The organism is Kitasatospora sp. NPDC004615 (assembly GCF_042873545.1).
Classification (GTDB): Bacteria; Actinomycetota; Actinomycetes; order Streptomycetales; family Streptomycetaceae; genus Kitasatospora.
Map to the genome: position 1 here is coordinate 1 of NZ_JBIALQ010000012.1, position 52905 is coordinate 52905.

Sequence of the window (52905 nt, forward strand, 5' to 3'; positions counted from 1 at the left end):
TGAACTCCTCAAGGTCCTCCCGGACCCCAACCATCTCCCCAGTCGTCACACACCCTCAACGACACAACCCGCCAACGGACACGCCACACCAAAACTGACCTGACCAAGCCCTACTAGTGACGCACACCGACCCCCGACGCCGCTTTCCCACCGGTACCGAAAGCTGACGCCATGACCACCTCGTGGACCACCCACGGTGTCGAGTTCCTCCCCGACACCGTCCGCAAGCGTTTCCGCCCGGACGCGGACGGCGACCCGGACCGCGAGTGGCGGGCGCTCACCCTGCTCGACCGGTACGCGCCGGGCCTGGCGCCGCGCCCGCTGTCGCTGGACGGGCGCACCGTCACCATGTCCAGGCTGCCCGGACTCCCGTTGCGCGGCACCGAGTTGACGACCGCGCACCTGGACGCCCTGGCCCGCGCCACCGACCGTCTGCTGCACGCCGTCCCGCCCGAGGAGGTGGCCGCGCTCCCGGAGCGCCGCTGGTACGTCGGCGACTCGGTGGCCGCGATCCGCCGCCGCGCGGCGCTGCCCTCGCTGCCCTCGCTGCCGGCGCTGGTGGCCGGGCTGCGCTGGCTGGCGGGCGCGGAGGCCTCGTTGTCAGCACCGTGGGCGCCGGTGCTCGGGCAGGCGGACGGGAACCTGGCCAACTTCCTCTGGGACGGCGCCGACGTCCGGCTGGTCGACTTCGAGGACTCGGGGCGCAGCGACCGCCCGTACGAGCTCGCCGAGTTGGTCGAGCACCTCTCGGCGTGGGTGGACACCGACCTGGACGCGGCGGCGTTCCTCGGCCGGCTCACGCTCTCTCCCGCCGAGCAGGCCCGGCTGTTGGAGTGCCGGCGCCTGTTCGCCCTGCTGTGGCTGGTGTTCCTGGCCACCGACCCGGCGACGGCGGCCCGCAACCCGCCGGGCACCACCGAGCGGCAGGCCGCCCGCCTGCTGGCTCTGCTGGACTACTGAAGGGTCTTCTTCAGCACCGTTGAACTGTGCCGGACCGTCATGCCGGCCTTCAGGTAGAGGTCGAGCGCGCCGGTCCCGGAGTGCGTCCACAGGGTGCAGCTGCGCAGGCCGGCGGCGCGGCAGGCGTGGAAGGTGTGGCGCAGCAGGTGGCGGGCGATGCCTCGGTGGCGGTGGCCGCCGTGGACGGCGACGTTCTCCACGTAGCCCTCGCCGGTGTCGGGCAGGTCGAGGGCGAGGGCGGCGCCGACCAACTGGCCGTTGGCGGCGAAGGCGAGCGGGGAGCGGTCGGCGGCGAAGCTGGGGCGGCGCACGGTGTGGGCGGCCCATTCGTCGAAGTCCTTGCGGCGCTGCTGCCATTCGTCGAAGGCGTCCTCGATGAGCCGGTGCGTGGCCTGCTCGTCCGCCGGATCGCCGGCCCGGAAGGGGCGGACGGTGATGCCCTCGAGTGCGGGCGGCAGCTGCTCGGGCAGGTCGTCGAGGTCGATGGCGAGCAGCCAGCTGGTGACGGCGGGGCGGAAGCCGTGGGCGTGCAGCAGACCGGTGGCGGCCGTGTCGCGGTCGGGAACGACCTGGGCGAGTTCGGCGGTGCCGCGTTCGCGGGCCCGCTGTTCGATCCAGCGCAGCAGTGCGGTGCCGATGCCGCGGCCGCGGTGGTCGGGGTGCACATCGGCGTCGGTGCGCCGGTCCGTCCAGGCCCAGCCGGCGAGTCGCCCGTCGGGGGCGTGCACCAGCAGGGTGTCGGTGGCCGGGTCGAGTCCGGGGCGGGCGAACACGGCGGCGAGCGCGCCGGCGTCGGTGGTGGCCGTGCCGTCGAGGGCGCGTTCGCAGGTGTGGACGAGGTCCTGGACGGCGGGGAGGTCGGTGGCCGGGTCGATCGGCCGTGCGGTGTGGCCGGGGGGAAGTTCGACCTGCGCCATGGGGATTCCCTTCGGTGGTGCGGACGGGGTGTCAGCCGATGGTGACGCGCAGCAGTGCGGGGTGTCAGCCGGTGGTGGCGCGCAGCAGTGCGGGCAGGTGCTGGGCGTCAGCCGGTGGTGGCGCGCAGCAGTGCGGGCGGGTGCAGGGCGTCAGCCGGTGGTGGCGCGCAGCAGTGCGGGCAGCTGCCGCATGTCGGAGAAGAGTACGGTGCCCGGGCCGGTGAGCGCGTCCGCGCCGGTGGGTCCGCCGGTGTAGCCGAAGCAGCGCATGCCGGCGGCGCGGGCGGCCCGGGTGCCGGGGCCGCTGTCCTCGACCACGGCGCACACCTCCGGGGCGAAGCCCATCCGCTGGGCGGCGTGCAGGAACAGGTCGGGGGCGGGCTTTCCGCGTTCCACCTCGGTGGCGCTGAAGATCCGTCCCTCGAAGTGCTCGTACAGGCCGGTCCGGCCGAGGGTGTGCCGCATCTTGTCGTGCGTCCCGCTGGAGGCGACGCAGGACGGCAGGCCGAGCGCGGCGAGTGCCTCCACGATGCCGTCCACCGGCTCCAGTTCGGTGTCCACCAGCTCGCGGTGCCGCTGTTCGAAGCGCTGCTCCCACTCGGCGGCGACGGTCTTGCCGAGGCGCTCGGCGACCACCTGCCAGCCGGCGGCGTGCGAGCGTCCGATGAAGTGCCGCACCACCTCGGCCTCGGTGAGCGGCCAGCCGAGCTGCGCGCCGACCTCCTGTTGAACGCGTACCGCGATCCGCTCGCTGTCCACCAGGACGCCGTCGCAGTCGAAGATCACCAGTTCGACGGGCTTGCTGTTCGAGTCGCTCATCCGCTCAGCATATTTATCACTGCCCGAACGATCGTGCGGCCAACGGAAATTGAGTTGCCGTCGGGGCGTGGCGTCGATCACGATCACCGCATGGACTTTTAGCGGATGCCACGCATCGGGGCCTGGCAGGCCCTGACCGCCGACCTGTCGCGCGACCGACCTCGCGGCCCCCAGCGGGGCGATGCATCGCGCCCTCGTGTGGCACCCGCCTATCCACGGGGGGCCCGCTCCGGCCTGCGCGCCGGCCGCTGAACGCTCCCGCCCAGCCCTGAAAGCCACCCCATCCTCATGCATACCGAACGCAAGGCCCTGTGGGCCGTGCGCCAGTCCGTCCTGCCCGCCGTCCAGCGGCCGCACGAGGAGGCCCTCGGGGCGTAACGACCACCGCGACACGGCCTCCCGGACCACCGTCGCCCGGGAGGCCGTGCCCAACTCCGCGCTCTCAGCCGAGCGTCAGCCAGGTGATCCCGGCGCGCTTCACCTCGGCCTGCTCGGCGGCGTCCAGCTCGGCGCGGCCGGTGGCCTTGCGCAGCAGTGTTGCCCGGTCCCAGCCGAGCGCCTTGCGGACGGACGGACCGTCGGCGTCCGTGAGCAGTAGGTCTTCCAGGACGTCCGAGGCCTGGTTCGTCAGCCAGGCCGGGCGGTCGAGCGCGTCGGCCAGGTCGAGGCCGTGGACGGCGAGTTCGACCACTCGGGTGATCATGAACTCGGTGAGCAGCATCGGGTCGCCGTGCCGGGTCCGTACCACTCGCGTCGCGGATTCGGCCTCGAACCGGTCCGCCACGCCCCGCCAGGTCCGTTCGAACTCGCCGACCGGCTCGGTGCCGCCGGCCGTGTCGCGGGCGAGCGCGATCCGGGCGCTGTTGGTGGCCGCGTCGAAGCGCTCGTCGGGACGGTAGTAGCCCACCGCCGTCACCTCGGCCCGCTCCGGTTCGGGCGCCGCCACCATCGCCTCCACCCGCCCGATCGCGACCCGGACGTGCGCCAGCAGCTCGACCACCGTCCACGGCTCGCACCGCGTGGCCCGCGCCCAGTCCGCGTCCTCCAGCCCGGCCATCGCGGCCCCGAGCGCCCCGGCCTCGGCCCGAAATGCCGTTCCCACCAGTTCAGTTCGCATACCGGCCCACGCTACCCGAACGCACCCGACGCCCTTCGGTCAGAGCGTGAGCGCCCCGGCCGGAGCGCCAAGCCTGCGACCGTACTCGGTGAGAGCGAGGACGCCGGTGCCCCGAGCCGGTGTGCTCGCGTCGACCGACCGGGGGTCCAGGCTCAGTTCAGCGGCCAGGCCGGGCGCCAACTCGAGCAGTTCCCATACCCATTCGTCGTCCTCCTCCTCGATGTTCACGTGGCCGCCTGCCAGCGCGGGCAGGCCCAGAGCGGTTCGACGCTGCTGCTCGTAGGGAAGCGGCGCCCCCAGTTCCAGGTCCTGCGCATCCTCGCCGGGTATGTAGGCGAAGCGCCGTACGATCGTGCCCTGCTCGGCGACCAGAACCGCCGAGCCGTCGCCCTGGTAACTGTGCCAATAGGCCTGGGTTCTCCCGTACTTGGCACTCAGCTGCGCACACACCTCCAGGACCTCGCCCTCGCGCTCGGCGGAGCTCGGGTCGCACCATGACCCGACCACCAGAGTCCAACCGGCGAGCTCAGGGGTGACGAACACGCGGCGGTACTGATCGAGCGGGTTCTCGTCCAGGCCGGCGTGACTGTCGCAGTCGGCAACGTCCACACCGGTGGCGAACGGCACCGGACGCGGCGACGAGAGGCCGAGCAACTCGATCACCCCCGCCTGGTCACCCGTACTCACCGCAATCCACGAGAGGGAGCAGCAAGAGATGGGAGTGGGTACGTCGTCGGGCAGCTTGATCCGCACCAACCGCTTCAGCGCCGCCAGGTCGCGCGCGCTCAGCACCGCTTCCCCGCCGATCTCCGCCAGCGCCTCCAGCGCGCCCGCCCGCGCGGCGCCGGGGCCACCGCGACGCACCGCCTGCAGCAGGGGCACCACAGCGTCACCCCACCACGCGAACGACCGCAGAGCCGCCCGCCGCACCTCAGCGTCCGGGTCGCCCAGCAACGGGACCACCCGCTCGGCGAACCGCAGTCCGTCGTCCCCGCACTCGCCGATGGCCATGACCGCCGCGCGACGCACCACCGGGTCCTCATGCGTCAGCGCACCGTTGCAACCGTCCAGCGCCACTGCCCCGAGACCGGTGAACACCCGGAACGCCCGCCAGTACGTCTGCCCCGCAGCCACGCTCCGCAGAACGTTCAGCACCAGCGGAAACGCCGAGGGTCCCATGCGGCGAAGGACACCCAGCAGCGCGGCCTCGCTCACCGGCGAGGCAGCGTCGCCCAGATGCTCCATCAACGCCGGCAGAGCAGCCGGGCCGAGCGCGGCCAACGCGTCCTCGGCGGCCCGGCGGTCCGCGTCGTCGGGAGCCGCGAGGCGCAGAACCAGCTGGTGGGGGGTCATGGCCGAACGCTAGCGGGCGGCACGGACAATCGGGCAGGTCGGCGCAGCGGCCGCGACCGGCCCCCGGCTCAGGCCCGGTCCGGGGTGCGGATGGCCAGGACGGCCATGTCGTCGTGGCCGTCGCCGGGGTGCAGGTCCGCGAGGAGGTGGACCAGTTCGTCGAGTGGAAGGTCGGCGTGTGCGGCGGCGAGGGTGGCGAGGGCGGCGAGGCCCTCGTCGATGTCGCGGTCAGGGTGTTCGACCAGGCCGTCGGTGAAGAACAGGACGGTGGCGCCGCTGGGGAGCGGGTGGGTGTGGTCGGGGCGGTGCAGGGTGGGGTCGACGCCGATCGGGATGCCGGGTTCGCCTTCCAGGTACCAGGTGCGCCCGTCCGGCCCGAGGACGAGTGGCGGCGGGTGCCCGGCGGTGCTCCAGCGCATGGTCCGGAGTGAGAGAGGGCCTCCGTCCTACGCTTCGGGGGTAGCGCAGGGCGGAGGCCGGATCTGCCGCTGAGGTTGTTGGGAGCGGCAGGGTGCGAGTTGGTCAGTGGTCGAAGATCCGGATGTCGAAAGTCAGGCCCGTCCGCCAGATTTCCACGGTTCGCCGCGCGTTGACCCGCGCGTACATGAGCTTTCCGGGGGCCTTCTCACCGTGCGATGCCCAGTGGTATCGGAAGCCGGTCAGTAGGTAGACGGTCAGGGCGGTGAGGAGGACGGCGCGGGCCACGGGGTGCTCCGGAGGCGCGGTGAACGAGGCGGGACGGTGCGGTTCGAGATTTCGGGCCTCACGGCCGGGGCGGCGGCGGGAGGTTCACGGGCGTGCGCAGGGCTCGGTCACGCGCATGGAAGCCGAAGCTGATGAGGGTGACGCTCTCTCCGGCACTGACGGGTGTGCGGCCGTGGGGCGTGAGTGCGCCGTCGAAGACGACGCAGTCACCTGCGGCCAGATCGCATTCGAGGTAGCCGTCGGCGGTGATGAAGACGGTGGAGCTGGGCACGGCGGTACCGCTGGGGCGGTCGTGTTTGAGGCACAGGATCAGGTTGGCCTCGCCGAAGCCGAACTCGTCGACGTGGAAGTCGAGGAACTGCCCGCTGTCCCGGTACGCGATGTAGACGGCGGCGTGCGGCTGTTCGACTTCCAGCCCCGTGGACCGGGCCACGACGGCGGCGAGATCGAGGTGGTCGGCGAAGCGGGCCGCCGCGTCGCCGACGGCCGCGTTCCACTTGCCGTTGTGGAGGTACCCGGCGGTGGCCAGGGCGTTCTCCGCCTCCTGCGCCATCGCGGCGATCGGCTCGGTGGAGAACGACTGGTCGCGCAGGTGTCGGAGGAGGCGCGGGTGGACGCGCTGGTGTGCGGTGAGTCCTCGTACGGCGTCCCGGAGGCCCGGGAAGTTCTCCGCCCATCGGGCCGGCGTCCGGGCGGTGGTGCGGGACTGGAACCAGGCGGTCCATCCGGCGCTCCACCCGTGCGGTGCCGAGGAGTTGGGGTTGGCCCGGCCGAGCAGCAGCGCGACCCGGTCGAGTGCGGCCTGCGTGGACTCGACCAGTTCCGCGTTTCCCTTGGCGATCCGCAGCCGCAGCGCCTCTTGCAGGTGGGCCAGGGCCCCCGCGTGATCGCCGAGTTCCATGAGGTGCTTGCCGAAGTGCTGGTGCGCGAAGTCGAGGAGCTCTGGGTGGAGGCTTCGTGCGGTGGCAAGCGCGCTGCGGTAGAGGGTGTCCGCAGCCTGTGTGTCGCCGGCGTAGCGGTGGGCGTCGCCGAGGTTGATCCCGGAGGCGACGACGGATCGGGTGTTGCCTGCGGCGGTGGCCATGTCGAGCGCCTGCCGCAGGAGTGTGCGGGCCTCGTCGTGGTTGCCCAGGGTCATCTGGGCGATGCCGATCTCCCGGGTCAGGAACCGGGTCCGGGAGGGGTCGGTGGTGACGTCCAACTCCTGGCGGAGCTGGCCGACGACGATGGTCAGCTCGTCCCGGTCGATGGGGACCATCCGCAGCCGGTCGTCCTGGGTGATGAGGTGCTGGAGCACGGGGTCTTCCCTCGTTCGGTTTGCGCTCAGCGTCGCACTACAGCTGGTCGGTCTGGTGACGCAGGTCGGCCAGCAGCTCCACCCCGTGAGGGGAGAAGTTCTCGCCCAGCAGCTCCAGTTCGCGCATGAGGTAGCGGACGGCCGGCAGTCCCTCGTCGTAGGCGTCCTGGAAGCGCGCACGCTCGTTGGCGGACAGGTCGTCGCGGTCCAGTTCGGTCCGGCGGAACCTCAGCAGTTGGTTGTAGACGCAGGTCGCGTGGAACGCCCTGTCGATCTCCCAGAACTGGTTGCGGGCCTCGCCCTGCGTCGCGCGCCACCCGATCTCGATCTTGGGCGAGGTCCGGGAGGAGTAGCCCTCGGCGAACACCCGATTCTGGAGGACGTGGAAGCTGATCGCCTGGTGTGTCCCCTCGTGCAGCAGGTTCTCCGCCAGGAAGAGCGACGACGGCTCCGGGCTGACGGTGTTCGGCGGGATGTGGCGTTGGGCCTTGTCGGAGAACACGATGACGTACGGGAGCGCCGGGTCGCTGGAACTGGTCAGCGAGGACGCGCGGACACCGTGCTTGAGGCCGACCCACAGCAGGCCCCGGACGAACTCCCGCACGCGAACGAACCCCTCGGGGTGGACCAGCGACAGCCGGTCCAGGGCCTGGGTCAGCGTCGTGCGGCGCTCGTCGGTGTGCTGGGCGATCTCGTAGTCCGTCAGGCTGAGTTCGTCGGCGATCTCGCGGGGAAGCTCGGCGTCGAACCAGTCGAAGGTCACGCCCGCCACGGTCACCGTGTCACTGCGCAGGACTCGGGCGTGCTCCGCGAAGGGAGTGCCCGAGCGCACCAGGCGCTCCATCAGGGCGAACGGGAGCACCGGTTCGGCGCCCGCCTCACGGAGCCGGGTCAGCGCCGGGTCCTTGCGGCTGAGGTCGAAGAAGGAACCGGGCTCCACTCGGGCGGCAATCGTCGGCGACACGATGGTTCTCCTCTTGGTCGAGGCGTGCAGGTGGCAGGTCGGGGAGGTGGCGGGCCGACCCGGTTGCGCATGCCGAGTCGGCCCACCGCGCCGTCAGTCAGACGGCATCAGTTCGGAGTTGAGGTCAGCTCTCGGTTCCCGCCGGGCCGAAGTCGCCGTCCGGGACGGAGTGGTCCAGCCGCCGCGTCAGGGACACGACGGTGGCCGGCGCGAAGTCGCCGTCCGGGACGGAGTGGTCCAGCCGCCGCGTCAGGGCGGTGACCTCCGGGTCGGGCGTGATGGTGGTGTCGCTCACGATGCCTCTCCAATCGGGTTGGCTCCGCTCGTCCGAGGTGGACGAGCCGTGGTGCGGGTGATGCAAACCCGGCCCGACGGACCCTTTCCAGCGGGCCGGGAACTCATGGGCGCCCAGCGGGCGCGGGTGGGGCTGGTAGCGGCCGGAGGCGATCAGCGCCATCGCGAGCGCTTTGAGTGCGAGCAGGGAAACCGTGTGCGCGACGGCAAGCGTCCAGGGCGTGGGGGCCTCGCGCGAGGCCCGCCCTGCGGTGTCCCCGCAGTCGTTCCGGCCGGCGTCCACGGCGTTCTCTCCTCGGGGCGTCACGGCTACGCCGGCCGCCGGTCGAGTGCGGCCCGCAGCGCGGCGCGGCGGTGGGGTGTGCGGGCGCGGGCGATGCAGTCGTCGCAGATCGCGTGGAGCGTGCTGTCCTCGTCGCCGGGGGCGCGGAGCGTGGTGCCTGCGCAGACCAGCTTCTCCTGCCGGCAGACCCAGCACGTTCCCTGGCGGTAGCCGTCGGGCCGGTCCACCACGTACTTGTCGTCCGCGAGGCGGAAGGGTCTCAACATGCTCACTCCGCAGACTCCAACTCGGTCAGCAGGACCAGCTCCGGGTACCCGTCGCGGGAGGAATCCCTGTTCACCCAGGCGTGGTTGGCGTGCTCGCCCGGGGTCTCCGCGACGGTACCCGTCCAGCCGTCCTCGCAGTGCCGGACCGGGTCGCCCTCGACCACCTTCAGGCCCCGCTTCTGTCGGATGATCACGCGGCACCCCTGCGGGCGATGCAGTTGCGGCAGCGGCACGAGGACCGCACGGCCGATTCCTGCACGGCCTCACCCGGGGACGGGGCCCGGCCGGCCGCGTTCGCCTTCTGGTACTCGGCCAGGGGGTTCCAGCCCTTCGGGAGCTTGTACTTCTCGGCCTTCGACGGGCCGGTCTCGGGGTCGCGGTAGACCCTCGGGGTCTTGCGTCTCGTCATGGTGGTGTTCCCTCCATCCCCGAGGCCACCGTGGGGAGGCCGCTCCTCGGGACTCGTGCGACAGCCTGGGGTTTGTGGGATCAGGTGTCGCGGTCACTACGGATCTACCGGAAGCGCTCGCCGAGCGTGCCGACGGACGGCATGGTGCTGGTGGGCATGCTGGTCCTCCTGCTGGGTGGTTGAGGCTGCCGCAGGGGGCTCTACGGCAGGGCAGCACCGTCGTTCGCAGAAGACCGAGTTGGCACTAGGCTTCCGCTGCCACCGGCGATGCCGTAGTCATGACGTTACGGCCGGTGAAGACAGGGCTCGACGGACTGTCAGTACGAGTTACCTGGACGACCGGGGCCAAGGGGGGCAGAAATGGCTGGGCGGACACCACCGAGGCGCACCGAAACACTGACTGACAGTCCGTCCGAGGTCGTCAGGGTCCCCGAAGGGGTGATTTCCGGCTTCCTGTTCAAGGTCATCCGGGAACAGATCCCGAGAACTCAGGACGAGTTGGCCGTGGACCTGGGCATCGACAAGAGCACCGTCCAGGGCTGGGAGTCCGGCCGCCGGCCACTCTCCTCCACCCGAGCCGGGAACCTGGTGATGCTGCGCCGGAGGCTGATCCTGCTCGGCGCGCCAAGTGGGCTGGTCGACCTGATCAGCCTTGCCATGGACGCGGACTTCGTCCTCAGCGAGATACTGCGGTTCAGGCCCGCGAGGGCCGAAGTTCTGGAGCATCCACTGGCCGGGTGGGTGCTTACTCGCGACACCACGCACATGATCGGCTGGGCCGTCAGCGGGGTTCTGCCTGGTGCGGTGGCAGCCGAGTTGAGCATTCCTGCCGCCCGACGCGGGCCTGTCTCCACCGCGCCGCTTCTGGGGCAGGACATGCGCGCGCGATTCTTCGACAACCTCCGGCATACCGCGGACCTGGTGGAGAGCGGGGGTGAGGAGACCGCCTTACTCCGAAGGCAGGTCTGGTACCTGTCCTCCTACGACCGGGCCCGCGATGTGGCCGAGTGGTTCGGGGGGATGCAGCGTCGAGGGCGGATCCCCTCGGCGGGCTCGGGATGGTCGCCCCGCTGGGCCGAGGCGCGTTCGGTCGCGGCAGCGCCGGCAAGGAAGGGAGATCCGGAGCTACTCCGGGACTTCATCGCCCGCTCGATCACCGACAACGACGACTTCGAAGCGGCGAACCTGAACTACTGGGCTCATTGGCTCGGGCTCGATTCACGTCCTCAGACCAGCAATGACTTCATGGCCGAGCAGGAACGCCCCGCGTGGGACGCCTCCTCGCTGCTGCGACAGTTCGCCATCCGGCTGGACCGAGCGGGCGAGTACACCGATCTGTACGTTCATTCGATCTGGGCACTCATGCTCACCCGCAGGGGACTGGCCGACGCGGACCCCCGTACAGCCCGGGACCTGGCTTCACGAGTGTGCACGTTGCTGGACGGTGACGGTCTTTCAGGGCAGTCCCGCCGAGAGCTGGAGTCTGTGCACTACGGTCTGCGGGTAGGCGGATACAGCAACAGCCGATCCAACAGCGAAGGACAACAATGACGGACGACAAGCAGGCGAAGGGCACCGCTGGCTACCTGTTCGAGGCGGGCATGCTCAAGCGGGCGAAGCGCTCCGGCTGGTGGATCGCTGGGGTCAAGGACCCAGAGACGATCGCCGAACACTCCTTCCGGACGGGCATCGTTGGCGCGGTGCTCGCGATGATGGAGGGCGCCGACCCGGCCAAGGTCGCGCTGCTGTGCCTCTTCCACGACACCCAGGAGACCCGGGTCAGCGATATCCCCCACATCAGCCGGCGCTACCTCACCGCGGCCTCGAACGAACGCGTGACTGCCGATCAGGTCAGCGCCGCTCATCCGGCTGTCGTCGCCGGAGTGCAGGCCATCGTGGAGGAGTACGAGAACGCCGAGAGCCTGGAAGTCGTCGTCGCCCATGACGCGGACAAGTTGGAGTGCCTGATCCAGGCAGTGGAGTACCGCGAGCAGGGCTATCAGAACGTCCAGCCGTGGATCGACAGCAGCCTCGGCAGCCTCAAGACCGAGTCGGCGCGCACCCTCGCCGAGGCCGCACTGACCATGACGTCCTTGGAGTGGCAGAAGGTCTACCTCGGCTGACGGCTCACTTCCCCACCCCCACTTCCGATGGAGGTGGGGGTGCTCCGCGTCTGGGCCGCACGCTCGGTCACGACGAGGGGGTGGGGCTTGGCGTCACCCGGTACTGCTCAAGTCCTTCCGGGGGCGGGAGCGGGACGGTGATGGACAGTCCAACGGCGGCGACCTGGCGGGTGAGGTAGCCCGATCGGCCGGCCGCGGCTCCGATCCAGGCTCCGGCGGTGTTCTTGGGCATCCAGACGCCGCCGTGTTTCTCCACGGTGCCGATCTGTTCGCCGAGGCCGCGCACGACCCGGTAGCGCCCTTGGCGGCCTTCGTAGTCGAGTTCGAAGAGCCGGTCGTCCCATCGGCCGTCGGGCAGCAGGTTGGCGGGGTGGATGGTCAGGGGTGTGTCCTTCCGTTCGGGTGGGTCGGGGTGGGGCCTGGCGCCAGCGGCCGGCGGGGCGGTGGAGCACGAACGGGTGGAGGCCGCGGGGGTGGGGTCTGGTGTCCGGGGCCCGAGTTCGACGCCCTCGGCGAGCAGCTGGCGGACGGCGGCCTCGGTCTGATGGCGGTATGGGTGCACGTGCTCCGCAAGGACGCCGCCGACGCCGGCCGCGCCCGCAAGAGGGCCGCCGCGATGCGCTGGCAGCCCGTCCGAACCCGTCGACCGCACCCCGGGGAGGTCCGTTGAACGTCGATCCGACGCGGAAGGACCCGCAGGCCGTCCGCGCAGCGCTCATCGAGCTGTACGAAACCGAACTCGACCTAGAACCGGGCGACTTGGTGGCGATCGACATTGCCGCGGCCATGCTCGCCCGCGCCGCGCAGCTCGACGCCGTGGTCAAGCGCGAAGGCCAGATGATCCCCGGCGGCAACCGCGCCGGAATGTTCGTCCTCCACCCCGGCATCGCGCAGGCCCAGACGAACCGCGCGAGCGCGGACGGCCACCTCGCCAAGATCCGCGGTGCGGGCGACGGCCCCAAGCGCGACCACAACGCCCGCGACGCCGTCGGCGCCCGCTGGGGCAACCGAGTCTGAGCTTGCCGTTTAACGTTGGCAGGCTTGGTGTTTCTGGATCGTCTTGGCGCGTTTGACGGTTTTGCCGACGTCGTGGCGTGTAGCGCGTTGCTTGTTCTTCGAGCCGGGCGGTCGTCCGGGGCCGGGCCGGGAGGGTTTTGGTGCGGCTGCCGGACGGGCCGCTGTCGGGCGGAGGTTGCAAAATCCCCGCCGGACGCGGGCGGGGGTGAGTCGGCGGGGTTCGGCAGGCTTCTCCCAGGGGCGCCGGAGGTCTTCGGCAAGCGGGCGGGCGAGGCGGAGCTGGGTGTGGGCGGCGATGATCAGCCAGGTCCAGAGGTCGGCGGTGTCGGCGTGGCGGAACCTGGGGCAGGTCCAGCCGAGGGTCTGCTTCATGAAGCGGAAGGTGTGTTCCAGGTCGAAGCGGCGGAGGAACGACTGCCACCAGCGGTCCACGTCGGCGGGTGTCGCTCCGGTGGCCGAGCACCACAGCCAGACGGGCTTCGGGCTGCGGTCGCCGGGCAGGCGATCGACGTTCAGACGGATCAACGTGCCGTGCAGGACGGGGAGTTCGTCCTGTGCGTGTTCCAGCCAGGGGCCGCGGTGGGAGAGTCTGGGGTGCATGCGGTCCCAGGCGGTCGTCTCGGCGGTCCCGTAGCGGGTGGTGGACGTGGAGGTGGTGATGTCGGGCGTGTGCCAGGCGTCGGGCCGGGAGAGGCCGAGGACGCCGCCGTGCTTGCGGGGCCGGCCCGGACAGGTGCGGGCGGGGCCCGGGTCGCGGAGCATGACACGGTCCGAGCGCAGGCGTCCGACGAGCACGACGGGCAGGTCCGTCAGGGCGTGGGAGAGGTAGGCGGTGTCGTAGCCGGAGTCCATGACGATCAGGATCTCCGGGTCGCCCTCGCTCCAGTGCCCGGCATCGATCAACCGGACGACAACGTCCCGTAGTTGGGCGGTGGTGGCGAGCGTGGCATCGTCCGCCGGTCCGAGGCGCACAGCGTCCAGCAGCGCGGTCCAGGAGGTCCGGCCTGACTCCAGCGCGGCCACGAACGAGTACGGCCAGCCGGGCACGAGCTGGTCCCTGCTGCGGTCTCCGCGCCCGTAGACGTGACAGAACAGCCTCTCGTCGCTGGTCGGAGCATCGGGGCGGAGCCAGTGGGACACAATCGACAGCAAGCACGATCCGCCCGTCCGCCGCCTTCGGCAGCGGCAGGCCCGCCAGGGTGCGGCGCAGGCGGGCCGGCTCGCACCAGCCCCGCTCCAGAGCCGCGTACATCGCTCCGTGCCCGCGCCGGTGCTCGGCCGCCAGCGACAACTCGACCAGCGTCCTCACCGGCCCGTCCGCACACAGCACCGCATCGGCGAGCTCGAACAGCGCGTCAGCACGGGCGTACAGACACTCGTAGAACTCGACCCGAAAGCGGGACAACACGTCCAACACCCCACCAGCGGGCGTACCGACCGGGAGACTCACAAGTAGCGGCCGCTCTCTCGCACTTCGTTACTCGACATCTCGAAGCGTGGAGAACGGCCGCATCACGTGCTGCCGGATCCGGAAGATCTCAGCAGGTCGAGTGACCCACGAGGTTAAACAACAAGCTGAGAAGAGGGGCCCACCGCGGCACGCCGCAAGACCCGGGCCGCCGGACCCTCGGGCGAGGCCCTTCGCATCGCCCGGACGATCGTCTACTACGAAGCCTGCCTGGACTCCGAAGTCGCGCACGCCATGGCCCGTGAACTGTGGGCCCACGACATGAAGTTGCCGTTCGCGGCCGGTGAGCACGTCTCCACAGACGCCGCCCGGCTGCTGGAGGAACGCGCCCGCCGCGAGACAGCTGAAAGGTGAGAACCCGTTGCAGGCGCGGGCGGATTACGGAAGCCGGACCAGTCACCTCTTCACACCTCTGGCTCACCTGCATGGGTGGTTTGACATCTGATGCCGCAAATGCCGTGGAAGGGCACTCGTAATCTGAGCCCCGTTCGTCGAAGGACAGCACATGCGGCACTCCTGAGGAGCGTAGATGCCCAACTTCCAGCTCGGTGACGTCCCAACCGGCTTCGTGTTCAACGAGAGCGACGGCCTCATCCACTACAGGTACGGCCTTCTCCTCCCCATCCCTCAGCCCAACCAGACCGGCGTATGGGGCGACGCCTACTTCAGCCTCGGCTCCAGCTGGGTCGATGTGCGGCTGAAGGTGCAGTTCCACAACGGCACGACCTGGCTCCCCGCCAAGGACTGGGACGTCAGTCAGGGTGGTGCCCGCGTCACCGAGAAGCTCCCCAAGGGAATTCAGAAGATTCACGTCGGGCGAGTGAAGAAGAGCAGCACCGACGTGGCGGACGACAACCCGGTCGGCTGGCTCCTGGAATACGTGTAGCAGCCCGGAAGCCCTCCAAGCGCCTCGGACTGCTTAGCGCCAGTCCGAGGCGCATCACGTTCTCCCGGCTTCCACGAGAACAATGGCTCGACCCTGACTGCGTCGGGGGGCAACCTGCACCCGGCTCGCGTGGGGGCGTCACCGGCCCCCGAAGCCAACTACGCCCACCCACTGCCGAAGTGGTCGTAGGTCATCACGTAGATGCCCTCGCTCTCGGGATGGAGGAGAAGCGGAAGGTCGTCGGCCTTCAGCCGGGATGTCGGGACAGTCTCGTAGGCGGAGACCATCTGCCCCGACCCGTCCACGACGGGAAGCGCTGAAGGAATCAGCTTCCCCCCGCTGACGACGATCACCGGCTGGCCGTTGCGGTATTCGAGCGTCAGCGTGCCGACGTCCTCGGGAGCGACCTCGGACGCCGGGACCCGGCCCGGCCGCTCGGACGCCGTCGCCCCAGGGGCGGGCGTCCCCCCGAGGCCCGCAAGCATCTCGGGTGGCATCTGCACCTTGGCAGGGCCCTTTGAGTTGGGCGTGGTCTCGGACATGGGCATCTCCTTGCCGGCTGGCTTGTGTCGGGCCGGCCCGGATCTTCCCACGACTAAGCGTTACCGGGCAATCACTCCTTGCGAGCCAGAGAGCCTGGGTGAGGAGGCCCCGCTTGACCCTCATCTACGAGCCACTCCGCACGATCCCGGACACCGTCCCGCATCCGCACCGCACCCTGGCAGGCGAGCTGCTGCGCTGGAGCGCCCCCGCGTTCCGGCCGGACTGGAAGTACACCCCGGAGCAGTGCCGCATCCTGGCGCGCTGGCACGAACTGCGCGACGACGCCGTTCCCCAGGACCCGAACGACCCCGAGACGTCGGGCCGGATCTTCCGCCACGAGTCCGACACCCTGCGCCGCCTGAAGGGCTGGGGCAAGGACCCGAAGATGGCGTCGGTCTGCGCGTTGAAGTTCGTCGGCCCGTGCCGCCTGGCCGGCTTTCGCGCTGACGGCTCGCCGATCAGTGGTCCGCCGCAGGAAGCCTGGGTGCAGATCTTCGCCACCGCGGCCGGCCAGAACGTGAACACGATGTCGGCGCTGTCCACGATCTTCAGCCAGGCCGCCATCGACCGGTACGCGATCAAGCTCGGCCAGGAAGTCTGCTACGCCTCGCAGACCGACACCGACGGCCGCCAGTGCCGGCTGGAGGCCAAGGCCTCCTCGTTCCGCGCCACCGAGGGTGGGCGCCCGTCGTTCGCCCTGCTGAATGAGACCTGGCACTGGGTGGAGGGCAACCACGGCCCCGCCTCGCCGCCACAACTCGCCCGAACGCCACGAAGGTTGGCGGGCGGACGATGGAGATCGCCAACGCCCCGGTGATCGGCGAAGAGTCCGTCGCCGAGGGCCCTCAGCCCTCTCTCCCCGGTCGCGGTCGAGCACCTGGCGGGGCCCTGTGCTTCAAGGAGGCTGCTGTGTCTGCGAGTTCGCGCCGGACGGCGCCTCTTCCCTCGCACTGGCCGCGCCTTCGCCGCGCGGTGATGAACCGCGACGGCTGGATCTGCCAGCACGTCCGCTACGACACCGGCGAGGTCTGCGCCGAGCCCGCGCGCCACTGCGACCACATCGTCCCCGCCTCCGAAGGCGGCTCCGACGACCCCACGGACCTCCGCGCGCTGTGCGACTGGCACGTCCTGCGCAAGGACGCCGCCGACGCCGGCCGCGTCCGCAAGAAGGCCGCCGCGATGCGCTGGCAGCCCGCCCGAACCTGTCGACCGCACCCCGGGGAGGTCCGTTGAACGTCGATCCGACGCTGAAGGACCCGCAGACGGTCCGTGCCGCGCTCATCGAGCTGTACGAGACCGAACTCGACCTTGAGCCGGGCGACTTGGTGGCGATCGACATCGCCGCGGCCATGCTCGCCCGCGCCGCCCAGCTCGACGCCGTGGTCAAGCGCCAAGGCCAGATGATCCCCGGCGGCAACCGCGCCGGGATGATGGTCCTGCACCCCGGCATCGCGCAGGCCCAGACCAGCCGGGCGAGCGCGGCCGGCCACCTCGCCAAGATCCGCGGCGAGGGCGATGGCCCGAAGCGCGGCCACAACGCCCGTGACGCCGTCGGCGCCCGCTGGGGCAACCGAGTCTGAGAGGAGCCCGCCATGGCACGTGGGTCGCCCGGTCAGTGTGGATCTGAAGCCGGGGAAGCCTTTGGGTCAACTCGCGGCAAAGCTGCTCTTGTTAACAGGTAGACGATGGTAGGTGTCGCGGGCATCCTGAAGGTTGGCAGTAGCCATCGCTCGTGAAGGAGGCGCCGTGCGGCGCGGATTCGGAGCACCTATCGCACTCCTGCTCTTCTTTGCCTCGTGGATCTTGCTCAGCAAGTTCGTGTTCCCCCACCTGCCGCACCGCCCTGCGGGAGATCCGGGCTACACCCAACAACCTTATTTTCCCCAGCCTCTCGCTCCGCCCCCGCCTGTCATTCCGCAACCGGACATCGGCGTTCAGCGCGGGCGGTGACCGTCCGGGCGTGATCGCTCCGGCAGCGAATGATCAACGGAGAGGAGCCCGCCATGGCACGCCGCAAGGCAGCTTGGACCGCCGGCCCCTCGAACGAGGCCTTGCGCATCGCCCGGACGATCGTCTACTACGAGGCGTGCTTGGACTCCGAGGTCCCGGACGCCGCCGCCCGCGAGCTGTGGGCCCACGACATGACCACGCCGTTCGCGGCCGGTGAGCACGTCACCGTCGACGCTGCCCGGCTGCTGGAGGAGCGCGCCCGCAGGGAGGCGGCCGAAGGCTAGAAACCTGCTGGTCTTCAAGGACGGGCCCTGGGCGCGATGCCCGGGGTCCGCCGCGCACTCAAATTCAGGCGGTGACCCGCTTGAAGGTGAAGGCGTCCGAGGCAGAGCCGGTGATGCTGTTCAGCACCTCGACCTGGCTTTCCTTCCCGGGCTCCCTGACCATCCACGCCGAGCCGCCGCGGGGTTCCACGATCCGATAGGTGTCGTTCTTCCCGTTCACGGCGACAAGCTGCCACTGCACGGCGTACTGGGGGTCCATGAGCAGGGCGACGAGCTTGTTGTCCTCGATCGCCGTGCCCGCGTTGTCCTGGATCGGCGCCCTCGTCCCCTTCGCACTCAGGGAGTAGAGGCCGTTGGGCAGCGCCTCGACAACCCACGGCCTGTCCGCGCTGCCAGCCTGATTGATGATCGCCTTCGGCCTCAGGCTTAGGTCCTCGATGCCGCGACGCCCGACCAGGTCTTGACCGTTTTGAATCGTGTAGTAGCCGGATTCCAGGCCCATCGTTACCTGCCCGTCCTTCCCTATGTGATCACCGGTGCCCGGCTGTTCTATGCCCAGAGGTTGGGAAGAGACGGGTCGGTTCGACTTGAGTTCACCCGATCGAGCGAACGGCAGCAATTGATGCGGGGGTGGCGCTCTGACCATCACCTACGAGCCGGTCCGCACGATCCCGGACGACGTCCCGCACCCGCACCGCACGCTGGCGGGCGAGCTGCTGCGCTGGTCCGCCCACGCGTTCCGGCCGGGCTGGAAGTACACCCCGGAGCAGTGCCGCATCCTGGCGCGCTGGTACGAACTGCGCGACGACGCCGTTCCCGAGGACCCGAACGACCCCGAGACCTGGGGCCGAGCCTTCCGCTACGAGTCCGGCACCCTGCGCCGCCTGAAGGGCTGGGCAAGGACCCGAAGATGGCGTCGGTGGCCGCGATGGAGTTCGTCGGCCCGTGCCGCCTGGTGGGCTGGCGCGACGACGGTTCGCCGATCGGCGGGCCGCCGCAGGAGGCGTGGGTGCGGATCTTCGCCACGGCGGCCGGTCAGAACGTCAACACGATGTCGGCGCTGTCCACGGTCTTCAGCCAGGCCGCGATCGAGCGATACGCGATCAAGCTCGGCCAGGAGGTCTGCTACGCCTCGCAGACCGATACCGACGGCCGGCAGTGCCGGCTGGAGGCCAAGGCCTCCTCGTTCCGCGCCGCCGAGGGCGGACGCCCGTCGTTCGCGCTGCTGAACGAGACGTGGCACTGGGCCGAGGGCAACCACGGCCCGCGCCTGGCGGCCACGATCCGGCTGAACGCCACGAAGGTGGGCGGGCGGACGATGGAGATCACCAACGCGCCGGTCATCGGCGAGGAGTTGGTGGCTGAGGGCACCTGGTACGCGTTCGAGAAGCAGCGCGACGGGGTGAACCGGGACGTCGGCATCTATTCCTGTGCGCGCGGGGCGACTCGGTGTGGATCAACCCGGAGCGGGCGATGAAGGACATCTGGGCGGCCTCCACCACCGAGGACGAGTCCCGCCGCAAGTACCTCAACCAGCTGTCCAGCCACGATGACGCGCTGGTGGACCGCGACACCTGGGGCCTGGCCACGGTCGAGCCCGCGGAGGGCATACGGCCGGGCGAGCGGATCGTGCTCGCCTTCGACGGCGGCAAGACGGACGACTCAACCGGCCTGGTGGCCATGCGCGTTCGGGACAAGCTGGTCCAGAAGCTCACGCTGTGGGAGAAGCCCGACGGCCCGGCCGGCAAGCGCTGGGAGATCGACGGCACCGAGGTCAACGACATGGTGGCCCACGTCTTCCAGAAGTACACCGTCGTCGCGTTCTTCGCCGATGTCGCCGGGTGGGAGTCCTGCGTCGCCGACTGGTCGGAGACGTACGGCAAGAACCTGCTGATCAAGGCGTCCGGCAAGTCCACGGCCGGGTTAGACATGCGCGCCAAGCAGCGCGAGATCACCACCGAACACATGGCGATGGTCGGCGCGATCGAGACCGCCGCCCTGCCGCACGTGCGGGACTACTCGCTGACCCGCCACACCCTCAACGCCCGCAAGCGCCTCAATCAGTACGGGATTTCGTTCGGCAAGGAGTCCCGCGAGTCGAAGCTGAAGATCGACCTCTACGCCGTGATGGTGCTCGCCTGGATCGCCCACCGGCGCCTGACCGAGAGCGGCAAGCTCAAGCCCCCGAAACAGCCCGGAACGCTACAGACCAGAGGAGGGTTCTGACGTCCTCCCTCCCCGTCGTTCTCCAGCGTGCCCGGCACGCGAAGGGCCTGGTCGACCGCGACTTCGAGCTGCTGAACCTGCCCGACCGCTACGCCCGCGGCCTGCACCGGCAGCACCGGGGCGGGCGGAATGCTCGTCCAGGACGGCGGCCGGGACATGATCCGCACCACCCTGCAGAACGACCCCGGGGCGATCGGCTACTACCGCAAGACCGACGCGAGCCCCTGCCACTTCTGCGCGCTCATGGCCTCGCGCGGCGCGGTCCACGTCGAAGCGCACCGCCGCGTTCGGCGCCTACCCCCACTGCCACTGCCAGGCCGTCCCGATCTTCTCCCGCCGCTGCCAACTCCCCGAGGAGAACGCGCGGTTCGCCCTGATGTGGAAGCGGTTCGGCGGGGGCTCGCTGGCGGACTGGCGCACCTACTACGGCACTGCCTAGTGAACGGCGCGCTTCAGCAGCACTTCCCGGTGAACAACCTCCGTGGAGCTGCCGATCTTCTCAACGTAGCGGTTCGCACTCACCGCCTCCCAGCCCTGCGAGCCCAGAGCGTTCAGCTCCGAAAGATCGACGTTCCAGCCACTCACCCTTACGTCGATGATCTTGTACTCCCAACTCGCTCCCACAGCTTTCCCTTCGCCCTCGCGGTGGCGTCCTACGTCGATGGTGGCACGCCTGCGGCCCCGAAGGGCTGACTTGGAAGTCGATAGGCAACACGTCGCTGGACAACGGCATCGAGATGACCGTGGACGGCGACGAGCCCGAGGTGCTGGGGAGCTGGCTGAATCGGGCATCCTGGCGCAGTGGCCGCGACCGGCCCGCGGCTCAGGCCCGGGGCGGGGTGCGGATGGCCAGGACGGCCATGTCGTCGTGGCCGTCGCCCGGGTGCAGGTCCGCGAGGAGGTGGACCAGTTCGTCGAGTGGAAGGTCGGCGTGTGCGGCAGCGAGGGTGGCGAGGGCGGCGAGGCCCTCGTCGATGTCGCGGTCAGGGTGTTCGACCAGGCCGTCGGTGAAGAACAGGACGGTGGCGCCGCTGGGGAGCGGGTGGGTGTGGTCGGGGCGGTGCAGGGTGGGGTCGACGCCGATCGGGATGCCGGGTTCGCCTTCCAGGTACCAGGTGCGCCCGTCCGGCCCGAGGACGAGTGGCGGCGGGTGCCCGGCGGTGCTCCAGCGCATGGTCCAGCCGTCCCCGGCGGCGGGTTCGATCCGGGCCAGGCAGGCGGTGGTGACGGGCAGGTCGGTGATGGCCTCGACGGTGCGGTCGAGCTGGGTCAGCACCGAGCTGGGCGGGCTGCGGCGGTCGTACAGCAGTGCGCGCAGCATGTTGCGGGCCTGGGCCATGGCGGCCGCGGCGTTCAGGTCGTGGCCGACGACGTCGCCGATGACGGCCGCGCACGCGTGGTCGGGCAGGATGACGGCGTCGTACCAGTCCCCGCCGACGCCGGCCGGGTCGGCGGCGGTGCGGTACGCGGCGGCCCCGGTGAACGGCGACAGGTCCGGCAGTGTGGGCAGCAGCATCCGCTGGAACTGCGCGGCGCTGTCCCGCATGTACCCGAACAGGCGGGCGTTCTCGATGGCGATGCCGGCCGCGCCCGCGAGTGCCTGCACCACCTCCTCGTCGGCCTGGTCGAACGGCCGCCCGTCCCGGCGTTCGGACAGGTACAGGTCGCCGTAGATCGCCCCTCGGACGGTGATCGCCACGCCGAGCAGCGTCCGCATCGGCGGGTGGCCCGGCGGGAAGCCGACCGACGCCGGATGCGCGGCGATGTCCGTCACCCGCAGCGGTTCGGGGTTCCGGATGAGGTGCCCGAGCACCCCGCGTCCGCGCGGGAAGTCGACCCCGGCCAGATCCGCGCGTTCCTCCGGCGACAGCCCGGCCGTCACGAACTGCTCCAGCCGGTCCCCGGACGGCGCGAGAATCCCGAGCGCGCCGTACCGCGCGCCGGCCAGTTCCATCGCCGTGGTGACGATCCGGTGCAGCACCGTCGGCAGATCCAGGTCACCCCCGATGGCCAGCACCGCCGACAGCAGCCCCTGCAACCGGTCCCTGGCCTCGCCCAGCGCACGCAACTGCGCCGCGATGTCCTCCACCTGCTCGTTCATCGCCCCCACGGTAGCCACGACACCACCGTCCCCACCGGTCAACACGCGCTGCACGCCCCGGCCCGCGCCCGGTTTTCGCCGAGGACATCCGCCTGCGGGGACGGCACGGGCCCGCCGGCAGACGCGGTGGTGGCCCGGTTCGACAGGCTCAACTGCCGTGCGGCTCGCAGGAGGCCAGCTTCAGGCGGCAGTCGTCGAGGACCTGCGCCACCGCGGCCCGCGCCTCGCCCCCGTCCGCCAGTTCGACGAGCAGTTCGCCGGCCGCCACCAGGGCTTCCCAGAACTCCACCGGCCGGCCCCGGCCGGTTCGCGGGCCGAAGCGCGCGAGCGAGCGCAGGACCGAGTCCAACTCGCCCTTCGCGAACCGGCGCAGGAGCCCGTGGGCATGGCCGCTCCCCAAGCCGCCCATGGCACCCATCGCGGCGCGCAACCGCTTCTCCACCGCCGACTCCCGCGCGTCGAGTTGCCGGTGGATGTCGAACACGCCCGCCATCTCCAGCAGTTCGCCGTACAGCGCCTCGTCGCCGTCCTCGAACGGACTCTGCATCTCGTCCGGATCATCGTGCAGACGCCGCCGCAACTCCTGCTCCGGGATCCCCATCGCCAGGCCGACCGCCACTGCCGCGTCCCACCACCGCACCGTCCGTACGGCCAACTCGCCGCACACCACGGCCGGTTCCGCGCCCGACCGCAGCCGCTCCCGAGCCTCCTCGGCCAGGCTCCCGCCGTCCGCCACGCCCGTCTCCCGTCGCATTCGATCCGCTGCCGCTACCGCCGCGATCCCGCTCGCTCCCGGCTCTTCCCACTATGGTCTCGGCCCATGAGTACCGACATCGCGATCGCCCGCGAGGCGAATGACGAACTGGTGACCGCATTCGCCCGCTTGCTCCCCCAACTGTCCGCTACAGCCGCGCCGTTGGACCACGACGCGGTTGCCCGCCTGGTGACCTGCGACTCGAACACGCTGCTGGTGGCCCGGCTCGACGGGGTGATCGTGGGTGTGCTGACGCTGGTCGTGTCGCCGCTGCCGTCCGGGCTGCGGGCCCGGATCGAGGATGTGGTGGTCGATGCCGCCGCCCGCGGACACGGCGTCGGTGCCGCACTGACCGACGAGGCCGTGCGGCTGGCGAAGGACGCGGGTGCCCGGACCGTCGATCTGACGTCCCGTCCGTCGCGGGGAGCGGCGAACCGCCTCTACGAGCGGGCCGGGTTCCGGACCAGGGACTCGACGGTCCACCGGTACACCGTCACCGAGTAACTCGCCTGCCGGGGCTCAGAGTTCCGACGCAGCGAGAGCAACGCGAGGTCGTGCCGTCTCCCCCGGTGCAGGCACGCGCGCCCGGGGCATTCGCCTGGTGCGCGCTGCCAGTCGGATCGCTGCGCGCCGGCAGCGACCCGGCCGGCCCTGCGGTCGGCCTCCGTTCCGGCCGGGAAGCCGAGGGCGGTCAGGTGGAGGCGAAGTAGCGGCGGGCGGCCGGCGTGCCCAGCGACGACCGGGCGGCCAAGGAGACCCCTGCCTGCGAGAGGGCGGCCAGGTGGGTCAGCCGCTCGCGCTCCCAGCCCGCGAGCCGCTCGTGCGGCAGGCCCCGGCCCGGTACCCATCCGCGCAGGGCAGTCGCGAGCGAGGCGGCGTCACCGACCGCCTTGGCGGCTCCTGAGGCGGTGTGGGGGCGCACCGTGCCGGCGGCGTCGCCGATCAGCGCGACGTGGTCAGCGACCATCCGGTGGGGTGCGAGGTCGAAGATCGGCTGCATGAAGACCTTGGACAGCCTGACCAACTGCGCGAACGGCGCCGGCATCACCTGCTCCGCCGTGGCCGCCAGCTCGGCCTCGATCTGCGGCAGCAGTTCACCGGGCGGCAGGAAGGTCGAGTACGCCTTGCCCGAGCGGCTCGCCAGCAGCCTGGGCAGTTCGGTCTCCGGAACGGTCATGTGGCAGACCCAGTTGACCCGCCTGGACCCCTCGGTGCGTTCGCCGTTCGGGCCCGGGACGAGGTAGCACAGCATCTGCAGGCCGTCCGCGCCGAAGAAGGTGAACCTGCCGGCCAGCAGTTCGAGCAGCTCGCCGGGCAGCGCGGACTCCGGTTCCAGGCCTCGCCAGGACACGTACCCCGCGTACCTGGAGCGGGAGGAGGGGTCGAACAGCCGGCGGGTCGTCGAGCCGATTCCGTCGGCGCCCACCAGGAAGTGCCCCTGCGTCGTGTATCCGTCCGCGAACTCGGCCGTGACCTTGCCGTCCTCCACCCGGACGTGCCGCAGTGCGCTGTCCATCCGATAGCAGACCTCGTCGAGGGGCACTCGCAGCGTGCGGTGGAGGACGTCCCACGCGCTCATCAACTGCGGGGCCTCGTAACGGGTGGGCCTGCCCCGGCGGTGCAGCCACTGGCGCTCCGTCAACTCGACGCTGACCTCTCGCGCGGAGCTGCCCAGCTTGGCCAGCAGCGCCCCCACCTCCGGCTGCATGACGATCCCGGCGCCGCGGGTCGCTATCTGGCCGCCCGAACGCTCGTACACCGCCACCTCGGCACCCGTACCCCGCAACTCGTGCGCCGCCGCCAGGCCCGCGAAAGACCCCCCGACGATCACCACCCTGGCTGCCTCGTCAGTTCGCATTGCATGCCTCTCTCCGCCACCGGCCCCGATGCCGCTGGACCATTCGATCTTGGGCCGCGCCGCGAACTTCCCGCAACCCCAAGCCAGTTCGACCGATGATCTGTGCGCCGAGAGGAAAATTCCGTGGGCGCGCGTGGACAAACAGGGCCGGAACGGCCCGGCAGACTTCGCTCAGCGAACACACACGGCACCACCGCTCGACCTGCCGAGGCACCGGGTCTCCGTGGTGCCGGTGCCGGTGCCGGTGCTACGGGAGCGCGAAGCGCCACATGTCGCGCGGTTCGCCGCCGACCTCCTGGTGCGCGGGCACCAGCGTCTCGCGCCGGTAGCCGGCCCGTTCGGCGGTGCGCAGCGAGCCGGTGTTCCACGGCTCCACGTACAACTCGACGCGGGGGACGGCGAGTTCGCCGAACGCCCAGTCCGTGACGGCTTTCAGCCCGACGAGCGCGACGCCCCTGCCCCGGCCGCTCCCCGGCACCCAGTAGCCGGCGGTGGCACTGCCGCGCAGCGGCAGTTCGCCGACCCACAGGCCGACGTTCCCGACGGCCCGCCCGTCGGGGTCCTCGATGACGAACGGGTAGCCGGTGCCGATCTCGGTGCGCCGCCACTGCCGTTGCACGAACGCGTCGGCCTCCGCGTCGGAGTAGGGCGCGGGCACGGTGGTGATCAGCGGAATGTACGGGTCGGTGGCGGCCTCGCGCAGCAACGCCCGGTCCGTCAGCTCCCAACGCCGCAGCCGGAATCCGTTCTCCGCCGCGATCTCCGGCATCACTCTGGGCAGGTCCACTCGCCCATCCTCGCCCAACCGCCCCACCGACGGCCAATCACCTCGGCTTTCCCGCCGGGCCTGCCCCCGTCCCCCGTAACGGTGATGACGGAAAGCCGCCAGCCTCCACCCGGGGGCCCTGCTGAACTGACCGGACATCGAACGATCCGGTACAGGACGGAACTCATGGCCACCTCCGCTGCTTCACGCCCCCGCACGGCCAACCGGCCGGCCCGATCTCCCGTGGTCGGGTGGCTGTCCGTGGTGGCGGTCATGTTGGGGATCTTTTCGATCGTCACGACCGAGATCCTGCCGATCGGCCTGCTCACCTCGATCGGGTCCGACTTCGCGGTCTCGGACGGGGTGGCGGGGCTGATGATGACCATGCCCGGCCTGCTCGCCGCTGTCTCGGCGCCGCTGGTCACCGCAGCCACCGCCCGCATCGACCGCCGGGCGATGCTGGGGGCGTTCATGCTCCTGCTGGCCCTGGCGAACGGACTGGCGGTTGTCGCGCCCAGCTTCGAACTGGTGGTGGTCTCACGGGTCTTGGTGGGCGTCACCATCGGCGGCTTCTGGTCGATCGCGGCCGGGGTCGCCGATCGGCTGGTGCCTGCGGACCGCGTCGGCCGCGCCGTCTCGGTGATCTTCTCGGCCGTCCCGCTGGGGTCCGTCCTCGGGGTACCGGTCGGCACGTTCATCGGCGACGTGGCGGGTTGGCGTGCGGCGTTCGCCGTCATGGGCGCGCTGTCGGCCGGCGTGTTCGTCCTGCTGCTGGTGGCCGTGCCGCCCCTGCCGCCGGCCGGGGCCACCCGGCTGCGGGTGCTGGGCGGCCTGTTCCGCAGCGTGAACGTCCGCTTCGCGCTGCTGCTGACAATGCTCATCGTGCTGGCCCACTTCGGGGCGTACACCTATGTGACGCCGTTCCTCGAACAGGTCACGCATGCGGGCCCGGCACTGATCACCGTCTTCCTGCTGGTCTACGGAGCCGCGGGCATCCTCGGCAACTTCCTCGGCGGCTCCCTGGTCGCCCGGCGCCCCCGCACCGGTTTCGGCGCGGCGGCGGCCCTGCTCGCCGGGGCCACTCTGCTGCTGCCGGTGCTGGGCGGCTCGAAGGCCGGCGCGGTGAGCCTGTTGTTCGTGTGGGGTGTCGCCTACGGAGCGGTGCCCGTGTCCTCGCAGACCTGGTTCGCCAAGGCGGCCCCGAACGTACCCGAGGCGGCGTCGGTGCTCTTCACCGCCTCGTTCCAGGCCACCATCTCGCTCGGCGCACTGGCCGGCGGCAGCATCGTGGACCACACCTCCCCGTCCACGGTCATGACCCTCGCCGGCATCACGTCCGGCCTCGTGGTTCTGACCGTACTGACCCATTTCACCCGCGGCCTCACCTGGCCGAACGGCAGCACCGGCAACTGACGGCTGCGACCGTCGTGTGTCCAGCGGTACCAGTCCGAGGTGAGTCTTTCAAACGCCGGCCGAGCGCTGCGGGCGGGCCGGGCAGAACGGGCAACTCCCGGGGTGCCGTCCCAGCGGGCGGAGCAACAACGTCGCTTACACCGGACTTGCGCGGGAGCTGTCAGGTTCTCGGCTGACGGTTCGTCAATCAGGCGTAGGCTCCGAGTCAATCCATCACGAACGACACCTTTGGGGGTACCGCCATGACCGATTCGCCGCTCCTGGACGTACTGGCCCGCTACCAGCGGGCGATGCTCCGGCTGGACGCCGATGCGCTGGCGGAGCTGTATGCGCCGGACGGGGTGCACGAGTTCCCGTTCCGGTTCCCGGGCTTTCCGGCGCGGTTCGAGGGGCGGGAGGAGATCCGGGCGGGGTACAAGGCGGCGTGGTCGGGGACTCCGGCGCGGCCGACGGGAATCGAGGAGACGGGCGTGCATCTGTCGACCGATCCGGAGGTGCTGGTGGCCGAGCAGACGGTGCGGGGTGAAATCGCGGGTGGGCGCGGCGAGTTCGCCATCCCGGGGCTGCTGGTGCTGCGGGTCCGCGACGGACTGATCGTTCACGCCCGCGACTACATGGACGGCCTCGCCGTCACCGGCGGGCTGCGCGAGCAGTAGGAATCGGGCCGGCGTCAGCCCCGTACGGCCTCGCCCGCGTGGACGGCGCGGAGAGCCCGTTCGACCGTCTCCTGCTGTTCGCCGACCGGGGCCACGTAGCCGATGGCGCCGCGCGCGGCGTCGGTGCCGAGTGCGCGGGTGATGACCCAGGTGGCGAGGTACTGGGATGCCAGGCAGCCGCCCGCGGTGGCGATGTTGCCCTCGGCGTGGAACGGGGCGTCCAGGACGGTCACGCCGCGCGCTTCGACGAAGGGCCGGGTGGTGACGTCCGTGCAGGCGGGCATGTCGTTCAGCAGTCCGAGCCGGGCGAGCACCAGCGCGCCGGAGCACTGTGCGCCGATCAACTGCCGGGCGGGGTCGAGCGGGAGCCGCGAGATCAGCCGGTCGTCGGCGACCACGTCGCGCGTTTTCACGCCGCTGCCGATCAGGACGACGTCGGCTTCGGTGACGAATTCCATCGGGCGCTGTCCGGTCACCTCCACGCCGTTCATGGAGGTGACCTGCGGCGTCGGGGTGGTGATGAAGGCCTCCAGGCCGTCCTTGCGGCAGCGGTTGATGATGGCGGAGGCAATGAAGCTGTCGAGTTCGTTGAATCCGTCGAAGGTGACCACGGCTACCTGCATCACAACTCCTTCAAGGGCACGGTGCCCCAAGTCTCCCCCGACGCATCGTCCCGTCAAGTGAGGCGAACGAGCTGTCAGTCGTGACCGAGCCGTTCCAGGACGGCCATGGCCGCGATCACCGTCTGCCGTTCCGCTTCGGTGCACTTGGTCTGGAGTTCGGCGGCGAGCCATTCGCTGCGGGCCCGTCGGCCGTCCTCGGCGCGGCGGCGGCCCTCGGGGGTGAGCACGATGAGCATCCGGCGGCCGTCGTCGGGGTCGCGGCGGCGTTCTACCAGGCCCTGGGCGGTGAGGGCGGCGATGGTGGTGGCCATCGACTGGTGGCGCATGCCCTCGGCGACGGCCAGGTCGCTGGTGGTCAGGCCCTGGCCGTCGTTGTCGAGCAGCCGTCCCATGGCGGAGGCCTGGGTGAGCGTCAGGTCGCCCGTTCCGGCGGCGGCCCGGATGCGCCGGCGCAGGCGGCCGATCACCGACCGCACCTGCTGCGAGGCCTGCACGGCGGACGGTGCGGCCTCCGGGTCTTCACTCACCTCCGGGTCTTCACTCATGGGGGTCACCCTAGGTTCCCGGCGGCCGGATGTAGCGGCGAACTGTGTATTCGGGCCGCTCAAAAGCTCCGGGACCGACGGCTCACCTCGGTGCCCGGAAGCCGCCGATCTCCCGTTCCAGCAGTTCGGCCAGCCGCAGCGGGGTGCGGTCCTCGAACATCGGTCCGATGATCTGCACGCCGACCGGCAGGCCCTCGGGTGACGGTCCCGTCGGGACGGCGGTGGCGGGCAGGCCGGGCATGGTGGCCACGCCGGCCCAGACGAGCTGATCGAAGTACGGGTACTCGGCGCCGTCGATGTCGAGCCGGCGCTGGAGCGGGTCGGGGTTGTGGTCGTGCGGGAACGCGGGCGTGGGCGTGATCGGGCACACCACGGCGTCGTACTCGGCGAAGAGCTGCCGCCAGCCGTGGCGGTGGAGCTCGCGGCGGAAGTTCACTCCCATCCAGTCGCTGTGGCTGAGCACCATGCCGCGCAGCCCCGCCGCGTCGAGGCTCTGGTCGTCCGCCGCCAGCCCGGCGGCGCGGGCCTGGATGTGCTCACGCGCTTCGACGGGGAAGCGTGCGATGGTGCCTGCGAACAGGAGCTGCCGGTAGATCCGGGCGGCGTCGGCGAGGTCGGGCAGCAGCGGACTGTGCCGGTCGACGCGGGCGCCGCCTGCGACGAGCGCGTCTGCCACCCGGTTCAGGCCCGCCCGCACGGCGGAGCCGGTCGGAATGTACGGGTGCTCCTCGACGACCAGGACCCGGAAGTCGCCGATCCGGTCGTGGCGCGCGGGCGGCAGCGCCAGCTGGTACGCCACACCGTGCGTCAGCGGGTCCGGCCCGGCCATGACGTCGAGCAGCAGCGTGAGGTCACGGGCGGTGCGTGCCATCGGGCCGACGACGGCGAGGTCGTGCTCGGACGGCAGGGCCGGCCCGGGCGGCGGAACCATGCCGCGGCTCGGCAAAAGCCCGAGTGTCGGTTTGTGCGCGTAGACACCGCAGAAATGCGCGGGGGTGCGCAACGAGCCGCCGAGGTCTGAGCCGATGGACAGCGCGCCGAAGCCGGACGCCAGGGCTGCCGCCGATCCGCCGGAGGATCCGCCCGAAGTACGGCCGTGGTTCCAGGGGTTGTTGGTGGTGCCGTAGATCTCGTTGAAGCTCTGGATGTCCTGCAGCCCGGGGGGCACGTTGGTCTTGCCGAGCACCACCGCGCCCGCGGCCTTGAGCCGCGACACCTGGAGGGCGTCCTCGGCCGGCACGAAGTCCCGGTGCGGCGGCAGGCCCCAGGTGGTGGGCAGCCCGGCGATGTCGTAGCACTCCTTGACCGTCACCGGGATGCCGAGCAGCGGCCGGTCCTCGCCGCGGGCGCGTGCCTGGTCGGCGTCGCGCGCGGCGGCCCGGGCGCGGTCGAAGTCCGGCACGCAGATCGCGTTGATCGTCTTGTCGTCCCGCTCGATGCGGGCGATCGCCTCGTCGGTCAGCTCCACCGAGGTCACCTCACCGGCGCGCAGGGCAGCGGCGAGTTCTTCGGCCGACTTGAAGTTCCAGTCCATGAATCGGACCGTACGCGCCCCCGGGACCGGGCACGAAATTGAATTTCGCACAACGGGCCCGCTGTCCGAATACCCGTCAATTCACTCCGACCAGCGGCAAATCGACCCGACCCGTCAAGCCAGTACCAGCCCGTAGTCCGCCAGCCAGCCGCGCAGCTGGGCCCGTTCGGCGCGGGCCAGCGAGCCGCCGGTGAAGCGCGGGTCGTCGGTGACTTCCGCAAGACAGTTCGCCGGGGGCACGAACGTTTCTGCGTCCTCGGTGGTCTCGAACTCGGCCTCCGCCAGCACCAGTCCGAGCAGCCGGCCGTCGAAGACGTCGATGCCCAGCGGCGGGACGCTCAGCCGGGTCTTGGTCAACTCCCGGCCGGGCAGGCTGTCCAGCAGCACGGAGTACTCCTCCCCCGACAGGTACAGGTTGGTGATCAGGCCCTGCACCGGGCCGGTCGTACCCGGCGGCGCCGGGATCTTCTGGGTGAGCTTGTGCGCGCACTCCCCGGTGTCGATCCGTTCGACGTGACGCAGCCGCAGACGGGTGCCGTCCACGTACCGGTCGGTGATCAGCCGGGCGCAGGTGACCGCGCCCGGCGCCGGGACCCGGGCGAGCAGGAAGCGCCGCTCCCGCTCCACCCGCGCGTACTTGCTCCCGGCCGCGGCCTGCACCGGGCCGTGCCCCGAAACCGCCGCTCCCGAAACCGCCGCCTCCGAAACCGCCGTTCCCGAAACCGCCTCCGAAACTGAAGCCTCCGGAACCGACCCCTCCGAGCCCGTCTTCACCGGGTCCGTTCCCGTCCCCGCCGCGGGCGAATCGCCGCAGCGCCGCCCCTCCGCGTCCTGCGCCCCCATGCCGTGTCTCCCCGCTGCACGTTGTACCGCCGCGCCCGCACCGCCCATGGCGGCCCGCCGCGCGACCTCCCCGTTCGGGCCGCCCGTCCCCTCGGGGGCGGCCGTGCCCAGCGTAATGCGCGAACCGGACCGGGGCCCGCGGATGTCCGTCATCTCCGCGGCTCCGGCTACTGGTTGAGGGACGGGAACAGGTCCAGGAACGGTTGCGTGGTGACCGACATGCCGCGCCCGAACGGGTCGTCGAAGTCCCAGATCAGGAACAGCAGGAAGCCGATCAGCGCGCTGAACGTGCCGGCCAGCACCAACTCCCGCCCGGAGCGCCGGATCTGGAGCGCGAACAGCATGCCGACGGTGACCAGGGCGCCGACGATCAGGCCGAACCAGACCACGCCGGGCATGGTCGGACCGGTGTTGCCACCACGGGAGTTGCGGGTCTCGTCGGCGATGGCGATCTTGTCCATCATCGCCTGGTACGCCTGCGCCTCGATGTCGTTCTGCGGGGCCCGGGAGGCCACGCCGGTGCGCAGCTTGGCGAGCAACTCGGTTCCCTCCGGGGAGAGTTCCCCGTCGGTGCGCATGTGGTGCCACTCGGTGTTCACCACGAACGACACGTAGGCGTCGACGTCCTTGACGACCGTCGCCCGGTAGTCGGCGGGGAACACCTCGGCCCGGGCGCTGACTTCGTGCAGCGACTGTGCCTCGCGCTGCACGTCGTCCTGCGCGGACGACCGGGTCTCCCAGACGCCGGCGATCGCCAGGCCCAGCACGATGGCGTACACGACGCCGATCATCATGGTGATGTACTCGATGACGTCGGGCGTCTCCGAGGTGTCGTCGTGCAGGTCGGTCTTGCGGTGCCTCACCAGCATGACCGCGACGACGACCAGGCAGGCCCCGGCCATCGCGATGGCGAGCGCCAACCATTCGGACATGACAGGTCCTCTCCTGTTGCTTGGGTAAACGTCAACAACTCGGCTGAAATGAAAGGGACTTGACGGCCCGTCAGGAACGGCCTCGGGCCCGGGACTTCCCGCTCGGGCGCAGCGCCGCCGCGGCGAGGACGGCGGGGATGGTGACCACCAGCATGCGGGTGGTGGTGGGGGCGCCGTGGCGTTTGGGCGGTTCGGCGTGCACCACCGGCGGCGGCAGATGGACGGACGGCGTCGGCGCGGGAATCGGGGTGAGCGTCGCCGGTTCGGGGGTGGGCGGCGCGGGCGCGATCGGCGCGGCGCTGCGGGTGGGCGCGGGCCGCGGCGGCGGGGGTGTCGGCGGCGCGGGCTTCGGCGGTGTCGGCACCGGCGTCGGCGTCGGTTTCGGCGGCGGGCTTGGTTCGACTGTCGGGCTGGGCTTGGGAGTTGGCGAAGGCTTGGGTGTCGGCGTGGGCGTCGGCCGCGGGTGGCAGTGGTGCCCGTGCCCGTGCCCGTCCCCGTCCCCGTCGCCGTCGCCGTCGCCGTCCTGATCGTCTCCCCCGCCGTGGCCGTGCCCGCCACCGCCCCCGTGGCCCCCCTGGCCCCCCTGCAATCCGGCCGTCGCGAGCTGGACGTCGGCCCCGCCCTCGGCATCCACCTCGACGTGCGCCCCTGCGGCGTCGACGGAGGTGTGCACGTGGACGCAGATCTCCAGCCACCGCCCGTCGCCCCCGTCCCCCCGTTCGCTCACCGTCGTGGCGGCCTGCGTACCGGCCTGCGCGCCGGCCTGGGTGGCACTGGTGAGCACCGCGCACACCACGACGACCCCGGCGAACGCCCCGGCCGTCCGAACTCCCGCCGCCCGGGCCGCCCGACGTCTGGTCCGGGTGGGTAAGGTCTCCGCCGCGTTCCCGCCGCTCGCGGGCGGCCGGTCGTTCCGCTGCCTGGGCGTGTGCATGGGCGTGGTCCAACCTTCCTGTGGCTGTGGACGGGTGGCTGTGGACCGTCGAACTGGCCGCGGCCGGGGCCGGAGCGCAGTCGAGGGTGCACCGGAGGACCGGTGCCGTTCCGCGCAGAAACGGAACAGCATGATCAATCCGACGCACCCTCAACTGGGCGGACCGCCGTTTGGTTACGGCCTCCGACGGTTCACCCTTGGTCTTCCTCGTGACAGCTCTCGGCCTTGCCTCAGCGGACGGCGATCTCCACGTTCTCGAGCACGCCGAGCGCGTCGGGCACCAGGATGGCCGCGGAGTAGTACGCGGTGACCAGGTAGTTGATGACAGCCTTCTCGTCGATGCCCATGAAGCGGACCGACAGGCTGGGCTGGAACTCGTCGGGGATGCCGGTCTGGTGCAGGCCGATGACGCCCTGGTTGTCCTCGCCGGTGCGCAGCACCAGGATGGAGCTGGTGTTCTCCGGGGTGATCGGGATCTTGTTGCAGGGCAGGATCGGGACGCCGCGCCAGGCCGGCACCTTGTGGCCCTGCATGTCGACCGTGTCGGGGTACAGGCCGCGCGAGTTGAACTCGCGGCCGAGCGCGGCAATGGTCTTGGGGTGGGCCAGGAAGAACTCGGAGTCGCGGCGGCGGCTGAGCAGTTCGTCCAGGTCGTCGGGGGTGGCGGGGCCGGAGTGGGTCTGGATGCGCTGGTCGAAGGCGCAGTTGGAGAGCAGACCGAACTCGCGGTTGTTGATCAGCTCGTGCTCCTGGCGCTCGCGGAGCGCCTCGACGGTGAGCTTGAGCTGCTGCTCGATCTGGTTCATCGGCTGGTTGTAGAGGTCCGCGACGCGGGAGTGGACCCGGAGCACGGTCTGCGCGATGGACAGCTCGTACTCGCGCGGCTTGAGCTCGTAGTCCACGAACGCGGTGGGCAGCAGGTGCTCGCCCTCGTGGCCTGCGGACATCGCGATCTCGGCCTCGCCGAGCTCGTTCTGCCGCTGCAGCGGGAGGCTGGCGAAGTCCCGGATGTGGGCCTGCAGGCTCTCGGACTGCGCGAGCACCGACTCGAAGTCGGACCGGGTGAGGGTGAGCAGGGTGCCGGAGGTCTTGGCGGTGGCGGTGTAGTCCCAGCTGGCGTCGGCGTCCAGCAGGGCGTTCTCGCCGAACCGGTCGCCGTCGCCGAGGACGCCGATGACCGCGTCGTCGCCGTACTTGCCGGTGGAGATCTGGTTGATCTTGCCGTGCGCGATCAGGTGGATCTTGTCGGACGGGGTGCCGCGCTCGACGAGGGTCTCCCCGGCCCGGAAGTCGCGCTGCACGCAGCGGTCGGCGATCGCGGACAGCACGTCGTCGTCCTCGAAGCCGCGCAGCAGGGCGAGTTCACCGAGCTCCCGGGGGATGACCCGGACATCGCCGCCGGTCTGGATGAACTCGATCCGGCCGTCGCCGACCGTGTAGGTCAGACGGCGGTTGACCCGGTAGGTACCGCCGGAGGTCTGCACCCAGGGCAGCATCCGCAGCAGCCAGCGGGAGGTGATCTCCTGCATCTGCGGTGCGGACTTGGTGGTCGTCGCCAGGTTGCGTGCGGCGGCGGTGGTGAGGCTGGTCTGCTGGCGCTGCGCCTGCTGAGTCTCCGGGCTGCTGTCCACGGACATCGGGCCGGGCTCTCCTTCGTCTCGCCACGTGAGCTGACGCTGCGTCAGATCCGTGGGTGTGTTGGGGTCTTGGCAAGGTAACGAGGGGATGGCTGAGGGTGTCGGAGGGCCTTCGGGTCACCGGGCCGCCCACTGCCTCCCGAACAGTAGATCTTTGCCACTCCCAGCACTGCCCCCGAGGCCGATGGTGCACCCGATCAGGTGAATCTTGCCCCCGCGAGGATTGGGACTGCCTCCGTCCGGTTTGCCATTCGGGGGACGCGCGGCAACTCAGGTTGACCGCGAACCACCCGCCCCGGAGGCCACAGCGCCGCCCGGCGCTCCGTCAGCGGGTCTCCGGCTGCACCCGAACCAGGACCTCACCGGTGCCGGTGCGGAGGTAGAGCACCGACCGCCCGGCACGCCGGCGCTGCACCAGCCGGGCGTCGAACAGCACCTTCAGGTGCCGGCCCACCGAACCCAGGCCCTGCCCGGTCAGAGCGACCAGCTGGGTGGTGGCCTTCCGGGCGCCGAGCAGCACCAGGACGTCCGCCCGGGCCGGGCCGAGCAGCCGGCCCAGCGCCTCGCGGCCGCGGCGGACGGTCTTCCTGGCGCTCTGGGTGCCGAACGGGCTGGTCGTCGGCTGCGAGTCCTGCTACGTCCGCTACGCGCCGAAGGAGGCCGCGGCCTGCTGCTCGCGGGCGGCGCGGTCGACACGCCGGCCGGGGGCATCGCCGTCGGCCGCTTCGTCTCCCGGCAGTGGCAGGACCGGCTCGGCGTCCCGCTGTGCCTGCTGCTCGCCGCGCCGTTCCTGCTGTTCGCCCTGCACCCGCCACTGCCCGTGCTGCTCGCCGCCGCTGTCCGTACTGCTCGCCGCCGTCACAGTCGCCGCGCTCGGCTACGCGACCGGCCTGATCTTCCAGGACGGCCTGACGCAGCTGACCCCGGACGAACTCGGCGGCCACGCCTTCGGGTTGCACGGCTCGGGCCTGCTCGCCGTGCGGGGCGTCGGCGCCGCCCTGGCCGGCGCGGTGGCCGAACGCACCTCGCCCGCGACGGCGATCGCCGTGCTGGCGGCAGCCTCCCTGACCGTCACCCTGCCGCTGGCGCCCGGGCTCCGCTCCGGAACGGCAGCTGCGGCCTGACGCCCTTCAACGGGCGGCCGGCCGGTCCGTAAACACCGCACTTTCCCTCGTTTTCCGCCACGCCCCCGCTTTCCTCCCGGCCCGGAATTCCACCGCCTACGATCGACCTCGAGCGACTTCGCACCTGACGCTTCGTCAACTCGTCGCCCACGGAGCCGGAAAAGGCCATCAGCGGGTGCCAGGAATTGGCTTCCCCCTCCAGCGGAGCTGTCACCCCGGTGAGCGTTTCCGCCCGTCGGGCCTCCCGGGCGGGGCCCGCATGCCTGCGCCGAACCTATTGACCCCCGGGTTGCGCCGCCGCATACTCCCCCTGTCCCCGACCACCGTCGGATTCGCGGGGACTCCGGTGGAACGGATTATCGCTACCTGGAGGATCGGAATTGGCTGGGCCGTGGGAGGGACTTCCGCGCGATTTGTCGGCCGAACTCAGGGCGGAGCAGCAATCCTTGGCTTCCGAGATCATCCGGGAGATCAGGTCCGCCGTCCCGGAATTCGCCCGCCCGCTCTCCGGCCAATTCGGCGCCGGAATCCAGCAGGGCGTGGAGACGGCGCTCGCCGAGTTCGTCGACCGGGTGGCCGGGCTGCCCGCCCCCGGCCTGCGGCAGGTGCGGGTGTACCGCTCGCTCGGCCGGGGCGAACTCGCCGAGGGCCGCAGCCTGGACGCCCTGCAGGCGGCGTTCCGGCTCGGCGCCCGGATCGCCTGGCGCCGGTACGCCCGGGTGGCCCGCCGCCGCGGTCTCGGCCCGGAGCAGCTGGTCACGCTGGCCGAGGCGGTGTTCGCGCACATCGACGAGGTCGCGGCGGCCAGCGTCCAGGGCTACATGGACGCCCGCACCGACCGCGCCGGCGCACTCGGCCGGGCCCGGCACCGGCTGCTCGACCTCCTGCTGTCGGGCGCCGAGCCCGCCGAACTCGCCGCCGCCGCGCAGTCCGCGGACTGGCCGCTGCCCGCGTTGCTCTCCGGGGTGTCGCTCGACCCGCGCTCCCCCGCTCCGCTCCCCACCGCCCGTCAACCCCTCGCCCGCGTCGCCGCGTTCGGCGCCCGGCCCGCCGGCGGCGGACGGCTGCCCGAGCACGTCCTGGTCAACCTGGACGGCCCGCAGCCGCACCTGCTGCTGCCCGACCCGGCAACGACCCTCGCCGACCCGCGAGTTGCCGCGGCGTTGCACGGACGCGGCGCGGTGATCGGCCCGCCGGTGCCGCCCGCCCTGGCGGCGCAGTCGCTGCGCTGGGCCCGGCTGGTCCGCGCCTCCCTCCCGCAGGCCCCGGATCAGCCGGTGGACTGCCGCGAGCGCTTCTCCGACCTGCTGCTGCTCACCGACCCGGCCCTGGTCCGCCTGATCGCCGAACGCCGCCTGGCCCCCCTCGCGCCCCTCACCCCCAAGCAACGCGAACGCCTCGCCGCCACCCTCCTGGCCTGGCTCCAGACCGGCCGCGGCACCGCCCCTCAGGTCGCCGCCCGCCTCGGCATCCACCCCCAGACCGCCCGCCAGCGCCTCCACCGCGTCCACCGTCTCTTCGGCCCGTCCCTCGCCTCCCCCGACGCCCGCTTCGAACTCGAGGTCGCCCTCCGCGCCACGCCCATCCGATAGGCCCGGCGGCCCCTGCGGCGGAGCCCGTCCGGTGCCGAACGGGCAGGCCGGTCAAGGCCGTTCGAGGTCGGACGGCTACGATCCGAACAGGAGCGATCAAGGGGAGGCATGAACGTGCTGGACAAGCTTGGTGTGCTGGACGGACTGGACGAGTTCTGCGAGAAGGCGCTTGCGGCGCACGGCTGCCCGTCGGCGAGCGTGGCTGTGGCGCAGGGCGACGAGATCGTGTTCGCGCGGGCCTACGGGCTGGCGGACGTCGCGGCGGACGTCGCCGCCACCCCGGAGACCGTCTACGGGCTGGCGTCGATCACCAAGTCGTTCACGGCGGTCGCCGTGTGCCTGGCGGCCGATCGCGGGCTGATCGACCTCGACGCACCGCTGCCCGGCGAGCACCCGTGGGCGACGGTGCCGACGCCGCGTCAGCTGTTGCAGCACCGGGGCGGGTTCCCGGCGTACTACGACTTCTACTACGGCGAGGAGCCGTCACCGATCGACCCCGCCTTCTACCGGCGCCAAGTCCGCGAGCCGGGCGGCGACTTCGAGTACTCCAACCACGGCTACCAGGCACTCGGCCGCCTCCTGGAGCAGGCCACCGGCCAGCCCCTGCGCACCTACCTGCGTGAGCAGATCGCCGAACCGCTCGGCCTGTCCTCCTTCGAGCTGGCCGACCTCCCGCCCGCCGCCGCGCCCGTCGCGCAGCGCTACACCCCCGACGGCCGCGGCTACCCCGGCTGCCGCACCAGCGTCCCGGCCGCCGGGGCGGGCTGGGCCACGGCCGGTGACATCGCACTGTTCGCCCGCCGCTCCGCGCGGCTGCTCCGTCCGGCCACCGCGGCCGCCGTGCTCGACGCGCTGCCCATCACCGACCGTCTCGGTTACGGTCTCGGCCGGATCGTCCAGCGCGAGAACGGCTCGCTGATCAGCAGCCACGGCGGCGGCATGGGCGGCGTCGCCGCCATGATGATCGACCTGCCCGACCGCGAACTCTCGCTCGCCGTCCTGACCAACAGCACGAACAAGGCCGCCCGCGACGCCGTGGTCCGCCACCTGATGGACGCCCTGGCCCCCGAGTTCGACCCGGCCCACCTGGCCCCCGTCACCAAACAGGACACCGAGCTGACCCTGCCCCCGGGCAGCTGGACCGGCCACATCGACACCCCCGACGGCGAAGTCCCACTGCACCTGGACGCCCTGACCGACGGCCAGTTCCGCGTCCGCCTCGCCGACCTCCCCCCGGCCACCGTCCCCGCAGCCGCCTCCGACCTCTGGGACGTGCGCCTCATCGCCGACCTTCAACTCCCCACCACGGACGCCCGGGTGAACAGCCCGTCGTTCGGACTGGAACTCCGCACGGACGGCGCCGAACTGACCGGCCGCGCCATCGCCCTCAAGAACGGCGACCGCGAAGGCTTGCTCGGCCCCTACCTGATCCACTCCTGCCGACTGCGCCCCGCCGGCTGAAGTCCTCCCGCTACCTCTTCGGCCACACCACCGCCTGAGCCACGATGACCCGCTCGCCGTCGAACGTGACGGCGGGCCCCTCGTGCAACTCGTAGCCCAGCGCGAGCGCTTCGCTGACCCGGTGGCAGAACGCGGCGTCGTCCGGCCCGGTCAGGACGCGGTAGCGGGGCAGTCCGTCCGGCGGCGTGCTCGAAAGTGTGCTCATACCCACAGGATTCCAGACCGCGCCCCCTCACTCCGCGCCGGAGGGGGCGCTCCGCCCTCACCGAACACTCCGTCCGCGCACCACCCGCCGCTGCCGCAGGCCAGGGGCCCGCCGCTAGCTTGGAGGCAGGTCAAGACCCCATCCCCCACGGAGGGTCGGAGCATGAAGCTGCGTGTTGCGGCCGCGCTCGGTACGGCGGCTGTGCTGGTCTCCCTGGTCGCCGGCTCCGGCACGGCCCACGCCTATGTGAACGTCGACAACATCGTCATCGGCAGCAGCGAGTTCATCGATCACCACCTCGGAAGCGTGTACGGCAGCTACGAGTTGAGCTCGACCACCTACAGCACCAGCGCGGCCAACCTCCGCTGGAAGATCGCTTCCGCCGCGCCCGACACCGGATACCCCAACGTCCAGATCCGCAACGACAGCAGTGGGCGCTGCATCCGGGCGATGAGCTCCTCCGTCGTCCAGATGAAGTCCTGCAACAGCCAGGACCCTTTCCAGATCTGGGCGATGACCCAGGGCGCGATCGGCACCCAGTTCTTCAACTTCGCCGTCCGCTCCTGCCTGGACAACGGCAACAACAGCCCCTACCTCTTCCACGAGGAGGGCTGCAACCGCAACAACCCGTACCAGAGCTGGTTCCTCGTCCGCTGACCCACCCAACCCACCCGACAGCCCCTGCGAAGAAGCGCCCTACTCGCCCGCCACGCCCTCGCCGCTCGTTCCCTCACCGTTGAAGAACGCGGCCAGACCCCGGGCCCCGGCCGGCGAGTGGACCAGCGCCATCACCCGGTCGGACTCGGCGGCGACCTCGGCGGTGCGGGCGAACATCTCGGACTCGTGGACGCGCAACGCCCTACCCGGATCGCCGGGGTGAGCATCTGGAAGCGCCCCGAACCCCCGGCCCGACGAACCCCGCACCCCCTCAGCCGCGAACTGATCGTCGGCGCGGCACTGGAACTCGCGGACGCGGACGGCCTGGAGGGCGTCTCGATCCGCCGGGTGGCAGCGGCGCTGGAGGTCGGCCCGATGCGGCTGTACGGGTACATGGACACCAAGGACGAGCTGCTCGACCTCCTCGCAGACGCGGTCTACGCCGAGATCGTCCCGCCCTCCCCCGGCCACCTGACCTCACCACACGCTGGCGTCAACCGCAGGCGGCCAGGGCTCGATCTCGGCCGCCCACTCTGCCGCCGCCTGCAACACCGACTCGGCCGTCAGCCGGCACGCGACCACGAACGGCTCGCCCGGACGGGCCCGGCGCTGCCAGGGAGGCGAGAACTCGAGATCCAGGCCGACGCGCAGCTCGACCAGACCCTCATCGGTCCAGCTGACGGCAAAGGTCAAGTTCGGCTCGGTGAAGCCCAACTGGCTTCCACCCGCCTGCCCAGGGCCGGAGGGCCGGACGCCTGCCCGGCCGAGCCATCGCGCCAACTCGACGGCGTCGTCGGCGGTCAGCGCCTGCCAGCGGAACGACCACGTCCCCTGCGGACAGTGGGCCGCCCCTTCTACGACCAGCCAGCTCTGCCGCTGCCGCGGGTCGACCGCATCGGGGAACTGGTAGCCCACAAGGCCCAGTTCGACACCATGCCCGTCGTTGTCGATCAGCCTCATCGGCCCAGCATTCCACGCCGGGAGACGAAAGGGCCGTCAGAACCAGACCTGGAGGCGGTCCCACAGCTGGTTCACCACGGCAAGCAGGCCGTCGACACCGGTGAAGGCGACGCGGAGCCGCCCCCGGCCCGTCCGGACCCGGCCGGGATCGCGCTCCGGACGGGTGCTCAGCGGCGCGATCCGGCGGAGCCTAGTCTCATGCCGTGACCGACGAACACCGGGCAACCGACGCCTTCAAGAACCGTTGCACCAATGCGGCGCTGGCACTGGAGTCCTGCGCCAACTACTTCCTCGACCGCATCTCGTTGGACGAGTCCAACGCCAACCGCAAGGACAACACACTGGACGTGTGGCTGCGCGAGGGACCCCAGCAGCCCGATGTGGTGATCTCACTGTCCGGTCTCCACTCGGTCCGCCCGTGGGAACCCGAAGCGACCCCTTCCTTCATCGACGGGATCTCCCTCGTCCATCTGCCGAAGCTGCCGTCGCCCTGGCCCGCCGACGCGGTCGGCCGGCTCGACCGCTCCGGGGACCTGCCCGAGCTGGTCTGGTTGCGGATCACCGGACCGCTCGAAGTCGACGCTGTCGCCTCGATCGTGACCGTCTACCGGGCGCAGAGCGACGATGCGGCCTCCGTGCTCCGGTGAGCGGCGTCAAGCCCGCACAGCATCACCGCACAAGTGCCCTACCCCGGGGGCTCTTTCGGGCAGGCGGCCGAACATCCCCGGCCAGGCCGGCGCTCGCCCGGCCATTCACCACCAACGGGCTTGCCGGGGCGCAGCAACGCCGCAACGCTGGTGAGCGCTGCCCCGCCGTCCCGCCCGCCGGTCTCACCGGACGGGCGGGTACGGCGTGCGGCCACAACTCACCGAGGGGCTGCCGTACTTCGCCCCGGACGTCCGGGCCTTCTCGCCTCAAGGCGCCCAAGTCGCCCGGGAGCCAGGAACTACGAGTAACGCTCGACGAGAGCCAGGATGTACTCCTCCAACCTGCCGGCCAGCAGCGCAGGAGTCAGGTCCGAGCGGCCGAGTTCTCGCCAGGGGACGGCGACCTTCTCGGCGTCCGGGGCAAAGGCCAGGGCGTCGATCAGGCGCCAGTAGAGATGCGCCGCCGGGTCCTCGTCGAGCTGTCCGCCCGCGGCGACGTACCGGTCCGCGAAGCTCATGCCCAGCGGGACGCCGTGGAGCAGGGCCAGGGCTGTCGAGCAGTGGGCGACGTCCAGGTCGGCCGGGCCCCACGAGGTCTCCACCCAGTCGACGACACCGCTGATGCGGGCATCGTCGCCGGCCCCCTCGAACAGGACGTTGCCCGGGTGGAAGTCCCGGTGCAGGAAGCACGGCCGGTGGGCCGGCGGTTCCTGCCGGATGACGTCGACGGCCTGCTGCCAGAGGTCCGGTCGTGCCGTCGATTCGGGCAACCGCACCCGATCCGTGGAGGTCCATGCCTGCCAGGCGCGCGGCCTCGTCTCCGGCGGGACCTCGACCTGGTGGATGCGCAGCAACTGCGCGGCCAACAGGTCGGCACGATGCTCGGCGCCCTGGTCGTCCACGCTGACGGTTCCCGGCAGCAGCGACATCAGCAGTGACGGGTGGTCGCAGGAGGTCGCCGTCGGGTCCGCGTCCACGAGCACTGCCGCTGGGACGTCCGTGCCGTCGAGTAGGCGGAGGATCGCGGCCTCACGCGACAACAGGCCGTCCGCGTGCTGGAGAAAGAACGGCTTGACGAACGACCGCAGCACCAGAGCACGCCGGCCTTCCGGTCCGCTGATGCTCAGTCGGCGCATCTCCGAGGTCCAGCCGCCACGCAGGCGCGCGACAGCTTCGATCCGTTCGCCGGCGGCGAGTCTCCGCTCCACCCAGGACCTGGTGAACGCCCAGCCCTGCTCCTCGAGATCGCCGCCGACCAGCTCTGCACCTTCGCTCTTGACCACGGCAGCGAGGCTATCGGCAACGCAGCCTCCAAGACCGATTATCAGAGAATCCCGCCCCAGACATGCAGCTCAAGTCGACCGAACCGCACGGCACCCGACCCCCCTCTCCGACCGCCCGTACGCCGTACCACCATGACCCTCCGACAACTGGGAGTTGGGGGGCGCAGCATGGTCGGCGAGACCTTCAAAGCGGGCGTGAAGGCGTGGTGGGTGCGTCGGGTTTCGGGGGTCCTGCTGTGCGCGTTGCTGGTCACGGCCGCCTTCACGGTGGTGGAGACCGTCCAGGGCCGAACGGGTTGGCAGGTGGCGACCGGGGCCGGCCGCCCGGGGTTCTTCACGGTGACGAAGGAGGCGCCCCACAACTGTGGCGCCCGGGCCAACCCGTGCGACGTCGTCGGCTATTTCGTCCCGGACGACACCGGGCAGGAACTGGCCTACTCCCAGGTCGCGGACGACGGTCTGGGGGTGCATCGCCTCGGCGAGCGGACGGCCGGCGAGGACCTCCGCGGGACGGTGTACCGGCCGAACGACGACCACATCTGACGGATCCACGCCTTCCTGGCCTGGCTGGGCGTGATGGTGATGACCGCGATCCTGGGCCTGATGGTGCGCCACTGGCGATTCGGCCCGACGGTGCAGCTGCGCCGCTTCGCGCCCCAACCGGTCCGGCGCTACTGACGGATCGCCAATCCCCGGACGCCCCGAGCCCCGAAAGTCGAGCCCCGAAAGCCCGGAGCCCCCCAGCAGACTCAGTCCTCGAACGCCACCAGCCGCTCCAGCACCGGCAGCGCCTCCAGCAGCATGGCGCGCTCCCGCGCGTCGAGTTCGGCGGTGCGGCGGGCCAGTAGCTCGGAGCGGCGTTGGCGGATCTCGGCGAGCAACTCGACGCCCTCGGTGGAGAGTTCGACCAGCGCGGAGCGGCGGTCGTCCGGGTCGGGGTGGCGGGTGACCAGGCCGGAGGCGACCAGGGGGGCGACGGTGCGGGTCATCGAGGGGGCGGCGACGCGTTCGCGGGTGGCGAGTTCGCCGAGCCGGATCGGGCCGTGCGCCTCGATCCGGGCCAGCGCGGAGAGTTGCGCGAACGTGAAGTCCTGCCGTCCGGACGCCTGCGCGAGCTGCCGGTGCAGCCGGGCGACGACAAGCCGCAGCCGCACCAGGTCCGCCGGGTCGAGCCCGCTCTCCACTGTCGAACTCCCACCCTCCGCCGAACTCCCGTACTCTACCCCGGAGTTCACGGCGAAACATCCGGCGCCACGGCCGAATCGGCCGCCGGATCGACCGCCGAATCGACCTCCGGGTCGACGACCGCGACCCGCTCCCGCAGCAGCGAGGCGACGGCGGCGACCAGCGACATCGCGATGGCCAGCGAGAACACCACCATCAACCCGTCGTGGAACGGCCCGGAGATCAGGTGCGGGAAGAACTCGCGTCCGGTCAGGGTCTGCGCGTTGGAGGCCGGAAGCGTGGACAGCACGTGCGGGCCGAGCAGTTCGCGGATCGGGTTGTAGCCGAGGAACGCCGCGAACAGCGTGCCGACGGGCGGCAGTCCGGCCACCGCGTGGGCGTCCGCCGGGGAGACGCCCTGGGCGGTGAGACCGTTGGCCAGGGTTCCGGGCAGGGAGCCGGCCAGGCCGGCCACCATCAGCGAGAAGAACACGCCGATGGACAGCACCATGCCGGCGTTCTGGAAGGTGGCCCGCATGCCGGAGGCGGCGCCCCGGTCGGCGGCGGGGACGCTGGACATCACCAGCGCGGTGTTGGGAGCAGCGAAGAGGCCGCCGCCGAGCCCGTTCAGGAACACCAGGAGCGCGAACCAGAGGTATCCGAAGTCGGTGGGCAGGAGCAGCAGTCCGGCGAACGAGGCGGCCATCACCACCAACCCCCCGGCGGCGAACAGGCGGGCGCCGAAGCGGTCGGAGAGGTGGCCGGCGATCGGGCCGGCGGCGAGAAATCCGATGGTCAGCGGGACGAGGTAGATGCCGGCCCAGAGCGGGGTGTCGGCGTAGTCGTAGCCGTGCAGCGGCAGCCAGATGCCCTGGAGCCAGACGATCAGCATGAATTGGAGGCCGCCGCGGGCGATGGAGCCGAGCAGGGTGGCCAGGTTGCCGCCGGCGAACACCGGGTCGCGGAACAGGCGCAGCGGGAACATCGGTTCGGCGACCTTGGTCTCGATCACGCAGAACGCGACCAGCGTGGCCGTTCCGCCGATCAGCCCGGCGAGCACCCACGGGTTGGTCCAGCCCATGGTGTGGCCGCCGTACGGTTGGATGCCGTAGGTGATCGCGGCGAGCAGCGCGGTCAGGCCGACGGCGAAGGTGATGTTTCCCCACCAGTCGATCCGGCCGGGCCGGCGGATTCCGGTCTCGTGCAGGGAGCGGTAGGCCCAGACGGTGCCGATGATGCCGATCGGGACGTTGACCCAGAAGATCGACCGCCAGTTCCACTCGGCGAGCAGGCCGCCCAGCACCAGTCCGACGAACGAACCGGCGATCGCGGCCACCATGTTGACGCCCAGCGCCATGCCGCGCTGCCGGGCGGGGAACGCGTCCGTGATGATCGCCGCCGAGTTGGCCATCAGCATCGCGCCGCCGACGGCCTGGACCACCCGCCAGCCGATCAGCCAGAGCGCACCGCCGCCGCCGTTCATCGGGTCGAGCGAGAGCACCACGGAGGTCAGGGTGAAGATCAGGAATCCCGCGTTGTAGATCCGCACCCTCCCCCAGATGTCCCCGAGCCGCCCGAGCGTCACCACCAGCACGGCGGTGACCAGCATGTAGCCCATCAGCATCCACAGCAGGTAGCTGACGTTTCCGGGCTGCAGCGGGTCCAGGTGGATGCCGTTGAAGATCGCGGGCAGCGAGATCAGCACGATCGAGGAGTTGATGGTGGCGATCAGCATCCCGAGCGTGGTGTTCGACAGCGCGATCCACTTGTACCGCGGGTGCTCAGCGCCGATCCGGCCCAGCCTGCCCGTTCCCTCGGTCACATCGGCCATCTCCTGCCCCACCCCTGGAAGCCAGATGATAATTAGCTGATGTGAACTAAATTACTCCCCACCGATGCCACCGGCCAGACCCCGGCCGGCGACAGCACAACTCCCGGCACGGAAGCCGCGCCGGGAGTTGATGCACGAGCCGTCACTGCTGCTGGTCGTCCTGCCGGTCGTCCATGTTCTGCTGGTCCTGCGGCTGGTCGGCGGCCTTCTGCTGGTCGTCGCCCTGCTGGGGCTTCTGACTCATCCGCTGCTTGGCCTGCTCCGCAGCCTGCTGGGCCTTGTCCTTGAACTTGTCGCTCATACCCATGGTTACTCCCTGCGATCAGTAGGGGATTCGGGCAGTTGCCAGGCTGCCACGGACTCCCCACCCCCGCAGTTCGGCAGACCCCTCACCCCCGCAGGTCGACAGGACGGGGGTCAGCGGGGTCAGCCGTGCAGCCGGACCGGCAGCTCGCGCGGCCCGTCGGAGATGAACGACTCCAGCGGCTTGACCTCCGCCGTGGCGAGAGTCAACTGCGGGAACCGGTCGAAGAGCGCGGCGAGCGCGATCCGGGCCTCCAGGCGGGCGAGTTCGGCGCCGAGGCAGTAGTGGGTGCCGTGTCCGAAGGAGAGGTGTTCGCGGCGCGATTCCCGGGTGTGGTCGAAGCTGTCGGCGTCAGGGCCGTGCAGAGCAGCGTCGCGGCCGCCGGCGGTGAAGTTGACGACCAGCATGTCGCCGCGCGCGAAGGTGATGCCCGTCGCCTCGTCGTGCAGTTCCTCGACGGCGAACCGCGGCAGGATGCTGGAGACCGGCGGCCGCAGGCGCAGCGTCTCCTCCACCACGTCGGCCCAGCGGGCCGGGTCCTTTCGGACGGCGTCGAGCTGTTCGGCATCAGCGGCGAGCGCGATGATCGCGCTGCCGAGCAGGTTGACGGTGGTCTCGTGGCCTGCGCCGATCAACAGCAGCAGGCTGTCGAGGAGTTCGCGTTCGGTGAGGCCGGTGCCGGTCTCCTCGTCGTGGGCCTGGATGAGCGCGCTGGTGACGTCCTCGCCGGGGGTGCGTCGCTTGGCCTCGACCAGGTTGGCGAGTTGGAGGTAGACGGCCTCGCCGTTGCGGACGGCTTCCTCGGGGGTGGCGTCGGTGTCGAAGATGCGGCCGATGCAGGCGCGGAAGGCATCGTGCAGGTCTTCGGGGACGCCGAGCAGGGTGTTGACCACCATCAACGGCAGCACCCAGGTGAATTCGCCCCGCAGGTCGACGATCTGGTCCTGCGGCCGGTCGGCGAGGCGGTCGAGGAGTTCGGCGGTGATGCGTTCGATCTCGGGGGTGAGGACGCGGATCCGCCGCGCGGTGAACGCGGGGCTGATCAGGCGGCGCAGCCGGCCGTGTTCGGGTCCGTAGGCGGTGAGCGCGTTGCGGACGTCGATCCACATCCGCAGCGGCCAGTCCTCGGCTATCTCGCCGTCGATGTAGGCGGGCCAGTGCTGTTGGGCGTCCTTGGAGACCCGCGGGTCGGTGAGCAGGCGCTTGATCAGGGCGGGGTCGGTGACGGACCAGGCGGGGATGCCGCCGGGGAGTTCGACGGGGGTGGCGGGCCCGAGGGCGCGCAGGGCGACGGCTTCGGCGGGCAGGTCGGTTCCGACGGTGTCGAGGCGGTACGGGCAGCGCTGAGTGTCCATCAGGATCGGCCTCCGGCAGGTCAGTTGTACTGTGCTTGATCGAACGCGCGTGAGCGCCTCGGACTGTACCTGCCGTCCCGCCGGGCCGGGTGCGGTTTCGCACCACACCCGGCCCACTCCCCTATCGCTCGTCAGCCGCGCCGGTAGCGGGCGTGGAGCATCGACCCGACCTGCTCGAGGGTGTCCTGGACGAGGTCCTCGACGTCCCGGAAGGAGCCGGTCATCCGGCAGCAACAGGCCGTCAGTTCGCCTCTGTGCGCCTCGAGTTCCACCCTGGGATGGTCCATGGTCCCGCAGCGGCTCGATTGTCGGAGCCTCGTACTAGGGTGTCCGGCGTGTCAATGATCATGGATCGTGATGGGGTTGCGGAGCAGCTGGAGCCGTTCCGCCGCGAGTTGACGGCGTACTGCTACCGCATGCTGGGGTCGGCCTTCGAGGCCGAGGACGCGGTGCAGGAGACGATGGTCCGCGCCTGGTCGAAGTTCGCCGGGTTCGAGGGCCGGGCGGCGCTGCGGACGTGGCTGTACCGGATCGCCACCAATGTGTGCCTGGACATGGGTCCGGCGGCGCAGCGGCGGGCGCGTCCGATGGATCTGACGTCGCCGTGTTCGGCGGGGGCGCCGGATCTGACGCAGCTGGAGGAGAACATCTGGGTGGGTCCGGTGCCGGACGGCCGGGTGCTGGCGGGTGATCCGGCGGAGGTGGCGCTGGGCCGGGAGTCGATCCGGTTGGCGTTCGTCTCGGCCTTGCAGAAGCTGCCGGCCCGGCAGCGGGCGGTGCTGATCCTGCGCGAGGTGCTGGCCTGGTCGGCGGCGGAGACGGCGGAGTTGCTGGAGACGTCGGTGGCGTCGGTGAACAGCGCGCTGCAGCGGGCCCGGGCGACGCTGGCGGACGGCGCGGGGTCGGCGGGTGACACGTTCAAGCCGCTGGACGAGGCGCAGCGTGCGCTGCTGGCCCGCTATGTGCAGGCGTTCGAGTCCTTCGACATCGAGGGGTTGAAGCGGCTGCTGCACGAGGACGCGGTGCTCAACATGCCGCCGTTCCGGATGTGGCTGCAGGGCCTCGCGGAGCTCGAGGTGTGGTGGCAGGGCCCGGGCCGCGGTTGCGTGAACTCGCGGATGCTGCCGGTGGAGGCTAACGGTTCGCCGGCCTTCGCGCAGTACCGGGTGGCGGAGGACGGCAACGGCTGGACGCCGTGGGGCATCATGGTGTTGGAGATCGTGGACGGCCGGATCGCCATGATGACCAATTACATGGATGTGGATCGGCTGTTCCCGCTGTGGGGTCTGCCGATGCGGTTGACGGAGGATCCGCGCGGCTGACATCCCGTCAGCCCTCGTGGAGGGTGTCGGCCAGCCCGGTGAGGTCGAGCACGATTCTCAACCGGGGGCCGACCCCGCGCAGTACCACCTGGTGGCCCGCCCGCCGTGCGAGTACTCCGAGCCTGCAGAGGCGTTGGAGGTCGCCGGGGGCGGGCCGCAGTACGTTTCCAACCAACAGGGCGACCAGTACGGGCGGTCGGTGGGCGTCCAGCAGCGCGGTGTACTGCTCCTCCAGTGCGGGGTGGGCGGCGTGGTGGGGTGGTACGTCGAACTCGACGGTGTCATCAAGGCTCATGCCGGTGCTGACCGGTCGGCGGCCGCGGACTCATCGGTGGGGCGAGCCCTCGGATCAAAAAAGTTCTTCAGATTTCCTCGCCGGGACCGATGAGTCCGGTGCGCGGGCTCCGTCTGACCAGTTGTGAGCGAGCAACGCACACCGGGAACGAGCAAGGAGCACCACCCCATGAGGAAGATCACCGCCGGTCTGTTCATCTCCGCCGACGGCGTCGTGGAGAGCCCCGAGCAGTGGCACTTCAAGTACTTCGACGCCGAGTTGGGCGCGGCGGTCGGCGCGCTGCTGGGCGCGTCGGACACCGTGCTGATGGGCCGCACCACCTACGACGTGTTCGCGGGCACGTGGCCGGCCGTCGAGGAGGCGGGCGGCGACGAGGCCGAGATGGCGAAGGCGATCGGCGACACCCGCAAGATCGTGGTCTCGCACCAGGACCTCTCCTTCACCTGGCGCAACTCCGAGCAGCTGAAGGGCGAACTGATCGAGGGCGTCCGGGCGCTGAAGCAGGAGGAGGGCGGCCCGATCGGCATGTCCGGCTCGGTCTCCGTGGTCCGCCGGCTGCTGGCGGCCGGCCTGATCGACGAACTCCACCTGTTCATCCACCCGGTGGCCCGCGGCAACGGCATGCGTCTGTTCGACGAAAGCGCCGACCCGATCGAGCTGAAGCTGCTCTCCAGCACGGCGTTCGCCGGCGGCACCATGCACGTCGTGTACGGCCCGGCGTCCGCCGCCGCCGAATAACCCACCCTCCCTACCGAGCAAGGAGCACCGAACCATGAGGAAGATCACCGCAGGCCTGTTCATCTCCGCCGACGGCGTGGTGGGCAGCCCGGAGCAGTGGCACCTGCCGTACTTCGACGACGAGGTGGGCGCGGCGGTCGGCGCACAGGTCGGGGTGTCCGAGACCCTGCTGCTGGGCCGCACCACCTACGACATCTTCGCGGGCGCCTGGCCGGAGCGGGAGGCGGCGGGCGGTGAGGACGCGGGCTTCGCGAAGTCGCTGGGCGACATGCGCAAGGTCGTGGTCTCGCACCAGGACCTCGACCTCACCTGGCGCAACTCCGAGGTCCTGAAGGGCGACCTGGTGGAGGGCGTCCGCGCGCTGAAGCAGGAGGAGGGCGGGACGATCGGCATGTCCGGCTCGGTCTCCGTGGTCCGCCGGCTGCTGGCGGCCGGCCTGATCGACGAACTGCACCTGTTCATCCACCCGGTGGCCCGCGGCACCGGCATGCGCCTGTTCGACGGGATCGCCGAGCCGATCGAGCTGAAGCTGCTCTCCAGCACGGCGTTCGCCCGCGGCACCGTGCACGTCGTGTACGGCCCGGCGTAGCGGAGAGCGGCCGGCTCCGCCACTCCCCCCGGGAAACCTTGTCCGAACGGTCGGCAAGGTTTCCCGGGGGGAAGCTGCACCAAGACTTCATCAACCGTCGGCAATCACCATGCAATCTAGCCATCCATGGTCATTTTCCGGCCGAGCACCTCATTTCCTCCCCAAAAGGCCTTCGGGCATTCGAACCTGTGGCAACTTAGGTCCTGCACCTGTGACATTTCACATGTGACAGGCCATTAGTACGTGCCCCCAGCTGGGCACCACCACATGGAGGAGAACTCGCGATGAACCGACCTTCGATGAAGGGGCTGACCCTGCTCGCCGCAGGCGTGGCCACCGCCGGCGCCCTGATGACCGCTCCCGCCCAGGCCGCCACCACCGCCGTGACCACGACCACGGAGACCTGCAGCCCGTGGTCGCTCCAGTCCGGGCTGATGACCCAGGTCTGCGCCGCGATCACCGGTGGCAGCGTCCAGTTCCTCGGCCGTGTCGCCCTGGCCGGCCCGCCCACCCCCGACTTCCCGCCGCAGCCCCAGACGCTCTCCACCACGCTCTCCGGCCAGGTCGTCGGCGGCGCCTCGCTCGGCTCGATCGCGCAGAACGTGAACTTCCTCGCGAGCACGGTCACCGTCAACGGCCCGACCGCCACCGTCGCGTGCGGTTCCACCGTCAGCGGCACCTTCGGCGTCAGCAAGTTCGGCTGGGGCCCGTCCCCGGTCACCGTCAACGCCGTGGTCCCCTGCTGACCCCGAGCAGCCATGGGCCGGGCCCGGGAGTCGCGAGCAACTCCCGGGCCCGGCCCGCGTTCTGTCCCGTCAGACCCGCTCGGCGACGCGCTCCGACCGCTCCGGGGCGGCAGGCAGGCTCGCCCCCTCCAGGTCCACGTCCGGGGTGATCCGGTCGAGCCAGCGCGGCAACTGCCAGGCTCGACGGCCGAGCAGGGCCATCACGGCGGGCACCAGGGTCATCCGGACCACGAACGCGTCGATGAACACACCGACGGCGAGCGCGAATCCGATCGACTTGATGATCGGGTCGTGGTTGAACACGAACCCGCCGAACACCGCGACCATGATCAGCGCGGCGGCGGTGACCACCCGCCCGCTGCTGGCGACGCCCTGCGTGACGGCCCCGGCGGCGTCGCCGGTGTGCTGGTGGTGCTCGCGCATCCGGCTGACCAGGAACACCTCGTAATCCATCGCGAGCCCGAACAGCACGCCGATCAGCAGCACCGGCAGGAAGCTCGTGACGGGCGCGGCGGACGGGATGTCGAGCAGGCCGTTCAGGTGGCCGTCCTGGAACACCCACACGGTGATGCCGAGCGCGGCGCCCACCGACAGCAGGAACCCGAGCACCGCCTTGAGCGGCACCAGCACCGAGCGGAACGCGACGGTCAGCAGAGCCAGCGCGAGGATCACGATCAGGCCGACGAACAGCGGCAGCGCGTCGGCGAGTTTGCCGGACACGTCGATCGCGGCGGCGGTCGCGCCGGCGATGTACAGCGTGCCGCCGGTCGCTGCGACCTCGGCCTTGTGGGCGCGCAGCCGGTCGACCAGGTCGCTGGTGGCCTGGTCGTCCGGCCCGGTGCGGGGGACGACGGGCACGGCGACGGTGCTGCCGTCCGCGCTCGCCACCGGCATGCCGACGGCGGCAACACCCGGGTCGGCGGAGAGCGTGGCGTGCAGCTCGCCGAGCGCGGCTTCGCGGCGCTCGGCGGGGATGCCGGTGGCGTCGACCACGGCGGCCAGGGTGGCGTTGAAGCCGGGGCCGAAGCCCTCGCTGAGCAGGTCGTAGCTCTTGTGCTGGGTGCTGGCGGCGGGCTGCGAGGCGTTGCCGGGCAGGCCGAGCCGCAGGTCGCGGGCGGGCAGCGCGAGGGCGAGCAGCCCGACCACGCCGGCCAGCAGCACCAGCAACGGCTTGCGGGTGACGATGCGCGCCCACGCCGCCGACCAGGTGCCTCCCTGCGGAGCGGCCTTCACCTTCCCCCGGGGCCGCAGACGCTCGCCGAGCAGGCCGAGCAGCGCGGGCACCAGGGTGACGGCGACCAGCACGGCGAGCAGCACGGTCGCGGCGGCGGCCAGGCCCATCACGGTCAGGAACGGGATGCCGGTGACGGCGAGCGCGGCCAGCGCGATGATCACGGTGGCGCCGGCGAACACCACGGCGCTGCCGGCGGTGGCGGTGGCGCGGGCCGCCGACTCCTCGATCTCGCTGTCGGGATCGGCGAGTTGCTCGCGGTGCCGGGCGATGATGAACAGCGCGTAGTCGATGCCGACGGCGAGGCCGATCATCAGCGCGAGCACGGTCGCGGTGTTGGTCATCTCGACCACGTTGGCCAGGATTTGAGCCCCCAACACACCGATACCGACGCCGACCAGGGCTGTCAGCAGCGGGAGTCCGGCGGCGACCAGCGAACCGAGCGCGACGGCGAGCACCACGAACGCGACCAGCACGCCGATCGCCTCGGCCGGGCCGCCGACCTCGATGTCCGGCGCCATCACGGTGCCGCCGAACTCGGCCTGGAGCCCGGCCTCGCGCAGCGGCACGGCGACGTCGTTCAGCGCGTCCTTGGCGCTCTGCGGAACGCCGCTCGCGGACTGCGCGAACTGCACGTCGGCGAACGCGATCCGCAGGTCCGGCGAGACGGTGCGGCTCTCGAACGGGTCGGCGACGTGCACCACACCGGGTATCCCGGCCTCCCGGTGCAGACCCTCCTGAAGTGCGGCCCTGGCGGCGGGCGTGTCCAGGCTCTGCCCGGCGGGCGCGGCGACGACCAGGCGGGCGGTGCCGCCGGCGGACTCCGGCAGTTGACGTTCCAGCAGGTCCTGGGCCTGCTGGGACTCGATGCCGGGAACGGTGAACTCGTTGCTGACGGGCCCGGCGAAGGTGGTGCCGAGGGCG

Annotated in this window: 62 protein-coding genes and 4 pseudogenes (1 of these 66 only partly in view); 26 read left to right on the forward strand and 40 right to left on the reverse strand. The window is 71.0% G+C overall.

The features are described from left to right. The first annotated feature begins 171 nt into the window (after nucleotides 1-171). Nucleotides 172-960, forward strand: coding sequence for a phosphotransferase family protein (locus ACFYS8_RS31785; protein WP_387647673.1), 789 nt, complete (start codon nucleotides 172-174; stop codon nucleotides 958-960). Here the strand turns inward: ACFYS8_RS31785 and ACFYS8_RS31790 are convergent. The 12 genes and pseudogenes from ACFYS8_RS31790 to ACFYS8_RS31845 all read right to left on the reverse strand — a co-directional run bounded on the left by ACFYS8_RS31790 (nucleotide 954) and on the right by ACFYS8_RS31845 (nucleotide 9384). Further along, the gene (locus tag ACFYS8_RS31790; RefSeq protein WP_387647676.1) at nucleotides 954-1877 is read right to left on the reverse strand and encodes a GNAT family N-acetyltransferase; all 924 of its coding nucleotides are present in this window, start codon (nucleotides 1875-1877) and stop codon (nucleotides 954-956) included. The two genes, ACFYS8_RS31785 and ACFYS8_RS31790, sit on opposite strands and share 7 nt — an antisense overlap. A 150-nt stretch (nucleotides 1878-2027) precedes the next feature. Further along, a complete protein-coding gene (locus ACFYS8_RS31795; RefSeq protein ID WP_387647679.1) occupies nucleotides 2028-2696 on the reverse strand; it encodes an HAD family hydrolase in 669 nt (222 codons plus the stop codon). A 442-nt stretch (nucleotides 2697-3138) separates the two neighbouring features. Beyond that, the gene (locus ACFYS8_RS31800; RefSeq protein ID WP_387647681.1) at nucleotides 3139-3813 is read right to left on the reverse strand and encodes a maleylpyruvate isomerase N-terminal domain-containing protein; all 675 of its coding nucleotides are present in this window, start codon (nucleotides 3811-3813) and stop codon (nucleotides 3139-3141) included. A gap of 39 nt (nucleotides 3814-3852) precedes the next feature. Next, nucleotides 3853-5166, reverse strand: a complete 1314-nt coding sequence (locus tag ACFYS8_RS31805; RefSeq protein WP_387647683.1) for a HEAT repeat domain-containing protein — start codon at nucleotides 5164-5166, stop codon at nucleotides 3853-3855. A gap of 68 nt (nucleotides 5167-5234) precedes the next feature. Next, nucleotides 5235-5588: pseudogene (locus ACFYS8_RS31810) on the reverse strand (PP2C family protein-serine/threonine phosphatase); the annotation flags it as partial. 100 nt (nucleotides 5589-5688) lie between these two features. Beyond that, on the reverse strand, nucleotides 5689-5871 hold the full coding sequence (locus ACFYS8_RS31815) for a hypothetical protein (protein WP_387647685.1): 183 nt from the start codon (nucleotides 5869-5871) through the stop codon (nucleotides 5689-5691). 58 nt (nucleotides 5872-5929) lie between these two features. Beyond that, nucleotides 5930-7168, reverse strand: coding sequence for a tetratricopeptide repeat protein (locus ACFYS8_RS31820; RefSeq protein ID WP_387647688.1), 1239 nt, complete (start codon nucleotides 7166-7168; stop codon nucleotides 5930-5932). Nucleotides 7169-7205: 37 nt separating this feature from the next. After that, a complete protein-coding gene (locus ACFYS8_RS31825) occupies nucleotides 7206-8132 on the reverse strand; it encodes a hypothetical protein (RefSeq protein WP_387647691.1) in 927 nt (308 codons plus the stop codon). A gap of 124 nt (nucleotides 8133-8256) precedes the next feature. Next, the gene (locus tag ACFYS8_RS31830; RefSeq protein ID WP_387647692.1) at nucleotides 8257-8427 is read right to left on the reverse strand and encodes a hypothetical protein; all 171 of its coding nucleotides are present in this window, start codon (nucleotides 8425-8427) and stop codon (nucleotides 8257-8259) included. Between the two features lie 308 nt (nucleotides 8428-8735). After that, nucleotides 8736-8975 carry a hypothetical protein gene (locus ACFYS8_RS31835; RefSeq protein WP_387647694.1) on the reverse strand — a complete coding sequence of 80 codons (240 nt, stop codon included), beginning with the start codon at nucleotides 8973-8975 and terminating at the stop codon, nucleotides 8736-8738. A 2-nt stretch (nucleotides 8976-8977) separates the two neighbouring features. Further along, nucleotides 8978-9169, reverse strand: coding sequence for a hypothetical protein (locus ACFYS8_RS31840; RefSeq protein WP_387647696.1), 192 nt, complete (start codon nucleotides 9167-9169; stop codon nucleotides 8978-8980). Further along, a complete protein-coding gene (locus ACFYS8_RS31845) occupies nucleotides 9166-9384 on the reverse strand; it encodes a hypothetical protein (RefSeq protein ID WP_387647699.1) in 219 nt (72 codons plus the stop codon). The genes ACFYS8_RS31840 and ACFYS8_RS31845 overlap by 4 nt, the downstream gene beginning before the upstream one ends. A gap of 438 nt (nucleotides 9385-9822) precedes the next feature. Between ACFYS8_RS31845 and ACFYS8_RS31850 the strand changes: the two genes are divergently transcribed. Both ACFYS8_RS31850 and ACFYS8_RS31855 read left to right on the forward strand, forming a co-directional pair. Next, on the forward strand, nucleotides 9823-10935 hold the full coding sequence (locus ACFYS8_RS31850; RefSeq protein WP_387647701.1) for a helix-turn-helix domain-containing protein: 1113 nt from the start codon (nucleotides 9823-9825) through the stop codon (nucleotides 10933-10935). Further along, nucleotides 10932-11507, forward strand: coding sequence for an HD family hydrolase (locus tag ACFYS8_RS31855; protein WP_189272043.1), 576 nt, complete (start codon nucleotides 10932-10934; stop codon nucleotides 11505-11507). Before ACFYS8_RS31850 ends, ACFYS8_RS31855 begins: the two co-directional genes overlap by 4 nt. 67 nt (nucleotides 11508-11574) lie before the next feature. Here the strand turns inward: ACFYS8_RS31855 and ACFYS8_RS31860 are convergent, their stop codons facing one another. After that, nucleotides 11575-12069, reverse strand: coding sequence for a hypothetical protein (locus ACFYS8_RS31860; protein ID WP_387647704.1), 495 nt, complete (start codon nucleotides 12067-12069; stop codon nucleotides 11575-11577). 104 nt (nucleotides 12070-12173) lie between these two features. Between ACFYS8_RS31860 and ACFYS8_RS31865 the strand changes: the two genes are divergently transcribed. Beyond that, the gene (locus ACFYS8_RS31865; protein WP_387647707.1) at nucleotides 12174-12524 is read left to right on the forward strand and encodes a hypothetical protein; all 351 of its coding nucleotides are present in this window, start codon (nucleotides 12174-12176) and stop codon (nucleotides 12522-12524) included. A 9-nt stretch (nucleotides 12525-12533) separates the two neighbouring features. On the opposite strand, the pseudogene ACFYS8_RS31870 reads toward ACFYS8_RS31865, so the two are convergent. Then, a pseudogene (locus ACFYS8_RS31870) lies at nucleotides 12534-13938 on the reverse strand (NF041680 family putative transposase). 583 nt (nucleotides 13939-14521) lie between these two features. Between ACFYS8_RS31870 and ACFYS8_RS31875 the strand changes: the two are divergent. Next, a complete protein-coding gene (locus ACFYS8_RS31875; protein ID WP_387647709.1) occupies nucleotides 14522-14878 on the forward strand; it encodes a hypothetical protein in 357 nt (118 codons plus the stop codon). Between the two features lie 158 nt (nucleotides 14879-15036). Here ACFYS8_RS31875 and ACFYS8_RS31880 read toward each other — a convergent pair whose 3' ends face one another. Further along, nucleotides 15037-15420: a hypothetical protein gene (locus ACFYS8_RS31880; protein WP_387647711.1), complete on the reverse strand. Its 384-nt coding sequence runs from the start codon at nucleotides 15418-15420 to the stop codon at nucleotides 15037-15039. Between the two features lie 113 nt (nucleotides 15421-15533). Here ACFYS8_RS31880 and ACFYS8_RS31885 point away from each other — a divergent pair, with 113 nt between their 5' ends. The 4 genes from ACFYS8_RS31885 to ACFYS8_RS31900 all read left to right on the forward strand — a co-directional run bounded on the left by ACFYS8_RS31885 (nucleotide 15534) and on the right by ACFYS8_RS31900 (nucleotide 17655). After that, nucleotides 15534-16238 (forward strand): hypothetical protein, encoded by a 705-nt coding sequence (locus ACFYS8_RS31885; RefSeq protein ID WP_387647714.1) that lies wholly within the window; start codon nucleotides 15534-15536, stop codon nucleotides 16236-16238. 92 nt (nucleotides 16239-16330) lie between these two features. After that, nucleotides 16331-16654 (forward strand): HNH endonuclease, encoded by a 324-nt coding sequence (locus ACFYS8_RS31890; RefSeq protein WP_387647717.1) that lies wholly within the window; start codon nucleotides 16331-16333, stop codon nucleotides 16652-16654. Then, nucleotides 16651-17001: a hypothetical protein gene (locus tag ACFYS8_RS31895; RefSeq protein ID WP_387647719.1), complete on the forward strand. Its 351-nt coding sequence runs from the start codon at nucleotides 16651-16653 to the stop codon at nucleotides 16999-17001. The genes ACFYS8_RS31890 and ACFYS8_RS31895 overlap by 4 nt, the downstream gene beginning before the upstream one ends. Before the next feature lie 471 nt (nucleotides 17002-17472). Beyond that, nucleotides 17473-17655 carry a hypothetical protein gene (locus ACFYS8_RS31900; RefSeq protein WP_387647722.1) on the forward strand — a complete coding sequence of 61 codons (183 nt, stop codon included), beginning with the start codon at nucleotides 17473-17475 and terminating at the stop codon, nucleotides 17653-17655. A 64-nt stretch (nucleotides 17656-17719) separates the two neighbouring features. Here ACFYS8_RS31900 and ACFYS8_RS31905 read toward each other — a convergent pair whose 3' ends face one another. Further along, the gene (locus tag ACFYS8_RS31905) at nucleotides 17720-18157 is read right to left on the reverse strand and encodes an I66 family serine proteinase inhibitor (RefSeq protein ID WP_387647725.1); all 438 of its coding nucleotides are present in this window, start codon (nucleotides 18155-18157) and stop codon (nucleotides 17720-17722) included. A gap of 408 nt (nucleotides 18158-18565) precedes the next feature. Between ACFYS8_RS31905 and ACFYS8_RS31910 the strand changes: the two genes are divergently transcribed. After that, nucleotides 18566-19132: a hypothetical protein gene (locus ACFYS8_RS31910; protein WP_387647727.1), complete on the forward strand. Its 567-nt coding sequence runs from the start codon at nucleotides 18566-18568 to the stop codon at nucleotides 19130-19132. Then, nucleotides 19129-19881 carry a hypothetical protein gene (locus ACFYS8_RS31915; protein ID WP_387647729.1) on the forward strand — a complete coding sequence of 251 codons (753 nt, stop codon included), beginning with the start codon at nucleotides 19129-19131 and terminating at the stop codon, nucleotides 19879-19881. The genes ACFYS8_RS31910 and ACFYS8_RS31915 overlap by 4 nt, the downstream gene beginning before the upstream one ends. A gap of 435 nt (nucleotides 19882-20316) precedes the next feature. Here ACFYS8_RS31915 and ACFYS8_RS31920 read toward each other — a convergent pair whose 3' ends face one another. The 3 genes from ACFYS8_RS31920 to ACFYS8_RS31930 all read right to left on the reverse strand — a co-directional run bounded on the left by ACFYS8_RS31920 (nucleotide 20317) and on the right by ACFYS8_RS31930 (nucleotide 22718). Then, nucleotides 20317-20466 (reverse strand): hypothetical protein, encoded by a 150-nt coding sequence (locus tag ACFYS8_RS31920; protein WP_387647730.1) that lies wholly within the window; start codon nucleotides 20464-20466, stop codon nucleotides 20317-20319. 238 nt (nucleotides 20467-20704) lie between these two features. Beyond that, nucleotides 20705-21982: a PP2C family protein-serine/threonine phosphatase gene (locus ACFYS8_RS31925; RefSeq protein ID WP_387647733.1), complete on the reverse strand. Its 1278-nt coding sequence runs from the start codon at nucleotides 21980-21982 to the stop codon at nucleotides 20705-20707. 148 nt (nucleotides 21983-22130) lie between these two features. Continuing rightward, nucleotides 22131-22718 carry a hypothetical protein gene (locus tag ACFYS8_RS31930; protein ID WP_387647736.1) on the reverse strand — a complete coding sequence of 196 codons (588 nt, stop codon included), beginning with the start codon at nucleotides 22716-22718 and terminating at the stop codon, nucleotides 22131-22133. Between the two features lie 84 nt (nucleotides 22719-22802). Here ACFYS8_RS31930 and ACFYS8_RS31935 point away from each other — a divergent pair, with 84 nt between their 5' ends. Next, a complete protein-coding gene (locus ACFYS8_RS31935; protein WP_387647739.1) occupies nucleotides 22803-23240 on the forward strand; it encodes a GNAT family N-acetyltransferase in 438 nt (145 codons plus the stop codon). Nucleotides 23241-23427: 187 nt separating this feature from the next. Here ACFYS8_RS31935 and ACFYS8_RS31940 read toward each other — a convergent pair whose 3' ends face one another. Together ACFYS8_RS31940 and ACFYS8_RS31945 are read right to left on the reverse strand one after the other, a co-directional pair. Further along, nucleotides 23428-24594: an FAD-dependent monooxygenase gene (locus ACFYS8_RS31940; protein WP_387647742.1), complete on the reverse strand. Its 1167-nt coding sequence runs from the start codon at nucleotides 24592-24594 to the stop codon at nucleotides 23428-23430. A 247-nt stretch (nucleotides 24595-24841) separates the two neighbouring features. After that, nucleotides 24842-25381, reverse strand: a complete 540-nt coding sequence (locus tag ACFYS8_RS31945; RefSeq protein ID WP_387647745.1) for a GNAT family N-acetyltransferase — start codon at nucleotides 25379-25381, stop codon at nucleotides 24842-24844. Nucleotides 25382-25546: 165 nt separating this feature from the next. Here ACFYS8_RS31945 and ACFYS8_RS31950 point away from each other — a divergent pair, with 165 nt between their 5' ends. Beyond that, on the forward strand, nucleotides 25547-26773 hold the full coding sequence (locus ACFYS8_RS31950; protein WP_387647748.1) for an MFS transporter: 1227 nt from the start codon (nucleotides 25547-25549) through the stop codon (nucleotides 26771-26773). Nucleotides 26774-27015: 242 nt separating this feature from the next. Next, nucleotides 27016-27429, forward strand: a complete 414-nt coding sequence (locus ACFYS8_RS31955) for a nuclear transport factor 2 family protein (protein WP_387647750.1) — start codon at nucleotides 27016-27018, stop codon at nucleotides 27427-27429. Between the two features lie 14 nt (nucleotides 27430-27443). Here the strand turns inward: ACFYS8_RS31955 and ACFYS8_RS31960 are convergent, their stop codons facing one another. From ACFYS8_RS31960 to ACFYS8_RS31985, 6 genes are all read right to left on the reverse strand, one after another. Continuing rightward, nucleotides 27444-28052 (reverse strand): DJ-1/PfpI family protein, encoded by a 609-nt coding sequence (locus ACFYS8_RS31960; protein ID WP_387647753.1) that lies wholly within the window; start codon nucleotides 28050-28052, stop codon nucleotides 27444-27446. 74 nt (nucleotides 28053-28126) lie between these two features. Further along, entirely contained in the window at nucleotides 28127-28597 is a 471-nt protein-coding gene (locus ACFYS8_RS31965) for a MarR family winged helix-turn-helix transcriptional regulator (RefSeq protein ID WP_387647756.1), read from the reverse strand. Between the two features lie 82 nt (nucleotides 28598-28679). After that, a complete protein-coding gene (locus ACFYS8_RS31970) occupies nucleotides 28680-30131 on the reverse strand; it encodes an amidase (protein ID WP_387647758.1) in 1452 nt (483 codons plus the stop codon). A gap of 114 nt (nucleotides 30132-30245) precedes the next feature. Then, nucleotides 30246-30791 (reverse strand): hypothetical protein, encoded by a 546-nt coding sequence (locus ACFYS8_RS31975; RefSeq protein WP_387647761.1) that lies wholly within the window; start codon nucleotides 30789-30791, stop codon nucleotides 30246-30248. A 350-nt stretch (nucleotides 30792-31141) separates the two neighbouring features. Beyond that, the gene (locus tag ACFYS8_RS31980) at nucleotides 31142-31906 is read right to left on the reverse strand and encodes a hypothetical protein (protein ID WP_387647764.1); all 765 of its coding nucleotides are present in this window, start codon (nucleotides 31904-31906) and stop codon (nucleotides 31142-31144) included. Between the two features lie 70 nt (nucleotides 31907-31976). Next, nucleotides 31977-32270: a hypothetical protein gene (locus tag ACFYS8_RS31985; RefSeq protein ID WP_387647766.1), complete on the reverse strand. Its 294-nt coding sequence runs from the start codon at nucleotides 32268-32270 to the stop codon at nucleotides 31977-31979. 108 nt (nucleotides 32271-32378) lie between these two features. Between ACFYS8_RS31985 and ACFYS8_RS31990 the strand changes: the two genes are divergently transcribed. Continuing rightward, nucleotides 32379-32777, forward strand: coding sequence for a hypothetical protein (locus ACFYS8_RS31990; RefSeq protein WP_387647769.1), 399 nt, complete (start codon nucleotides 32379-32381; stop codon nucleotides 32775-32777). A 293-nt stretch (nucleotides 32778-33070) separates the two neighbouring features. On the opposite strand, the gene ACFYS8_RS31995 is transcribed toward ACFYS8_RS31990, so the two are convergent. Together ACFYS8_RS31995 and ACFYS8_RS32000 are read right to left on the reverse strand one after the other, a co-directional pair. Continuing rightward, nucleotides 33071-34477, reverse strand: a complete 1407-nt coding sequence (locus tag ACFYS8_RS31995; protein WP_387647772.1) for a family 2B encapsulin nanocompartment shell protein — start codon at nucleotides 34475-34477, stop codon at nucleotides 33071-33073. Between the two features lie 325 nt (nucleotides 34478-34802). Next, nucleotides 34803-35042 (reverse strand): annotated as a pseudogene (locus ACFYS8_RS32000) (ArsR/SmtB family transcription factor); the annotation flags it as partial. Nucleotides 35043-35076: 34 nt separating this feature from the next. Here ACFYS8_RS32000 and ACFYS8_RS32005 point away from each other — a divergent pair. From ACFYS8_RS32005 to ACFYS8_RS32015, 3 genes are all read left to right on the forward strand, one after another. Continuing rightward, nucleotides 35077-35601, forward strand: a complete 525-nt coding sequence (locus ACFYS8_RS32005) for a hypothetical protein (protein WP_387647773.1) — start codon at nucleotides 35077-35079, stop codon at nucleotides 35599-35601. A gap of 446 nt (nucleotides 35602-36047) precedes the next feature. After that, nucleotides 36048-37193 (forward strand): helix-turn-helix domain-containing protein, encoded by a 1146-nt coding sequence (locus tag ACFYS8_RS32010; protein ID WP_387647775.1) that lies wholly within the window; start codon nucleotides 36048-36050, stop codon nucleotides 37191-37193. A 108-nt stretch (nucleotides 37194-37301) separates the two neighbouring features. After that, nucleotides 37302-38654, forward strand: a complete 1353-nt coding sequence (locus ACFYS8_RS32015) for a serine hydrolase domain-containing protein (RefSeq protein WP_387647777.1) — start codon at nucleotides 37302-37304, stop codon at nucleotides 38652-38654. Nucleotides 38655-38664: 10 nt separating this feature from the next. Here the strand turns inward: ACFYS8_RS32015 and ACFYS8_RS32020 are convergent, their stop codons facing one another. Continuing rightward, a complete protein-coding gene (locus ACFYS8_RS32020; protein ID WP_387647780.1) occupies nucleotides 38665-38859 on the reverse strand; it encodes a DUF1737 domain-containing protein in 195 nt (64 codons plus the stop codon). A gap of 162 nt (nucleotides 38860-39021) precedes the next feature. Between ACFYS8_RS32020 and ACFYS8_RS32025 the strand changes: the two genes are divergently transcribed. Further along, the gene (locus tag ACFYS8_RS32025; RefSeq protein WP_387647782.1) at nucleotides 39022-39516 is read left to right on the forward strand and encodes a ricin-type beta-trefoil lectin domain protein; all 495 of its coding nucleotides are present in this window, start codon (nucleotides 39022-39024) and stop codon (nucleotides 39514-39516) included. 39 nt (nucleotides 39517-39555) lie between these two features. Here the strand turns inward: ACFYS8_RS32025 and ACFYS8_RS32030 are convergent, their stop codons facing one another. After that, nucleotides 39556-39714 (reverse strand): hypothetical protein, encoded by a 159-nt coding sequence (locus ACFYS8_RS32030; protein WP_387647785.1) that lies wholly within the window; start codon nucleotides 39712-39714, stop codon nucleotides 39556-39558. 21 nt (nucleotides 39715-39735) lie between these two features. Between ACFYS8_RS32030 and ACFYS8_RS32035 the strand changes: the two are divergent. Beyond that, nucleotides 39736-39876 (forward strand): annotated as a pseudogene (locus ACFYS8_RS32035) (TetR/AcrR family transcriptional regulator); the annotation flags it as partial. 117 nt (nucleotides 39877-39993) lie between these two features. On the opposite strand, the gene ACFYS8_RS32040 reads toward ACFYS8_RS32035, so the two are convergent. Beyond that, nucleotides 39994-40476, reverse strand: coding sequence for a hypothetical protein (locus tag ACFYS8_RS32040; RefSeq protein WP_387648248.1), 483 nt, complete (start codon nucleotides 40474-40476; stop codon nucleotides 39994-39996). Nucleotides 40477-40679: 203 nt separating this feature from the next. Between ACFYS8_RS32040 and ACFYS8_RS32045 the strand changes: the two genes are divergently transcribed. Then, nucleotides 40680-41123 carry a hypothetical protein gene (locus ACFYS8_RS32045; RefSeq protein WP_387647788.1) on the forward strand — a complete coding sequence of 148 codons (444 nt, stop codon included), beginning with the start codon at nucleotides 40680-40682 and terminating at the stop codon, nucleotides 41121-41123. Nucleotides 41124-41422: 299 nt separating this feature from the next. Here ACFYS8_RS32045 and ACFYS8_RS32050 read toward each other — a convergent pair whose 3' ends face one another. Next, the gene (locus ACFYS8_RS32050; RefSeq protein ID WP_387647791.1) at nucleotides 41423-42406 is read right to left on the reverse strand and encodes a phosphotransferase family protein; all 984 of its coding nucleotides are present in this window, start codon (nucleotides 42404-42406) and stop codon (nucleotides 41423-41425) included. A 132-nt stretch (nucleotides 42407-42538) separates the two neighbouring features. Here ACFYS8_RS32050 and ACFYS8_RS32055 point away from each other — a divergent pair, with 132 nt between their 5' ends. Continuing rightward, the gene (locus ACFYS8_RS32055) at nucleotides 42539-42949 is read left to right on the forward strand and encodes a hypothetical protein (RefSeq protein WP_387647793.1); all 411 of its coding nucleotides are present in this window, start codon (nucleotides 42539-42541) and stop codon (nucleotides 42947-42949) included. A 206-nt stretch (nucleotides 42950-43155) separates the two neighbouring features. Here ACFYS8_RS32055 and ACFYS8_RS32060 read toward each other — a convergent pair whose 3' ends face one another. The 5 genes from ACFYS8_RS32060 to ACFYS8_RS32080 all read right to left on the reverse strand — a co-directional run bounded on the left by ACFYS8_RS32060 (nucleotide 43156) and on the right by ACFYS8_RS32080 (nucleotide 47332). Continuing rightward, nucleotides 43156-43641 (reverse strand): MarR family winged helix-turn-helix transcriptional regulator, encoded by a 486-nt coding sequence (locus ACFYS8_RS32060; protein WP_387647796.1) that lies wholly within the window; start codon nucleotides 43639-43641, stop codon nucleotides 43156-43158. Then, nucleotides 43638-45401 carry an MFS transporter gene (locus ACFYS8_RS32065; RefSeq protein ID WP_387647799.1) on the reverse strand — a complete coding sequence of 588 codons (1764 nt, stop codon included), beginning with the start codon at nucleotides 45399-45401 and terminating at the stop codon, nucleotides 43638-43640. Before ACFYS8_RS32065 ends, ACFYS8_RS32060 begins: the two co-directional genes overlap by 4 nt. A 142-nt stretch (nucleotides 45402-45543) precedes the next feature. Beyond that, a complete protein-coding gene (locus tag ACFYS8_RS32070) occupies nucleotides 45544-45702 on the reverse strand; it encodes a hypothetical protein (RefSeq protein WP_387647800.1) in 159 nt (52 codons plus the stop codon). Between the two features lie 125 nt (nucleotides 45703-45827). Continuing rightward, the gene (locus tag ACFYS8_RS32075) at nucleotides 45828-47060 is read right to left on the reverse strand and encodes a cytochrome P450 (protein WP_387647803.1); all 1233 of its coding nucleotides are present in this window, start codon (nucleotides 47058-47060) and stop codon (nucleotides 45828-45830) included. A gap of 131 nt (nucleotides 47061-47191) precedes the next feature. Beyond that, nucleotides 47192-47332 (reverse strand): hypothetical protein, encoded by a 141-nt coding sequence (locus ACFYS8_RS32080; protein WP_387647805.1) that lies wholly within the window; start codon nucleotides 47330-47332, stop codon nucleotides 47192-47194. Between the two features lie 69 nt (nucleotides 47333-47401). Here ACFYS8_RS32080 and ACFYS8_RS32085 point away from each other — a divergent pair, with 69 nt between their 5' ends. After that, on the forward strand, nucleotides 47402-48382 hold the full coding sequence (locus tag ACFYS8_RS32085) for a sigma-70 family RNA polymerase sigma factor (protein WP_387648233.1): 981 nt from the start codon (nucleotides 47402-47404) through the stop codon (nucleotides 48380-48382). 7 nt (nucleotides 48383-48389) lie between these two features. Here ACFYS8_RS32085 and ACFYS8_RS32090 read toward each other — a convergent pair whose 3' ends face one another. After that, nucleotides 48390-48677 carry a hypothetical protein gene (locus ACFYS8_RS32090; protein ID WP_387647808.1) on the reverse strand — a complete coding sequence of 96 codons (288 nt, stop codon included), beginning with the start codon at nucleotides 48675-48677 and terminating at the stop codon, nucleotides 48390-48392. Between the two features lie 168 nt (nucleotides 48678-48845). Between ACFYS8_RS32090 and ACFYS8_RS32095 the strand changes: the two genes are divergently transcribed. The 3 genes from ACFYS8_RS32095 to ACFYS8_RS32105 all read left to right on the forward strand — a co-directional run bounded on the left by ACFYS8_RS32095 (nucleotide 48846) and on the right by ACFYS8_RS32105 (nucleotide 50750). Beyond that, nucleotides 48846-49415: a dihydrofolate reductase family protein gene (locus ACFYS8_RS32095; protein WP_387647810.1), complete on the forward strand. Its 570-nt coding sequence runs from the start codon at nucleotides 48846-48848 to the stop codon at nucleotides 49413-49415. A gap of 34 nt (nucleotides 49416-49449) precedes the next feature. Further along, nucleotides 49450-50004, forward strand: coding sequence for a dihydrofolate reductase family protein (locus ACFYS8_RS32100; RefSeq protein ID WP_387647812.1), 555 nt, complete (start codon nucleotides 49450-49452; stop codon nucleotides 50002-50004). Nucleotides 50005-50288: 284 nt separating this feature from the next. After that, nucleotides 50289-50750 (forward strand): hypothetical protein, encoded by a 462-nt coding sequence (locus ACFYS8_RS32105; RefSeq protein WP_387647815.1) that lies wholly within the window; start codon nucleotides 50289-50291, stop codon nucleotides 50748-50750. Nucleotides 50751-50819: 69 nt separating this feature from the next. Here the strand turns inward: ACFYS8_RS32105 and ACFYS8_RS32110 are convergent, their stop codons facing one another. Then, nucleotides 50820-52905, reverse strand: the 3' portion of a protein-coding gene (locus ACFYS8_RS32110; protein WP_387647818.1) for an MMPL family transporter. The gene runs 92 nt beyond the window's last position; 2086 of the gene's 2178 nt are visible here — the last part of the coding sequence; its start codon lies beyond the right edge, outside the window; the stop codon is at nucleotides 50820-50822.

Excerpts from the sequence above, each read along its gene's own strand:
- ACFYS8_RS31785 (WP_387647673.1), top strand. The coding sequence starts at position 172 with ATGACCACCTCGTGGACCACCCACGGTGTCGAGTTCCTCCCCGACACC.
- ACFYS8_RS31790 (WP_387647676.1), bottom strand. The coding sequence starts at position 1,877 with ATGGCGCAGGTCGAACTTCCCCCCGGCCACACCGCACGGCCGATCGAC.
- ACFYS8_RS31795 (WP_387647679.1), bottom strand. The coding sequence starts at position 2,696 with ATGAGCGACTCGAACAGCAAGCCCGTCGAACTGGTGATCTTCGACTGC.
- ACFYS8_RS31800 (WP_387647681.1), bottom strand. The coding sequence starts at position 3,813 with ATGCGAACTGAACTGGTGGGAACGGCATTTCGGGCCGAGGCCGGGGCG.
- ACFYS8_RS31805 (WP_387647683.1), bottom strand. The coding sequence starts at position 5,166 with ATGACCCCCCACCAGCTGGTTCTGCGCCTCGCGGCTCCCGACGACGCG.
- ACFYS8_RS31835 (WP_387647694.1), bottom strand. The coding sequence starts at position 8,975 with ATGTTGAGACCCTTCCGCCTCGCGGACGACAAGTACGTGGTGGACCGG.
- ACFYS8_RS31845 (WP_387647699.1), bottom strand. The coding sequence starts at position 9,384 with ATGACGAGACGCAAGACCCCGAGGGTCTACCGCGACCCCGAGACCGGC.
- ACFYS8_RS31855 (WP_189272043.1), top strand. The coding sequence starts at position 10,932 with ATGACGGACGACAAGCAGGCGAAGGGCACCGCTGGCTACCTGTTCGAG.
- ACFYS8_RS31875 (WP_387647709.1), top strand. The coding sequence starts at position 14,522 with ATGCCCAACTTCCAGCTCGGTGACGTCCCAACCGGCTTCGTGTTCAAC.
- ACFYS8_RS31880 (WP_387647711.1), bottom strand. The coding sequence starts at position 15,420 with ATGTCCGAGACCACGCCCAACTCAAAGGGCCCTGCCAAGGTGCAGATG.
- ACFYS8_RS31905 (WP_387647725.1), bottom strand. The coding sequence starts at position 18,157 with ATGGGCCTGGAATCCGGCTACTACACGATTCAAAACGGTCAAGACCTG.
- ACFYS8_RS31910 (WP_387647727.1), top strand. The coding sequence starts at position 18,566 with ATGGCGTCGGTGGCCGCGATGGAGTTCGTCGGCCCGTGCCGCCTGGTG.
- ACFYS8_RS31915 (WP_387647729.1), top strand. The coding sequence starts at position 19,129 with ATGAAGGACATCTGGGCGGCCTCCACCACCGAGGACGAGTCCCGCCGC.
- ACFYS8_RS31925 (WP_387647733.1), bottom strand. The coding sequence starts at position 21,982 with ATGAACGAGCAGGTGGAGGACATCGCGGCGCAGTTGCGTGCGCTGGGC.
- ACFYS8_RS31935 (WP_387647739.1), top strand. The coding sequence starts at position 22,803 with ATGAGTACCGACATCGCGATCGCCCGCGAGGCGAATGACGAACTGGTG.
- ACFYS8_RS31940 (WP_387647742.1), bottom strand. The coding sequence starts at position 24,594 with ATGCGAACTGACGAGGCAGCCAGGGTGGTGATCGTCGGGGGGTCTTTC.
- ACFYS8_RS31950 (WP_387647748.1), top strand. The coding sequence starts at position 25,547 with ATGGCCACCTCCGCTGCTTCACGCCCCCGCACGGCCAACCGGCCGGCC.
- ACFYS8_RS31955 (WP_387647750.1), top strand. The coding sequence starts at position 27,016 with ATGACCGATTCGCCGCTCCTGGACGTACTGGCCCGCTACCAGCGGGCG.
- ACFYS8_RS31960 (WP_387647753.1), bottom strand. The coding sequence starts at position 28,052 with ATGCAGGTAGCCGTGGTCACCTTCGACGGATTCAACGAACTCGACAGC.
- ACFYS8_RS31965 (WP_387647756.1), bottom strand. The coding sequence starts at position 28,597 with ATGAGTGAAGACCCGGAGGTGAGTGAAGACCCGGAGGCCGCACCGTCC.
- ACFYS8_RS31970 (WP_387647758.1), bottom strand. The coding sequence starts at position 30,131 with ATGGACTGGAACTTCAAGTCGGCCGAAGAACTCGCCGCTGCCCTGCGC.
- ACFYS8_RS31980 (WP_387647764.1), bottom strand. The coding sequence starts at position 31,906 with ATGTCCGAATGGTTGGCGCTCGCCATCGCGATGGCCGGGGCCTGCCTG.
- ACFYS8_RS31995 (WP_387647772.1), bottom strand. The coding sequence starts at position 34,477 with ATGTCCGTGGACAGCAGCCCGGAGACTCAGCAGGCGCAGCGCCAGCAG.
- ACFYS8_RS32015 (WP_387647777.1), top strand. The coding sequence starts at position 37,302 with ATGAACGTGCTGGACAAGCTTGGTGTGCTGGACGGACTGGACGAGTTC.
- ACFYS8_RS32020 (WP_387647780.1), bottom strand. The coding sequence starts at position 38,859 with ATGAGCACACTTTCGAGCACGCCGCCGGACGGACTGCCCCGCTACCGC.
- ACFYS8_RS32025 (WP_387647782.1), top strand. The coding sequence starts at position 39,022 with ATGAAGCTGCGTGTTGCGGCCGCGCTCGGTACGGCGGCTGTGCTGGTC.
- ACFYS8_RS32040 (WP_387648248.1), bottom strand. The coding sequence starts at position 40,476 with ATGAGGCTGATCGACAACGACGGGCATGGTGTCGAACTGGGCCTTGTG.
- ACFYS8_RS32055 (WP_387647793.1), top strand. The coding sequence starts at position 42,539 with ATGACCCTCCGACAACTGGGAGTTGGGGGGCGCAGCATGGTCGGCGAG.
- ACFYS8_RS32065 (WP_387647799.1), bottom strand. The coding sequence starts at position 45,401 with ATGGCCGATGTGACCGAGGGAACGGGCAGGCTGGGCCGGATCGGCGCT.
- ACFYS8_RS32070 (WP_387647800.1), bottom strand. The coding sequence starts at position 45,702 with ATGAGCGACAAGTTCAAGGACAAGGCCCAGCAGGCTGCGGAGCAGGCC.
- ACFYS8_RS32075 (WP_387647803.1), bottom strand. The coding sequence starts at position 47,060 with ATGGACACTCAGCGCTGCCCGTACCGCCTCGACACCGTCGGAACCGAC.
- ACFYS8_RS32085 (WP_387648233.1), top strand. The coding sequence starts at position 47,402 with ATGATCATGGATCGTGATGGGGTTGCGGAGCAGCTGGAGCCGTTCCGC.
- ACFYS8_RS32090 (WP_387647808.1), bottom strand. The coding sequence starts at position 48,677 with ATGAGCCTTGATGACACCGTCGAGTTCGACGTACCACCCCACCACGCC.
- ACFYS8_RS32095 (WP_387647810.1), top strand. The coding sequence starts at position 48,846 with ATGAGGAAGATCACCGCCGGTCTGTTCATCTCCGCCGACGGCGTCGTG.
- ACFYS8_RS32100 (WP_387647812.1), top strand. The coding sequence starts at position 49,450 with ATGAGGAAGATCACCGCAGGCCTGTTCATCTCCGCCGACGGCGTGGTG.
- ACFYS8_RS32105 (WP_387647815.1), top strand. The coding sequence starts at position 50,289 with ATGAACCGACCTTCGATGAAGGGGCTGACCCTGCTCGCCGCAGGCGTG.